Origin of the sequence: Polyangium sp. 15x6, assembly GCF_029960785.1 — a bacterium.
Classification (GTDB): Bacteria; Myxococcota_A; Polyangia; order Polyangiales; family Polyangiaceae; genus Polyangium.
Genome location: NZ_JASBQE010000060.1, coordinates 1 through 57,671, shown reverse-complemented (window position 1 = coordinate 57,671; position 57,671 = coordinate 1). Strand labels below are relative to the sequence as shown.

Sequence of the window (57,671 nt, the reverse complement as noted above, 5' to 3'; positions counted from 1 at the left end):
CGCCTCGCCGACGCCGAGGCGCACCTCGACCTCGCCGAACAGGGGCGGCCGCACCCCCTCATCGTGTGCGTCGCCGCCGTCCAGCGCGGCCTCATCGCCATGCGCCGCGGCGAGATCCCGTCCGCGCTCGCGCACCTCGATCGCGCCCTCACGGCCCCGCGCGGCCTGCTCTACCGCGATCAGATCAAGATGCACGCCCTGAACGCGCGCGGCATTCGCGCCTTTTTGCGCGCGGCGAGCGGCGAGCGAGAAGGCGCGCGCGAGGACATCGAGGCCGTGCGCGCGAGCGACGACGCCCTGCCGCAGGCCCTCGGCCGTGTCGCCCTGGCCGAGGCCATCTTGCTCGAGCGCGCCGGCCATCGCGACGCGCTGCGCGAGCACCTGGTCACGAACCACGAGCTACTCTTCGACGTCATCGATCGCCGGGAGCGCGCGATCGTCCGGGCCTTCCAGCGCATGCTGGAGACGAACGCGACGAGCGTGTACCGCAAAGGCGCCAAGCGCGACGCGGAGAGCGAAGAGCCGCCGCTCGCCGACTGGATCGCGCAGGTCGTCCCCGAGGCCGCGCCGTTCGTCGAGGCGGGCGGCGCCCGGCCCGACAAGACCGTCGAGCTCGCGACCCCCGAGGCCACCGAGGAGGCGAAGAAGGCCGTCTCCGCTGCGCGCAAGCAGGCCGAGGGGCAGCGTCCCGGCCGGGCGATCGGGAGGGTCCTCGGGCTCTGGGCCCTCTTGATCGGCCTGTTCGTCGTGATCTGGAGGACGCTCGAGCCCGCGCCTCGAACCCGCCGCGGACGTCCCGTGCCCCCGCCGCCTCCGAGTGAAGGCCTGGAGGTGATGCTGGGCGCCTTGCCGGTGCTCTTCCTGGTCCTCGTGTTCGTGCTCGCCGCCATCAACTTCGTGAGGGGCCGCAAGCAGTCGCGCGCGCTCGTCGCCGCGAACGGCCTGGTCGCGCAGGGCAAGTTCGACGAGGCCGTCGCGCTGCTCGGGCCCCTCACGAAGAGCCGCTTTCCCCTCGTCGCGTCGCAAGCGCACCTCACGCTCGCGTACATTGCAGAGCGCGCCGTCGATCCCGCCAAAGCCCTCGAGCACTGCGATCGGGGCCTCGGGCTCCTCTCGAACTACACCCTCCGCATCTCGGCCTCGGATCTCCTCCTTCCCGGCCTGATCAGCGAGCGCGCCTTCCTCCTCGCCGCGATGGATCGGCACGCCGAAGCCGAAGCCGAGCTCGCCTCGTTGCCTTCGACGTACGCCTACCGGAGCAGCTCCCTCTTCCGCGTGCGTCTGCTCTCGTGCGTCCGGCAGGCCGATCGGAAGGGCGCCGCGGAGATCGCCGCGCAGGCCGGCCTCGATCTGATGCTCTCCGGGCGCGACGAGCTGCTCGTCGATACCGTGCGCGCTGCGGCGAACCCCGAGACCGCCGGCGCTGGGGAGATCCCGCGCATCAAGCGCGAGCTCCGCACCCACGCCCCGCTCCGGCGCTGGATGGAGACCTTCGCCCCGGACGCGGTCGCCGCGCTCGACCGGACGGCCGAGGAGAGGCCGCTCGATGCTCCGAAGGACGCCGACGCGCGCGCCGAGGAGGAGGCCCTCGCCGAAGCCGAGGCGGCGCGCGCCGCCTCGCGGCCCGTCGTCGTGTCGGGCTGAGATCGGGCTACTTCGCGGAGACCGTGTCGAAGTACGTGAACTTCTTGCCCTTGATCTGCACGATCACGATGGGCTTCTCGGCGTTGCGCTCGGCGTTGATGGTGATCGAGCCCGTCGCGCCTGGGAAATCCTTCGTCTCGGCGATCGCGTCGCGGATGGCCTCGGGCGTGTCGCCCTTCGCGCGGCCCATCGCGTCGAAGAGCAGCATCGCCGAGTCGTAGCCTTGCGCCGCGAGCGCGGACGGCTCGCGCTTGTACTTCTCCACGTACCTCTTCACGAACGCCTGCGAGCTCGGCGACGGCATGTCCGGGGAGAAGTGGTTCGTGAAGTACGCGCCCTCCATCTCCTCGCCCGCGTCGTTCACCAGCGAGTCCGAGTGCCAGCCGTCGCCGCCGACGAACATGTTCCCCGGGATCCCCGCGGCCTTCGCCTGCCGCGCCACCGGCACCATCGCGTTGTAGTAGACCGGCGCGTAGATCGCCTCGGGCTCGGCGCTCTTGATCTCGTTCAGGTACGTCGTGAAGTTCGTCTCGTTCTTGAGGAAGCTCTTCTCGGCCACGATGGTCATGCCGAGCTTCTTCGCCTCGTTCTTGAACTCGTTCGCGAGCCCCGAGGAGTAGAGGTCGTCGGAGGCGTAGAGCAGCGCGATCTTGTTCTTGTTGAGCTTGTTCTTGACGAACCGCGCGCCCATCTGGCCCTGCACGTCGTCCGTGAAGCAGACGCGGAAGACGAACGGACCGACCTTCGTCACGTCCGGGTTCGTCGACGAGGGCGAGATCATCGGGATCTTGTTCTTGTTCGCCACGATGCCGGCGGCCTTCGAGCGCGACGACGCGACCTCGCCGAGCAGCGCGACGACCTTGTCGCGGTTGATGAGCTGCAGGACCTTGTTCGAGGCCTCCTGCGGGTTCGACTTGTCGTCCTCGAAGAGGATGCGGACCTTCTTGCCCTTCACGCCGCCCTTCGCGTTGATCTCCTCGACCGCGAGCTCGGTGCCTTCTTGCGTGTCCTTGCCGAACTGCGTCTCGGCGCCGGAGAGGCTGAGGTAGGCGCCCACCTTCCACTCGTTCGAGGCAGGCTCCGGGCCCACGCCACCGTTATCCTTCTTGCCGCATCCCACCCCGAGCGCCGACAGCAAACAAAGGCCGGCCACGGTCCCGATCCAACGACGTCGTCCGAGCATTGTCCTCGCTACTCCCTGCGGCGGAGCATGCCACAGGCTTGACGCCGCGGAAACTACGCAGCCACGCTCTCTCACGGGGGCGCCGATGACAGGCGACCCGGCACGAGGTCGCCTTGTCTTCTTCCGATCGCTTCGAGAGGCCCACCGGGCGCAGCTCCACGACCTTCGCACCCCCCGCTCCCGCGGCGGGCACGCGGTTCTCCGTTTGTCAGGAGATCTCCGTGCTCTGGGGTGATCTCGACGTGATCGGGCACGTCAACAACACGCGCTACTTCGCCTGGTTCGAGGAGGCGCGGCTCGCTTACCTGCGCATGATCGGCGTCGACATGTCGAGCGAGGCGCTGCAGAAGCCCGTGCTCGCCTCGACCACCGCCGACTTCCTCCGCCCTGTCTTCTGGCCCGACACGGTGCGCGTCGAGGGCAAGACGGCCCGCCTCGGCCGCACGAGTTTGACCATGGATTATCGCGTGACCTCGACGTCCCAGCAGGCCATCGTGGCGACCGGGAGCGCCGTCGTGGTGCTGGTTGCCACGAGCACGAACCGGCCCGCTCCCATCCCGGACGTGATGCGCGACGCGATCCGCAGGATCGATCCGGACGCGCGCGACACGCTCTGACGCCCTGGGCCCCATTCCCTCAAAGGCATTTCCGGAACGGCATCCCCTCCACGTTCGGCGAGGCTCCTCCGGCGGCGGTGCACGTCGTTCCACTGGGACAGACACCGTCGGCCGTGCAATCGCGGCTGCATTTGCCGCCATTGCAGTACCCGAACACGCATTGCGTGTCGTTCGCGCAGGCCGCGCCCACCTCGCCCGCGCCCGTGGGCAAACAGAGGCCAATGCGCCCGCCCTGGATGTTCCCCACGGCCGTGCAGGAATAACCAAAGGCGCAGGCGCCCTGATACCGGCACGAATTCACGCACGCGTCGCCGGCCTGGCCCTGGAACGTGACGGACGAGGCGCAGTTCACGGCCGGCGCGGGCGGGATCGTGAACGTCTGGAAGTTCATGTGCTGGGCGTCGTTGCAGAGGTTCACGGGGTTGCCGAACGGATCACAATGCCATTCCGTGGGCACGCTCCCGCCGGGCATCGGACCATACACGTCCGGCGGCCGCGTGCAGAGGCCGTTCGAGCAGGTCCAGGGCGCGAGCAGCGAGGCCCGCTGCGGGCAATCGGCGTTCGTCGTGCACGCGAGCGTGCAAGCCCCGACGAGCAGCGAGTTCGTATCACACGCGGCGGGCACGATGCACGCGGACGTGTTTCCGGATTCGCAGTATGCCTCGGCCTTCACGCAGACCTTCGTGGGCGGGTTGCCGACGGGCATGCATCCGTATCCATTCGGGCAATCCGATCCCGTGGCGCAGGCCACCGTGCAATACCCTGGACCCTCGAGGCAGCCGAAATTGCAGGTCGAGGCATTCGCGCACGCCTTCCCGACATCGCTCATCGTGCAATACTTCGCGGCGCCCACCGCGCTGCAACGCATCCCGCTCGCGCATCCGCCGTCCGAGATGCAGGCGCGCGTGCAGCGCTTCGGCCCCTGCTTCCACATCGGCTCGCACGTGAGCCCCGCCTCGCATTCCCCGTCGGCCGCGCAAAGATCGAGCTCGACCTTCGTCGGCCCGCCGCCCCCGCCGCCGGAGCCGCTCGAAGCGCTGCTCGAAGATGCGCTGCTGCTCGAGGACGAGCTCGAGCTCGACGAAGCGCTCGAGCTCGTCGCGCCGCCCATTCCGCCGGCGCCGCCCATGCCGCCTATGCCGCCCATACCGCCGGAGCCGGGCCCGGCGCCGCCCTGGCCCTCGTCGGGCAAACACTGGCCGGCATGACACCGGAATCCGGGCTCGCAGTCGCGCTCGGAGTCGGCGCACTCGCGCGTGCATGCGCCGTCGATGCACGCGCCCTCGATGCAGTCGCTGTTGATCTCGCAAGGCGTCGCGCTGGCGCACCCGGACTCCGTGGTCGCGACCCCGAAGATCGAAGCGGCGAGCGTGACGATGGACAGGAGGGCAAACGAGGTCGTCCGGGCGTGACGCATGATCGCCGACGCTATCACAAGCCGAGCCCGTGCTACAAAGCAGGCATGCCGGACCTCCGAGGGCTCGCTCGCGTCGCGCTCGCCGCCCTCCTCCCGCTCGTGCTCCCCGCCTCCGCGTCCGCTGGCTTCGAAGACCTCGCAGGCACGAAACCCGGAGAGCTCGGCCAGGGCAGCCTGTTCGAGGGGGCCGACGGCTGCGCGTTATGCCATGGCGGTGGTCACGGCGGCGACCGCACGTACCTCCCGCACGACGGGTGGGCCGGCACCATGATGGGAAATGCTGCGCGAGATCCCGTCTTTCGCGCGGCGCTTTCGATCGCGAACCAGGACGAACCCGGCGTGGGCACGTTTTGCCTGCGTTGCCATTCCCCGATCGCGTTCGTCCGGGGACACGCGACCCCGCCGGACGGGAGCGCGTTCGACGCCGTGGACATGCAAGGCGTCGGCTGCGACACCTGCCACCGCGCCGTGCCCTCGGGCCCGCCCGAGGCGCCGTATCATCGCGGCGATGCGCAGATCGTGTACGACAATGACCTCGACAAACGGGGCCCCTATGCCGACAGCGTGGCGCAGGTGCACGGAACGGCCGAGGATGGCGCGCTCTCGAGCTCGGCGTTTTGCGGACAATGCCACCAGGTGACGAACCCCGGGCGGCGATTGCGTGACGTGGACGGCGTGGAGACCGACCTCGCGTTTCCGCTGGATACCACCTATGAAGAATGGGCGCAGAGCGCTCATGCCCAGCCGGGCGGGCAAAGCTGCGTCGATTGCCATACCCGCCGCAAGTCGGGCCCCTTTCCCGTCGCGACCGTCCCCGTCGCGCCGCTTCGTACGGATCCGCGGGATCACGTGTTTGCCGGCGGAAACCTCTTCGGCATTCGCGCCGTCATGGCCAAGGACCCCGCGCGCGCCGCGGCGTTCCCGGACGCCTTCGCGCTGGCCCTCGCGCGCACGGAGGAGACGCTCGCCGCGGCCGCAAAGATCGACATCACGAGCGCGCCCGCCACGGCCGCGCCCGGCGAGCCTTTCGTGGTCACGGTGCGCGTGGAGAACCTTTGCGGGCACAAGTTCCCGACGGGGTATGCGGAGGGCCGCCGCGCGTGGATTGCGCTCGCGCTCGTCGATTCGACGGGGGACGAGACGTCTCTCCTGGGCGGGTACGACGCGGCGAACGGGGAGATCGAGGCGTCGCCGCCGACGCGGGTGTACCGCGCGCAGCATGGGCGCTGGAATGGATCGGCGGCCGAGCCGGCGGAGGATCTCGCGCGGCACGACATGATCCTCTCGGATACACGCATTCCGCCGAAAGGGTTCGTTCCGACGATCACGACGCGGCCGACCGGGGAGATCGATTATGGCGACGGCGCGGGAGGCGTGCGCTCCTGGGACGAGGCGACGTTCACGGTGGCGGCGCCGGCGGGAATGACGGGAGAGAGGAAGCTGTCCGCGCGGGTGCTGTATCAACCGATCACGCGGAAATACGTCGAGCATCTGGCGGAGGCCAACATCACGGATTCGAACGGGCAGGAGCTACTCGCCATCTATGAATCGGTGGGCGCATCACCGCCGTTCGTCGTCTCGAAGGCCGAGGTCGTGATCGATTTCGGAGGCGGAAGCGGAAGCGGCGGCGGAGGCGGAGGCGGCGGCGGAGGCGGACGCGATCCCGGGGCAGGGGAGGGATGCTCCTGTCGTCTGCCTGGACAAACCAGCGCCTCGACCACCCTGCCGGCCCTCGGCTTTCTCGTGCTCCTCTTTGCGATCTCCGCGCGGTCGCGGCCCACGCGCGGCCGTTCGGCTGAGACGATCCAACCCACCCAAGCCGGCCGTCCGGGCCCCGTCTGAAACTTCTTCTCGTCCGGAAGATCGTTCGCCCCTCTCGTCCGTAAGAGGTCGGGCCGCCGCGCCCGGGAGCTGGCCACTCCCGCGAGGCGCGCCCCCAACGAGGAGCCGACGATGCTACCGAAGGTGATTGCTTTGTTCACGGCCACCCTGCTCGCCGGGTGCGCCGCCGCCGCCCCGCAAGCCCCCGCCGCGAGCCCGACGCACGAGAACGTCGCCGCATCCGCGCCGAAGAAGTCCGAGCCGACGACGCTCGTCGTGGCCTCCGGAGGCGACGCCGCAGAGGGCGCCGCGAGCGACGCGCCTCGCGAAAATGCCTCTTGGATCGGCGCCGCGCCCGCGAGTGATTTCATCCTGCGCAGCCAGCGCGAGACCCTGCTCGGCGTGTGGGTCGACGTCCCCACGGCCGCCAAGATCGCCCGCGCGAAGAGCGCGCTCGCGCTCGTCATCGACACGTCCGGCTCCATGTCCGGCCCCAAGATCCAGCACGCGCGCGCCGCCGCGCATCGCATGGTCGACAGCCTGCCCGACGGCGACATCGTCTCGATCCAGGCCTTCTCGGACACCGCCGAGGACCGCATCGCGCCCTTCCCCCTCGATCCCGACACGCGCAGGACCATGCACGCCGTGATCGATCACCTCAGCCCGGCGGGCGGGACGAACCTCTTCGACGGCCTGCGCCTCGCCGAGCTGCGCGTCGCCTCCGCGCCGTCTTCGCACCCCGTTCGGCGCGTCGTCCTCATCTCCGACGGCGTCGCCACCGTCGGCCCCACCTCGCCCGAATTGCTCGGCGCGATCGCGGAGACCGGCGCCGAGCGCGGCATCCAGGTCACGGCGCTCGGCGTCGGCCTCGACTACGACGAGCGCACCTTGAACACGCTCGCCATGCGATCGAGCGGTCGCATGCATCATCTCGCCTCGCCCGAGGACATGGCGAACGTGCTCGCCGAGGAGACGCGCCTCTTCGCCGGCACGCGCGCCACCGACGCCTTCGTGGAGATCGTCCCCGCGCCGGGCGTCACGATCCTCTCCGTCGCCGGCGCCCGCGCCACGCCCGTCGCGGGCGGCGGGATGCGCGTGCCCCTCGGCGCCATGTTCGGCGGCCAGCACCGCGAAATGGCCGTGCGCGTGCGCGTGGACGACGCGAGCGCGACCGGCGCGCGCCCCCTCGCGAGCGTGCGCCTGCACTTCCGCGACCCCGTGGAGCAGGGTTTGCCGCGGGTGCAGGAGGTCGTGGCCCGCTTCGATCTGACCGACGATCCCGCGGCCGTGGCGCGCAGCGAGAACGCTCGCGCCCGCACGATCGCTGCGGTGCACGAGGCCGCGGAGATCTCCATCGCCGCCGCGCAGGACGTGAACGCGGGCCGCTTCGAGGATGCCTCGAAGGCCCTCGCCCAGGCCGAACAGCGGCTCAACGCGGTCGCCGCCACCGTCCGCGACGAGAAAGAAAAACAGCGCGTCCTCGCCGCCGCGCGCAATGTGAGCGCAGCGCGCAAGAGTTCCGACACCGCCGCCGCCGCGCCCGCGGCGCCGCCCGCCGCCCGCCGCGCTCGCGCCCTCGAGATCAACGCGGCCGCCATGCACGACGCCGGCTACTGACCCGCCCGTCGTTTTGTACGGCCCGGACGAACGTTCTGTTCATCCAGAAATAGTGGATCGATTCGGGGAGCCGCGGGATCATGCGCGATCATGGGTACCCGAATCATCGCTCCCCTCGTCGCCCTCGCCGCGCTCTCGTCCGGATGCGGAGGAGAGCCTCTCTGTCTCGGCAACGAGGTCCTCTTCCGCGGCGCCTGTGTCGATCCCGTTCGCCGTTACGAGCCGGCCGCCGAGCTCGACGCGGACAACGTCGTCGCCTACGGCGAACCGCTTCAGGATCTCGACCTCCCGCCGCCGCCGAAGAGCGGCTTTCGTATCGTCGCCCCGCCGCGCACGCTCGCGCCCGGCGAGGAGGTCTCGTTTTGCCTGTCGTGGCCCATCCCCGAAATTACGCACAAGGTCGTGCACGGCGGCCGCCTTTACACGACGCCGGGTTTGCACCACTCCAACATGGTCGCCAAGCCCCTCGACGCCGAGCTCGGCCCGAACCCCTATCCCGGCTGCCACCCCGGCGCCGGCGATCCCTTCTCGAACCTGGGCGCCGGCATCCCCGACGTGCTCTTCGCGAACTCGACGCAGGTGGTCGGCGAGGAGTCCATCCAGTTTCCCGAGGGAATGGGCTACGTGCTCGACACCACGCGCGAGATCTCGACGAGCATCCATTTCCTGAACACGAAAACCGAGCCGCAGCGGATCGAGCTCGCCTACGATTTCTTCACGATGCCCGCGGGCGAGCTCGCGCAGGAGGTCGCGCCGTTCGTCGTGCAGGTCGCGGACTTCTCGATCCCGCCGCACACGACCGAGACCGTCAGCGCGACGTGCACCGTGTTCGGCGGGCACGTCGTCTCGCTCATGCCCCACACGCACGACCTCGCGCAGGGGTTCACGGTGGACTTCGTGACGGAAGACGGCGCCGCGCGTCGCGTCTACGAGGACGGCGCCTACGATCTGGCGAGTGACATCCGGAGCTACGATCCGCCGCTCGATCTCGATGGCGCTTCCGCGATCCGCCACGCGTGCCTGTTCGACAACACGCGGGACATCGAGGTCCACTACGGCCTCGGGCTCAACGAAATGTGCATCCTGTTCGGGTACATTTATCCGCCCGTGAAGCAGTTCGCCGGCGTCGTCGCGCAGGACGGCGCGGCCTGCTCGTCGCTGCAGCTCGGCCTCTTTCGTTGACCCCCGCGCGGGGATCGGGCCATGATCCCCGGCGGGAGCGACATGAGACAAGCGACCGCATGGTTCGTCCTCGCCCTGATCCTGGCGTATGGCTGCGTCGCGCCGCCGAGCGGCACCCTCGGGCCCACGCCCGCCGGCAATGGCGGCGCCGGCGCCGCGGGTGGGCCGCCGGACGATTACTTCACGGCGAAGGAGCTCTTCGACCTGAACGTCTACCCGATCTTCGCCACCAAATGCACGCCGTGCCACACCCAAGGCGCGAACAGCGCGCCCATCTGGCTCGGCGCCGAGGAGAGCTCGTCGTACGCGAAGATCGAGGGGTACCCGAAGCCGCTCATCGCCCACCCCGACAACAGCCTGCTCCGCCTGAAAGGCGAGCATACCGGCCCGCCCCTCGCGGTCGAGGACGATACCCTCGTCACGGAATGGCTCCTCAAGGAGGTCGACGAGCGCGGGCTCTTCGGCGATCCCACGTTCGAGCCAGATCCGGGCGTGGGCGGCGGGGGCGGCGAAGGCGGGGCGGGAGGCGCGGGCGGCGGCGGCGGCGGGCCGGTGAGCGACACGACGCTGCTCGAAGCGCTCGAAGCGTTCGGCGCGTGCATGCAGTGGAAGGACTGGGAGTCCACTGGAATGGTCGACCTGCCCAATCAGCCGACGGCGGCCGGCGCCTGCAAGGCGTGCCATTTCGCGGGGATGGGCGGCAATTGGCTCTCCGGCGACTCCGCCGTGACGTTCGAGAAAAACCGGCTCTTTCCGTACATTCTGAAAATCGCCGTCGGCACCGTCGACGAGACCGGCGCGTTCCTGGATCTCGTGCCCGCGCGGCGCCACATCGACAAGGGCAAGGAGAGCCAGATGTGCGACCAGGAGCCCTGCCATCCGCCGTTCTTGCTGTCGCCGGAGATGGAGACCGCGGTCGAAAACTTCTTTTTGCTGTCCTACGCGCGGTGGAAGCAGGGGCTTTGCGAGCCCTAGGCCGGAGGGCGTTCGTCCTCGGGTTCGCCCTCGCCGCGTTCGTCGCCGCAGGCTGCAAGCGCGAGGTCGCGGAGGGCGGGGAGGTGACGGTCGCCGCGGCGACGAGCCTGCGGAAGGTGTTCCCCAAGCTGAGCGAGGGGTATGCCGCGGCGCATCCAGGCGTCCGCGTGAGCGCGACGTACGGGGCCTCGGGCGAGCTCGCGCGGCAGATCGAGGGCGGCGCCGGGGTCGATCTGGTGATCGTCGCGGCCCGCGATCCGATCGATAGGCTCGCGGCCGGCGGGCACGTGGACGCCAAACGAGCGCGCGTGGTGGCGACGAACGAGCTCGTGCTCATCGGGCCGAAGGGCGGGCCGAAGCTCACGTTCCAGACGCTCGGGACGGCCTTACCGTCGGGCGAGAAGATCGCGATCGGGGAGCCGGGCGCGGTGCCGGCGGGTCGTTACGCGCGCGAGGCGCTGGAGAAGCTCGGGGCGTGGAAGGCGCTCGAGGGGCGCGTGGTGCTCGGGGGGAACGTCGCGGCCGTGCTCGCCTACGTCGAGCGGGGCGAGGTCGCGGCGGCGATCGTTTATCGTACGGAGGTCCCCGGCGCGGCGGGGATCGAGGTGCTCGATGGCGGAAAGGGAGAATGGGCGCCGAGGCCCGAAGTCTGGGCTGCCGTCACCACGAAGACCCGTGCGCGGGCACGGGCAGATGCCGAGGCGCTGCTCGATTTCATCGCGGGGCCCGAGGGGCAGAGGATCCTCGCCTCGTACGGGTTTGGCCCGATTCCCTAGGCCGACGCTTCCTCGGGCCGTCGGCTCGGATGCGCCGGACAAACACGCGATACCACAGACTTGTCGGGACGCCGACGCCCCAGCCCGCGAGGGAACGCCGCGCGAGGCCTGCCTTGTCCCTATCCGCGCGGCTCGACCCCGTATAAGCTCGCCGTCGGTGCACGAGGCGATGGACAAGGTTCGGCGCGCGCGCAGAGGGCTCGCGATCTACTTCGGGGTTCTCCTCCTCGCGAGCGCGCCGTTCCAGGTGGACATTGCGCTGCACGGCCTCGCGGTGAGCAGGTTCCTCCCATTCGTATGGGTCCCCTGCCTCGCGTCCGTTGTCGCGCGGTTCGTCCTGCGCGAGGGGTTTGGCGACGTATCGTTCCGCTTCGACCGACGCGTGGCGTGGTCCCTGGTGCCGGCGCTGATCTATCCGGTGGTGATCGCCTTGCCCGCGTATGGGCTCGCGTGGGGCACGGGCATCGCCGCGTTCGAGCCTGCGGCGGTGCACCCGCTCGGGTTCCCGATCCCCGGGGGCACACCCGGCGAGCGCTTCGTCGCGGGGTGCATCATCGCGCTCACGATCGGCCCGGCCGCGATGGCCCTGCTTGCGATCGGCGAGGAGATCGGCTGGCGTGGCTACCTCCTGCCGCGCCTCATCGACGCGGGCGTGCCGCATCCGGCGCTCGTGACCGGCGTCGTGTGGGGATTCTGGCACGCGCCGCTCATCCTGAGCGGGCACTACAACCCGAGCCCGTCGCCGCTCCTTTCGCTTCTGCTCTTCGTCGTGTCCCTCTGCGGGCAGAGTTATTACGCGGCGAGGCTCCGGCTCGACACGGGGAGCGTCTGGCCACCCGTGGTGATGCACGCGGCGTGGAACGCAATCGTGGTCTCGTTCTTCGGCGCCTCGACCACGGGCGAACACGCGCCGCTCTGGGCGAGCGAAGGGGGCGTGCTGGTCGCGGCCTCGACCGTGCTCATCACGTTCCTCCTCTTGCGCTTTCGGCGTGGGCAGGAGGGCGCGCCGAGCAGCCGTTCGTCCGCGCTCGGGACCGTTCGTCTCTGAACGATCAGCCCGTGTCGAGCGACGTCGCGTCGATGCCCCAGAGGATCGCGTCGATGAGCCGCTGGTTCGTCGTGCGCAGGCGCTTGGCGACCTCCTTGAGGAGGGCGAGCAGGAACTTCGAATAGACGCGCGGGTTCGCCTCGAGCTCGCGGTAGAGCGTGTCGCGATCGATCGTGTAGAAGAGGCACTGCGTCTCGGTCTGCACGTTCGCCGAGGCCGACTGATCGTCGATGACGTCGAGCTCGCCGAAGAAGTCGCCCGCGTGCAAGCGACAGATGACGGTCTCGACGTCGCCCTTCAGGCGGCGCGACACGACGACGCTGCCCTCGGCGATGATGTAGAGCACGTCGCCGGCGTCGCCTTCCCAGAGCACGACCTCCTGCGAGGGGAAGGGCAAGAGCTGGACGTGCGCGGCGAACTCCTCGATCTCGTCGGGGGACCAGGCGGAGAACAAGGTGACGCGCCGGAGCATGCGGGCGCAGTCCTTGATTTGGTCCTTGCGGAGCGGTCGCGGGGTGAACTTCATCAGGTCTGGCCTCGGATTAGCGCGTCAGGCGGTGCGCGGCGATCACCACGATCGTGGTGGCGACGGCGGTGAGACTGACGACCGAAGCCAATCCATACAGGAAGTACGTGCGTTCGTCGCTCGTCATGGGCCGCGTTCTACGGGCGCGTACGATATCGCGGAGCTTGTCGCGCAGGACACGGCGGCTGTGCTCGCGCAGGGCAGGCATGCGGAGCCAATCGCTCAGGATGTGGTAGCCGTCGGACTCGATGAAGAGGCAAGGGTAGAGGCTGCCGAGCGAGAACGCGACGATCGTGATCCCGACGAACCAGAAGAACGACGAGGGGATGCCGGCAGGCAGGATCCACGCGAGGATCGCGCTCGCGCTGCCGAGGAGCAGCCCCGAGAGGGGGCCGGCGAAGCTCACGGCCATGCGCGCCTTGCGGGTCGACATCCACATGTCCGTCACGTCCGCATACACGCTCGGCATGAGCCGGTTCATGAACGTGAAGCCAAACGCCTTCACTTCGCGGCCGAAGTGCTTGCACGCGAGCGCGTGCGCGAGCTCGTGCACCACGACGGACATGACGTGGAAGAGCAAGAAGACGGGCACGAGCAGCGCGTGCCCCGCGTGCAGGATCTCGGCGCCCGACCCGCGGCCCGACTGTTTTACGAACGCCACGCCGCCGAGGACGAGCAGCAGCGCGTAACACGCGAACGCGGGGCGCGTGAAGAGGACACGCATCCGCTGGTAAAGGACCGCGAGCTTTTGATCGACGTTCGGCAAACGCAGGTCGAGCCCGCGGAGCTTCGTGAGGAACTGCGAGCGCATCGACACGGGCTCGTCCGCGAGCGAGCGCCGGACGAGATCGGTCTGCGGAATGACGATGAGCTTGTTCTCGCGGGCGCGAGCGAGGAATCGTTGGATGACGCGGAAGTCGAACGAGCCGAACTTGAGGAAGTACGCCGTCGCGACGTCGCGCAGCGTGTGGAGACCGTCCATCTTCTGCCAGAGAAAATACTCTTCTTCGTTCAGGAAGAGGTATTTGTCGGCCTCGAGCTGCCGGATGACGTAAAAGAGCTTGCGATCCTTCCTCGACTGCGCCTGGATTTCGTAGCTCTCCTCCGGGATCCGGCGAGGCCTCACGGTGAGCGCGACCTGGTTCGCGACGTAGCGTCGCGTGACGAAGCCGCCGCTCGAACCGCCGGATCCAGAGGTGGATCCAGAGCCGCCGGGTCGGGACCGAATGAGGAGCTCGAGCTCGGGCTTCGACTTGTCGCTCATGAGCTCCGGCACAACGGCCCGTAAGCCCCAGACTACCATGGAGGCCCTGCCGGGCAAAGATCCGCGCCCGCCACGCCTTGACAGCAGGGGCGATCACGCTGTATCCGATTGTACATTCGATCTCCAGCGTCCAGCATTGGTTCGGGCCGCGGAGCAAACGTGAGGTGTTGTCATGTCGAAGAAGAGCGTTGAAGAGCTCATCGGTCGTGCGCTGACGGACGTGGAGTTCCGGAAGAAGTTGCTCGCGGCACCCGAAGCCACGCTGACGGCCGAGGGATACGATGCCGTTCCCGAAGTGATCGAAGCCATCAAGAACGCCAATCCCGATGAGGTGAATGCGATGGCGCAGGGCCTCGAAAGCCAGATGGCCAACCGCAAGGCCGCGAGCTGAAGAGCTCCCGGAGCGGTTGCGCGGAGACGCGCGACGTCGCGCAGATCCGCACGCGAGGCGGTCCATCGGACCCCACGCGCATCAACGTTCTCCTTCGGATCCTTGCTTCGTGGATGCGCTGAACCCCGTCTGGGAGGGTTTGCCTCGCGCCGAGGCCCAGCGGGCCAAGGCCTCTCTGCAGACGCTCGGCCACGAGGAAGCCGCGCTTCGCGCAGCGGCGACGCTCATCGGCCGCATCGCCGACGAACATCGGCCCGGAGCGCGCGCTCCCCTCGTTCGTACCTTCCTGCTCCTCGCCGCAGCCATCCACGCCGCAACCCGTTTGTCCGCGCCGCACGATCCCATGCCGGCCGAGGACGCCGAGGCATCGTTTTCCCCTTCCGCATGGCTCCTGCTCGCATCACGCGAGGGGGCTCGCCGCTCGATCGATGCCTCGATGGGTGAGGTCATCGATTCCGTGATCGTCGCCGTGGGGGATGCCCTCGCGGAGGCCGGCGACGCGGCCGTGATCCTGCCGTCCTCGCCGCTCGCGGACTACGGTTTGTCCCACCTCCTGCCCGCCCTGGTCGGTCGTCCGGACGAGCCCGGCCTCTCCCGCGCGGCGGGCGCCCTCGGGAGGCTCGTTCGCCTCGCGCTCGAAGCCCGCTCGCTCACCTTCGCCGGCGCGAGCGCGCCCCGGCCGCAGCTCCTCGGCTCGATCGCGCGGGGCAGAGGGGAGCTCGGCCCCGAATTCGATCGGGCGATCGCCGAGGCTGCCAAACCCGCGCCGGACCGGACGCCGCTGCTTCGGCTCGTCGGAGACCCGAGGCTCGCGGCGCCGCTCGAAGCGATGTGCGCCGCCTGGGCAAACGAGGTGCACGAGGGGCTCGACGGAGAGGACACGCGGGCCCTCGTGGAGTTGACGACCACGCAGATCACACGTGCGTCGCGGGCCGCCCGCCTGTTCGGGTTCACGCCCCGAGGGCCCGCCCCCGCCGAGGCGCTCGACCGGGCCATCACGCTCGCCCGGGATGCCCTCGCCGCCGACCCCGAGCTGCGCGAGTCGTGGGAGATCCAGCGCTGGGGAGGGCCGTTCGACGCGACGTACGTGGCGCGGCTGTTCCCGGTGGGGCTTTGCCTGCTCGCGCTCTCGGGGGCGGGAGAGGACATCACGCCGCGCGTCGAGGCGCTCGTGGCGCGGCGCGGGGTCGACGGGTTCCGCTACTTCGAAGGTTTCGCGGGCATCCCGCCGGACGCAGACGATCTCGGGCTCGCGCTCCAGCTCGTCGCGCGCTCGGTGGACGGGGCCGCGCGGACGCAGGCGCTCGCCTGGCCGATCGAGGTGCTCGTGCGCAACACGGCCGAGGACGGGGCGATCGCGGTGTGGCTCGAGCGGCACCTGCACGAGCCCATGCCCGAGGGAGCGCCGAAGTGGCTCGGATCGCGGTGCGTCGCGGTGGCGGCGAACGCGCTGATCGGGCTCGCGGAGGCCCACGCGCCGCTGCCGGAGGGGTACTTCGATCGCACGCTCGCCTGGATCGCGCGGGTCTGGGAGGCGGAGGGGGCGAAGGCCGTGCATTTCTACCCGGCTCCGTTCGCGCGGTACTTGCTCGCGCGGCTCGCGAACGTCGCCGAGGAAACGCCGGGCGAGTCGGCGCCGCGCGCCCATCTGCGCGCGCTCGTGACCGACATCGAGCGGCGGATCTTGGCCTCGCGGCGGGCCGACGGCGGCTTCGGGGGCGTGATGGCGACCGCGTGCCAGCTCGGCGCGCTCGCGTGTGGGCGAGCGGAGCCCTTCGATCCCTGGCCCGCCGTGACGTTTCTCGCGTCGCGTCAGGACTACGACGGGCTGTTTCCGCGTGAACCGTTTTACCGCACGCCGGGTAAGGACTTCGCGCTCGCGGCGCACGGGGCACGCTCGATCACGGCCGCGCTTTGCCTCGATGCCCTCGTCCGGACGAGGGCGCGCCTCGCGCGTGGCTGATCAGCGGGATCGCGCCCCGAGCGCGCGCTTCATCGACATCGCGAGGATCTCCCGGTCGAGCGCGCCGAGCCACGCGAGGCGGTCCGCGGTGTACACTTCGAACCCGCGGAGGCCGAGCTCTCGGGCGTCCTCGGCGGCGCGCGCCTGCTCCGCGATGGCCCGCTCGATCGTACGGTGCAGGAGCATCCCCTCGTAAAGCGTCACGCGGAGCCGCTCGGCGAGGGCCTCGTGGGCCTCGCCCCTCGCGTGTTCGTCCGTGAGCGTGGCGAGGTGATCCAGGTCGGCGCGTGAGAGGTGCGCCTGGGCGAGCAGGTGGGTGCGGTGACCTGCGCGCAGATCGCGGGGCCAGCCGAGCACGTCGTTCGCGAGGCCGTAGGTGACGCCGAGGCGATCCACGAGGGTCGTGATCGCGGCCTCGAGGTGAAGCGCGTCCGCGAGCGCAGCGACGGCGAGCAGGGGCACGCGCGCGAAGGCGACCTTGCCGGCGTGTTCTTCGAAGAGCGCCTCGGCGTAGGGCGCGTCGCCGCGAACGACGCGCAGCTCGGCGAGCGTGAGGCGGGAGAAGGCGGCGAAGGCTCGATCGAAGGCCTGGAAGAAGGCCGGGGCGCGCGGGCCGAGGGCCTCCGTGTAGGCGAGGGCCATGCCGGCGAAACAGGCGTTGCCGAGGAGCAGGAGCTCGGGATCCGCGCGCGCGGGATCGTCGAGCAGATCGTCCTGGATGCGCACGTAGAAGTAGCCCTGCATGGTGGCCGCGAGGATGGGCACGATCGAGGCCTCCGCGCGCGCGGGGAGCGCGCCCTCGGAGGCGAGGCGATCGGCGAGCCAGAGCGGCATGTAGAGCAGCGGCGGCGCGAGCGGGCCGGAGAAGTAGCTGCGGTGGGAGGTGGTTCCTTCCGCGATGGCGCGCAGGAATCGCGTGGCGAGCGCGTCGAGCGGGGACGGGAGCCCGGCGAGGCGTTTCTCGCAGAGATCCCAGGCCGCGTCGATCTCCGCCTGCTTCGCGAGGTAACTCGGGAAGGCGGTGTCGAGGAGGTTCACGGGTAGGTGGTCGAGGGCGGGAGGAGCGAGATGCGCGTCGGCTCGGGCACGACGTCGGAGGGCATGATGGCGAAGACCTCGACGGGCTCGGGTTTGCCGCGGATGCGCAGCGGCCCGAGCTGCCGCGTGCGGAAGATTTTTTCGACGGCGTGGTGCACGGTGGCGGACACGAGGATCTGCGTGCGTGTTTCTTTGTTGAGCGCTTCGAGGCGCGCGGCGAGGTTCACCGTGTCGCCGATGACGGTGTACTCGTGGCGCTGCGAGGAGCCGATGTTGCCGGCGACGACGGGGCCTGCATTGATGCCGACGCCGATGTCGAGGCGGAGCATGCCTTTGGCTTCGAGCTCGCGGTTCATGACCTGCAGGGCGTCGAGCATCTCCAGCGCGGTCCGGACGGCGCTCTCTTCCGGGTGGTCGATCGGGTAGGGGACCCCGAAGAGGGCCATCAAGCCGTCGCCGAGGAACTTGTCGAGGGTGCCGCCGTTCTTGAAGACGATGTCGACCATCGTCGAGAAGTAGCGGTTCAAAAGCTCCACGATCTCCTCGGGCTGCATCATCGTGGAGAGCTGCGTGAAATTGCGGATGTCGGCGAAGAGCACCGTGGCCGTCATCCGCTGTCCCCCGATGGCCAGGCTCTCGGGGTTGTTCAGCACGAGGTCGACGACGTCCTTCGAGAAGTACTTGGCGAGCCGGTCTTTGTCTTGCTCGACCCGCTCGCGCGCGAGCGAGTCGGTGGCCGCCTGCAGGATGAGCCTGCGCGAGTTCCAGGCGATGACGGCCGCGAAGACGCCGTTCGTCGCGCTGAACACGAGGGCCATGACACACTCGTCGATGTTCAGGCCCGGGCCGAGGTAGACGGCCTTGTCCACCCAGGAGACGTCGAGCTGCAGGCGTACGTAGACGAGCATCGCGGCGGCGTAGAGCACGCCGAGGAACGACGAGTAGAGGCCCGCGAAGACGCTGTAGCGCAGCCCCGCCATCACGTTGAAGGCGGCGAGGACGAGCCACGCCGTGGGGGCTCGGTAGACCTCGTAGACCCCCGAATGGTTCTGCAGGCTGCCGATCATCCCGAGGCAAACCGCCGAGATGTCGACCGTAATGCTGAGGTACGTGAGCCACTGGAAGTAGCGATCTCGCCGCCTCAAGAGCAGCCACACGATCACCGAGTAGGCGAACCAGGCGCCCAATACGAGCCGGAAGGTGCGCAGCGCCGCGGGAGCCTGCGCCTCCGACGACACGAACATCATGCCGAGGGAGAATGCGGAGAAGACACCCCTCACGTAGTTGACGAGCCGCTCGCCCCGCATCTCCTGATTCTGGAGGATGAGCCGGATGTCGTCCGGGAGCCGATCACGCGAGAATATTCGCTTCTTCAGGTTGTCGAGCACGGCTCTCTCGGACCGGTTACGGGGGGGCCCGATGGGACAAGGAAGTGCTGCCCGCGTCAAGGGGCGAGTGCACGCGCCGGGGCTCTTCGGGACAACCCCCGCGTTCGCCGAGACCGCTCCTGTGCGCGGCGATGTGCTCGCGGCGCACGGCAGCGTGCAGTTTGTCGGGCCCTCGTCGCCGCGGACGGACACGCTCTCGGGCGAGCGCCGCGGCGGATTTTCCGGGCCGTTGGGAAGGCGGACGGAGGCGAGTGTCCGGCAGGTACGTGGGGGCCGTCCCGGGTCGAGCGAGCGGGCGGGGTACATCGGTGCGGGCGGAAGGCAGGGTGGGGCGCAGTCCGTGCCTACATGTGGCTCGCGCGGCGCGCGTGGGGCGCGCGCGAGATCTCCATACGGCGAAGGGCGCGGTTTTTCGGGGGATGCTCGAAATGGCCGCGCGGCCTCGGGAGGGGCTGCCATGGAACTCTGCTGCACCGTCGTCTCCGATATTGCCGAGCTCGAGGCAATGCAGGGTGACTGGAAGGCGCTGCTCGATCGCAGCGATTGCAACGAGCCCACGCTTTCCCCTTTGTGGATCCTCGCCTGGTGGCGCGTGTTCGGCGGGACGGACGGGCGATGCCTCCGTGCGCTACGGATCATGCAAGGGGAGCGGCTCGTGGGCCTCTTGCCGCTCGTCGCGCGGCGCGTGTGGCACCGGGGGTTTCCGTTCCGGCGGCTCGAAGCGCTGCCGTCGGGGGAGGACGAGGCGGACGAAATCGTCTCCGAATACATCGGGATCGTGGTCGAGCGGGGCGCGGAGGAGGCCGTCGCGGAGGCGGCCGCGCGGGCGCTCGCGGGGGGCCTCCTGGGGGGCTGGGACGAGGTCGTGCTCCCGGCGATGGATGGCAGCAAGCGCGCGCCCTTCGCATTCGCGGACGCCCTCGGGCGCAGGGATCTGATGGTGACCCTGACGGAGCGCGGCCGGAGCCCGTACGTGACGTTGCCAGGATCGTTCGAGGCGTATCTCGCGGCGCTGCCTTCGTCGCGGCGATACCTCGTGCGGCGATCGATGCGGGATCTGGAGAGCTTCGGGCGGGGCGAGCTCGTCCTCTCGGTCGCGCGGACGAACGAGGAGCTCGCGGAGGCCCGCGCGACGCTCGTCTCCTTGCACGAGGCGCGCTGGCAGAAGGACGAGCGGAGCGGGGTGTTTTCCTCGGCGAAATTCACGGCCTTCCACGACGCCGTGATGCCCGCGCTGCTCGAGCGGGGCGCGCTCGAGCTCTCGGTGCTGCGGGCCGGCGGCGAGCCGGTGGCGGCCCTGTACAACGTGGTCTGGAACGACAAGGTGTATTTCTATCAGAGCGGCCGGCGCGCCGATTTGCCGCCGAAGCTCCGCCCGGGGATCGCCGCGCACGCGCTCGCCATTCGAATGGCGATCGACGCGGGCCGGCGTGAATACGATTTCCTCGGCGGGGACGTGCGTTACAAGCTGGACATGGCGCTCGATTCGCGTCCGATCGTGGAGATCCGGGCGGCGCGGCGGACACTGCGGGAGGCCTTGCGCGACCACGCCGAGCGCGCCGCGCGCGAGATCGCGCGGCTGCGCGGGCTTCCGGACACGAAGCGGCGTCCGGCGGAGGCGTTCGCCGAAGAAGAACCTTGATTCGAAAAGGGGGGAGGGAATGATGCCCGAAGAATCGCTTGTCCCGGCCGTGCTTTGCGGGGATCTCAACATGGTCCGGTGTTTTTCCGGGAGCGCGCCGGCCGAGGCGGGCCTGCCCGTGCGTCGGATCCCCTTCGTCGTGGCCTCGACGCGCGCCGGGGATCCGACGTTCGGATCGCGGCACGTGGAGCGGACGGCCGTGATCTCGGATCCCGCGACGAACCCGCGCCAGACGGCCGAGGATCTCCGGATCGTGGCCGAACGGACGGGCGAAAAGCCCGTGCTGTTTTACGGGACGGACTCCATGCTGCTCTGCGTCTCGCGGCACCGGGAGATGCTGGCGCACCATTACCGATTTTTGATGCCGCCGGCCGAGCGCATCGAGGACCTCGTCGACAAGGCGCGCTTCGCCAAGCTCGCGCGGCGGCTCGGCCTGCCCGTGCCCGCGACGGTGACGTCCGAGGAGGCGAAGACGCGCGGCGCGGTGCTCTCGCGCGTCTCCCTGCCGTGCGCCCTGAAGCCCGTGAACCACACGTCGTTCCGTAAATCCGCGGCCGTCCGGGAGGAGGGCGGTTTGCCCCGGAAAGCGCTCTTCGCGCGGACGCCGGAGGAGCTCGACAAACGGCTCGAACAGATGCAGCGGTCGGGGACGGCGTTCGTCGTGCAGCGATACGTGCGCGGCGGCGACGATCACATCACGAGCTTTCACGCGTGGATGAATGCGCGCGGCGAGCCGGTCGCGCATCACGTGGGCAAGAAGATCCGGACGTACCCTTCGGGCTCGGGGGAGAGCACGTTCATCGAGATCGTCGAGGATCCCGAGGTGACGCGGATCGGGCTCGAGGTCGTGCGGGCGCTCGGGCTCGTGGGCGTGGTGAAGCTCGATTTCAAGCGGGACGCGGAGACGGGGGAGCTCTTCTTGCTGGAGGCGAATCCGCGGTTCAATTTGTGGAACCGGCTCGGCGCGGCGTCGGGCGTGAACCTGCCGCTCTTCGCGTATGCCGAGCTCGCGGGGCTGCCCCTGCCGAGCTCGGGGCCGGTTCGTCCGGGATTGCGCTGGGCCTCGGTCGAGGGTGATCTGCGGGCGTTTCTCCTCGATTACGGGCCCTCCGGCGCCGTGTCGTTGCGCGATTTCATGGCCTCGTACCGCGGGCCGAAGGTCTTCGACGTGTTCGCCTGGGACGACCCGTGGCCGCTCGTGTTGACGCTGGCCAAGCGCGTGGGGCGGCGGGCCCTGCGCGGGGTGGGGAAGGCAGGTCGGCCGTGAAATACGCGGTCCTCTCGGACGTACACGCGAACCTCGAGGCGCTCTCCGCGGTGCTCGCGGCGATCGACGTGGAGCGGGTCGATACGATCCTGTGCCTCGGCGACGTCGTGGGATACGGGGCGAACCCGAACGAATGTGCGCGGATGCTCGCTTCGGCCGGGGCGAAGTGCGTCGTGGGCAACCACGATCGCGCCGCGCTCGGGCTCCGGGACACGGCGCATTTCGGCCGCAAGGCGCGGCAGGCGATGCGATGGACGAGGCGGATGCTCGGCGGGGCGGCGCGCGACTGGCTCGCGTCGCTGCCGCTCGTCCGGAAGACGTCTCCCGAGCTCTTGCTGTTTCACGCGGCGCTGCATCCGGTGCCGAACGACGAGCTGCATCTGTCGAGCTTGTCGCGGCTGGAGAAGAGCCTGCGCGCGCTCGAGGACGGCGGGTACGGCACGCGGATCGGGCTCTTCGGGCACACGCACCACGCGGGGGCGTGGCGCGCGCGGGGCGGCGCGTTCGGGCCGGCGCCGGGCGAGATGGTGAAGCTCGACGACGGGGCGCATTACCTGATCAACCCGGGGAGCGTGGGGCAATCGCGGGACGACGATCCACGCGCGGCGTTCGCGATCCTCGACATGGATCAGGGCGTCGTGTGGTTCCGGCGCGTCGCGTACGATACGACGCTCTCGATGGCGAAGGTGGCGGCGCTGGAAGCGAAAGAGCGGGGCGGGATCGCGGCGTGGTTATCCGCTCGATTGCCGCTCGGCCTCTTCGCCGGGCAACGGAGGTAACGTCGCGGGATCGAGGCCGGGCGGGACGATCAGGATCTCGAAGGTCGGCGGATAGACGTCGGTCTTCTCCTCGACGCGCGCCCGGCCGTCGTCCGATTTCACGACGCGGGTCTTCTTGATCTGGTAGCCGCGAATGCCCTTTTGTTTCAGGACGACGTGCCCCTCGGTCAGATACGCGCTCTCCTCGATCTTGCGTTTGTAGGGGGAGACGCCGATCGTCGCGCTCGACCACTCGACATCGTCGGGCGCGCCGCTGCCGCGGATCTCGACCGTGAGAATGCCCTTGTCCGCGACGGCATGCACGACGACGGGGAACGTGTAGGGGTTCTTGAGCTTGAGGTCGACGTGCGGATAAACGACCGTGGCGTCGAGCCCCATCGGGATGTAGCCGCTCGGCCGGGAATGGTTGATCCGCTCGGTGATCTCGAATCCGCCGAGATACGCCGCGGCGTGCAGCGTGCTCGCGACCTGGCAGGTGCCGCCGCCGATGCCTTCGCGCATCTCGCCCTTGAAGATCTCCGGCGCGGTGGTGAAGCCATTCTCCTTCGTGCGGGCGCCGACCTCGGTGTTGAAGCTCTTGATCTCGCCCGGGAGCAGCACGATGCCGTCGATGCCGGCCGCGGCGCGCGCGACGTTCTGCGCGCGGTTCGCCTGGCCGCCGAGGTACCCGAAGCGGGTCTCGTATTTCGTGACGACCCGGGTGACGTCGATCGACGCGACGACCTCGCTCGACGCGTCGGGCAGGATCTCGAAGGTCGGCACGGGCACGCGGGTCTCGCCGCTCTGCGCGGCCCGCTCGATCGCGGAGGCGGCCGCGTAAAGGTCGAGGTACTTCCCGGCGACGTGCGGCGTGGGTTTTCCCGTGGCGAAGTCGAGGCGCGCGCCACGCGGCGGCGTGTCGGTCTCGTCCTTGCGGCGCTCCAGCGCGGCGGCGAGGGGCTCGATCGGGAGCGTCACGAAGACGGGGACCGAGACGTCGCCGCGCCGCGCGGAGAGCGCGTCGGCGAGGCGCGTGAAGAGGTCTCCTTCGCGGCCCACGGACGAAAGCCGCGCCGCGAGCCGCTCCTCGTCGACGGTCGCGCCGAGCTCGGCGAGCGAGGTCTCGAGGGCGACCTCTTCGCCCATGACGAGCGTGACGCGCCGATCGAGCAGCGCACGCGCCTGCCTCTCGGCGACCTCGCGCGGCGACCCCGGACCGGCCTCGGCGCCGCCGATGCGCACGCCCTTCGCGACGGCGTTTTCAGCGGGCAGGAGGTTTTTACACGCGGCGGAGGCCGACAGCGCGGCGGCAGAGACGACGAGCGATGCGAGAACGCCGCGAACGAGAAAGTTCCGGCGGGAACGCCGCGTGGTGGACGAGGGGAGCGCGCTTGCGTGTGACATCGGCCCGAGAACGCCTCGGGCCCGAGCTTATCGTTCCAGGCGGCGCGATTTCCAGATCCGCGTGGAAAATCAGAGTCCGATGGCGCCGCGGTAGATCCAGCCGGTCTTGCCGTTGGTCTCGATCTTGTACCAATCGTTCCGGCGGCCGACGATCTTGACCTTCGTCCCGCGCACGAGCCGCACCACGACCTCGCCGTCCTTCGGATCCTTGCGCACGAGGGCCGTATCCCAACTCACGGTGCCCGTGCCATTGGCCTCGGCCTCGCTCGTGGTGCTGCCGGCGGCGTCTTCGCCTTCGCCCGTGGCCGGGGCCTCGGCTTCCTCGGGCGCCTTTCCGGGCGGGTAGAACGTGAGGCCGTATTGCACCGTGTAATGGCGGTACTTGTTGGGGACGTCCTCGAGCGGGAGGTTCGCGAAGGCGCGCGAGGCGCACTGCACGATGCCGGTGACGGTCGAGGTCGGGATCGTCGTCTTGTCTTTCTTGTTCTTGACGACGTGGACCTCTTTTTTCTCGAAATCGATCTCCAGGCCGAGCGTGAGCTTGCCCGCGAGGCCGACCGCCGAGGGGCACTCGGCGAGGCCCTGGAGCTTGGGGACCGCGACCGGGTCGAGCTGGAGGGCCCCGCAATCGGTGACCTTCTTGTTCTTCTTGTCCCAGCAACGGCTGATCTTGCCCGGGCCGACGACGACGGTCTGCTTGTTCGGCGGGGGCGCGGCGGCGGGCTCGGCCGTGGGGGCCCCCGTCGGAGGAGGCGCGGCGGGCGCGGCCTGGGCGGACGCCGTCGGGGGCGCGGTGACCTCGGCCTGGGCCTTGAGATCCCCCGGGACGTTGGGGCCGACCTTCACGCCCGCGAGCTTGGGCCACGCGATGCCCAGCACGAAGCCCACCGCGGCGACGATCCCGACGCGGGACCACGCGGGCCTTTCGTCGGCCGGCGAGGGCCTCTCGATCGTGACGGGGCGCGTTGACTTCGCCATGGGCCGTGCCGTAGCACAAGTTCCCGGGCTCTCAGCAAGTTTTGCGCGAGGCACGGGGCGCGGAACGCCCCTTCCAAGCTCCCCCTTCCAGCTCGAACGCGAGCCGTAACGGAGCTCCGCGAAGGGAAGGCGAACGGCGGGGGGGATGGGGGCAGAGGAATCGGATCGAGCTGACTAGCGAAAATCCGGGGATTTCGCTGTGCGGCGAAGTAGACGTCGTCCAGGAGGCGTAGATCTCGGGTTTCGGCCAGCAGTTGGCGGAGGGCCCGTTGGCGCAGCCGGCGACCGGGGCGATGACACGGCCGGCGCAGAGCCAGAGCGCCGTCGGCCCGGTGTAGCCGAGGAGTGGGCCCATCCGGGCCATCTTGGTAGGCCCGCTCGGCAGCCGTACGGCGGCGCTCTTGTTATGAACCGCGCATGTTCGCGTCGCGGCTCAGTTCTGTACCAGCCGCTGCGACGTCGAGAACGTGAACGACGGGCTCACGCCGGTGCCCTTGTACACGTAGACCGAACCGACGCGGATGAGGCCGCTGAGGCCGTCGTCCGGCGCGGCGATGGCGACGTCGCCGTACGTGGTATTGCGGAAGCGGCCGATCGCGGCGGTGAGCCCGAAGTTCTCGTTGGTGAGGTTGGTGCCGCCGGTGAAGGCCGACTGCTTCATCTCGGTCAAGTACGCGACCATGCTGGTCGCATGGCCGAAGTACGCGTTGGCGACGCCGGCGCGCTCGAAGCTGCCGCTGGGGTAGGCGCGCGGCGAACCGACGATCAAATCGTGCTTGCTGTCGGAGTCGATGCGACCGGCCGCCAGGGCGGCGCCGAAGCGATCGCCGGGCTGCGCGCCGACCCGGGCCAGCGTGTCCCACGGCGACAAGGTGGTGCCGGTGCCGCGATAGAGGAAGACGATGCCGGTGTCGCGGTTCTCGCCCGGCGCTCCGACCGCGAGGTCGTCGCGGTTGTCGCCGTCGAAGTCGCCCACGGCCAGCGCGCGGCCGAAGTCGTCGTCGTTCTCCTCGAGCGTCCATTCGTCGAGGCGACCCCACGGTGTCGGGCCGCTGACCGAACCCTGATAGACGAAGATGCTGCCGGCCCGCCAATCGTCGATGAGATCGTTATACGCGCCGACGACCAGCTCGTCGGCGGGCGTGCCGAAGAAGTCGCCGCTGGCGAGCGCCGACCCGAAGCGCTCGTCGATGTGCCCGACGCTGAGGGCGCCCTGATTCACCTCGCCCATGAAGCTCATGCCCATGGTGCCGCCGCCCAGCACGTAGACGACGCCCTGGCGCTCCCCGTTGCGCGCCTCGCCGGGGGCGCCGACCGCGAGGTCGTCCCAGCCGTCGCCGTTGTAATCGCCGGAGCTCAGGGCGTAGCCGAACAGGTCGCGATCCTCGTTGGTTCCGGGGCCCGGCGACTCCTGATGATAATAGACCCAGTCGGTGAGCCCGCCCGTCCCGCCGGTGTAGATGAACACGGTGCCCGCGTTCGGGTCGCCGCCGGGACCTTCGTTGAGGGCGCTCGCGGCCAGGTCGTCGATGCCGTCGCCGTTGAAGTCGCCGGTCGTCAGCGCCCAGCCGAAGCGGTCGAACGCCTCGTTGCTGCCGATCTGACTGATCAACGCCCATGGGGTGAGGCCGCTCGACGTGCCCTTGAACAGGAATACGAGGCCCGTGCTCTCGGCGCCGTAGTCCTCGAACGGCGCGCCGATCGCCAGATCATCGAGGTTGTCGTTGTTGAAGTCGCCGACGGCGAGGCTGTACCCGAAGCGATCGTGGTACTCGTTGGCGGCGGTGAATGTGCTCACCAGCTCCTGCGCGCCGGGGGCGACGAGCGTATCGAGCCCGCGCGGGTCGGCCGCGGACGAGAAGCGCGTGGTCTCGGCCGGGGTCGGCGCGGGCTCGGGGCCGGCCGGCGCGGCCAAGCGGAAGCGCGCCGGCGATTCGTCGTCGACGGGCCGCTCCGGCGGAGACTCGCGCCAGACCATCGCGCCCGGCTCGGCGGCGGCGACTGGGGTGGCGGGAGCCTCGGGTCGCGCCGCGTCGCTCGCGGGGGCGCGTTCTTCCGAGCGGTCGACGGGCGCGTCGTCCTCCGGGCCGACGAGGCAGCCGGCGAGCATGGACACGAGCACGAGGGAGTGAGAAAGCATCTTCCGAGACATGGTAGACTCCGCTGGCGATGAAAGAGACATGGGTGCTGGTCCGGCTGGGCGTCAGTTTCCGGTGTCGTAGCGATTGACGAGCCACGTGCCGCTGATGGTCGGGAGCGGCGCTCCGTCGACCTGATTGAGCGCGATAAAAAGGTCGACGCTCTTCGAGCCGACGCACAGCTCCGTGATCGCGCCGTTGGCTCCGCCTTTCTTGCAGAAGAACCGCTCCGGGAGGGCCGTGTCGTCGTCGCGCGTCCCGTCCCATCCGATCCAGGTGGAGAGGCCGGCGCTGTCGACGTAGTCGTTGCTCATCAGCTCCGCCGTCAGCTCGGGGCCGAGGATATGCTCGTACCGAATCGCCCGGGCGAACCGCAGGGTGACGCGCGCGTTGGCCTTGAATCCGCCCGAGCCGCAGTTGTTCGAGTTCGTCTGCGGGTTGGCGTTGTAAGACGTGCACGGACTGGCCGAGGTGGAGCACGGGTGGAGGAAGAGCTGCGAGCCGGGCGGCACCATGCAATCGGCCTCGTTCATGCCGACGCGGTCGAGCCACAGGCTCCGCAGGTAGTCGACGAAGTCGGCGGTTCCCTCGGTCATCGACCAGTACTCGATGATGCCGCGCGAGATGTCGTAGTTCTCGTTCGAATACCGGCGCGGGCACCGCAAATTGCCGGTCGCGGGGTTGATCGCGGTGCAGATGGGTGTGCCCACGACCGGTCCGAGGCAGCCGGTGAGGTCGAGCGGGCCGAACTCGTTCGGCGCGCTGCAATTGCCGGTGTACGTGCCCGTGCCGATGCCGGCGAGGTTATCGATGCCGGTCGTGTGCAGCAGGTAGTCGCGCGGCGTGTTGCCGGCCCACTGGGGGTCGACGGTGAAGGTGTCGTAGAGCCCGGGGACGCTGTCGTAATCCATGTAGTTGGGCTGCGGCGTGTCGAGGTCGAGCTCGCCCATGTCGGCCAGCTTGAGCACCGACATTGCCGTGAACATCTTGGTCAGGCTGGCGAAGCCCATCGGCGCGTCGACGGTCATGGGGACCGTGTTCACCTGCTGCCAGCCCTGCGCGTGCTCGTAGAGGACGCGGCCCGACTGGGCGATGGCGAACTGGTACCCGGCGAACAGGTTGGCGTCGAGCTGGCTCTGCACGCTTTCGACGATGGTGTCGATTTCGCTGCCGTTGATGCGCTCGATACCCTCCTCGTTGAGCATGACCATGTACGCGTTGGAGCCGATCGCGTACGGTTCGAAGTCGGTCCAGCCGCTCGCCAGCGGCAATACCCCCGCGACGTTGGTGAGTGTGCTGCCGTTGAACTGTTCGAGCCGGAGGTTTGTCGGGGTCGACGTCGATCCGCCGTAGAACATCAAGTAGGTGTTGCCGTTGGCCTTGTAGAACTTGACCGAGGTCCAGCCCTCGCGCGCCTCGCTGGCCGACTCGGACGCGACCAGCAGATCCGACTCGCCGTTGGCGTCGATGCGATCGATGCGCATGCGACCGCCCTCGTTGCCCGGGAAGTCGCCGCCCTTGTAGAGGACGCGGTAGGTGTCGGCCCCGATGGTCGTAAAGTCCATCGACGTCCAGCCCGCCGTGACCGCGCTCGTCGTCACCGGCGTCAGGGCGCTGGTGTAAAGCGCGGTCGCGCCGGTCCTGGTGTTGATGCCGTAGAAGTACCACGTCGAGCCGCGCACGTAGGTCGAGAACAAGTTCTTGCCGACCCACGACGCGTTCGACGCGTCGTTGCGCGTCCCGAGCGTGCCGTTCGAGTTGAGCACGTAGGTGCGGATCGAGCCGGTGTCGGCGTCGTGGAGCACCAATGTCGGGACACCGCTCGGCGAAATCACCTCGGCGCTCGTCCACCAGGAGCGCAAATTGTAGGTGTTCACCAGCGAGCCGAGCGTGCCGATCGAGAGGTTGTAGATCTCGAGGTCGCCGGTGTGCTGTCGCAGCAATACGAGATAGGTGTTTCCGCCGGACGTGTAGCTGCGGGCGAACGACCACCCGGCGGGGTCGGCCGGCCACGTCGTCGTCGCGCCGGCGGGCGGAAAGGTCCCGGAGGCGGTGATCGCCGCCACGCGCAAGGAGCTGTCGGCTTGCGCGGGTGACACCTGACCCACGAGCAGGAGGAAAGCCGCTACGGATGGAATATACGTCAAACAACGATGCATCTCAACACTCCCGGACGCCACGCGTCGGTTCGCAGACAGTTTTGGCTGACTCTGGTACAATTGATTGCGTCAACGGCATTCTCGACCGGCCCGAGAGTACATTCCGTCGGGTTCCCACACGGATGAACCGCACGATATGCGGCGCGAATTCGCGGTGGGCGGGCCACCATAGGGGAATTGTTGCAAGTCGAATACGAGGCCTGCGGCGGGCGGCTCCCGCCGAAATCTTCCCACCCGCTCTGGTCGCTCCTCAGCCCCGCCGTCGCCTTCATTCGGCGGCGACGCGGTCGCGGGCCGCGCGCCTCAGATCGAGCATGACGACGACGTGTGTTGCTCCTCCCTCACGCCCCACGCGAAGCCGGCGCCCGACACGTACTCGACGCGGTTGGTGTGAGCCCGAGGGGTGGCCCCGCTGGGACCGCTCCACCAATAGTGCCAGTTGATGTTGGTGTAGAGGCCATCTCGAAGGAAAAACAGCGGCTCGAAGATCTCGCAGCCGTCAGGGCCGGCGTACGTGTAGATGATGTCCGCCTCGACGGTGCCGGTGGTGCAGAACCCCGTGCGATAGCGACGCATGGGCATTTCGTTGTCGTTCCAGGCCAGGACGCCCGTCACGGAAGCGAAGCAGCCCGGGCCGCTGGGATAAGAAGCCCCTCCTTCGTCGCACACGAAGGTCTGGATGCTCTCGTCGCAGGCCGAGAGGAGGTTCGTCGACTGTGGCGTCGCCTGGAGCTCCTGAAGGAGCCAGCCCTGCGGCCGGAACGTGCTGTCGATGGTCGGCGCCCGCGTCGCTTCGGCGCGCATCGTTTCATGGTAGGCGGCCAGAGCTCGGGGGACCTCCTGCTCCGGGGCTGCGAGGGCATGGAACAGGTCGAAGGCGGTCGCGTCGGTGAACTCCGGGCGCTGCATGATCGCGCGGTGATTGGCGTCCCCCTCCTCGATGACGCTGAAGCTGCCGTCGTCGTGCGCGTACAAGCGCACCTCAGCCCCGTCGGGGAGGGGCAGGACGACCGCGAGCTCGCCGTCGGGGAGCGCGAGGTCGGTCGCGGAGAGGTCCGCATGGCTGTCCTCAGCGAGGACTCCATCCTCGGCGGGTGTGGCGCAGCCAGCGAGGGCGACGGAGGCGACGAGGAGGCTCGATGCGAGCAATCGACAGGCGGTAAGGGAGGCCATTCGCATGGTTCTCTGGCTCCTGCGCAGGGCGCGACTCGCCCCCCATCGGCGGCGCGCATGACTTCCCCGACCATTCGCAATCGCCGTGCCATGTGCGCGCGAAGGGCGGCGCTCCGAAACCGATACCCGAGTGGAACGCCGGCATTACACCTGCGCGACACGCGCGCGTGACACCTGTCACGACGATGTAACACGGACGAGCTACGAGCTTTCCTCCCTCGACCCTCCGCATCCCCGGGAGCGATCGTTCGCCCCGCGGTGGCCGATCCTTCGCCCCGCGCGGCCGTGATCGCGCTCGACCGCGTACATCCGCGAGCCCGACGTGGGGGGGCGAGTGCATCGAGGGGCGCGGCGCGGGGCGAGGTGCGTTAGAGTTGCATCGCCACGCGGCCGAAACCCTCGCGCAGGCCGATGCCCTCATCTTTGGCCGCACAACCTACGAAATGATGGAGGCCGGGTGGCGGTCGATGGCGCAGACGGGTCAGAGGCCTGACGGGATGCCCCAATGGACGGAGCCGTTCGCCCGGACGATCGACGCGGCAAAGAAGTACGTCGTGTCGAGCACCCTGGACCGGGTGGATTGGAACGCGGAGCTCCTGCGCGGGGATCTGGCCACGGCCGTTCAAGAGCTAAAGCAGCAGCCGGGCAAGAGCCTCTACGTGGGCGGCGTGACGCTCCCGCTGGCCCTGGCGGAGCTGGGCTTGATCGACGAGTACGAGTTTATTGTGCAGCCCAGGCTAGCCGGCCACGGTCCGACGCTCTTCGCGGGCCTATGCTCACCCGCCAGCCGTTCCCGCCCGGCCTTCGGCTCCGCGCGACATGGGATGATCCCAGGACCCGAGCGTGCGCGGGGGCTATGGTGTTCTCGTCGGGCTGTCGGACGAGCCCGTGCGCGAGTTGTCCACAACGAGGCTACGCGATGCGCTGCGGCAAGGGAGCGGGAGGAATGGAGGAAACGAGAAGCCTCCGAAGTCTCGCAGAGGCACGGCGAAGTCGACCGCCAGCGATCGGTGGGTTCCGCTGTCGCGCGTGTTCGTGCACAAGGGCTCCGATATCGCGTTTGCCGTGGGAAAGGCACTCGTCGACGCGCTCGGCGGCGTCATGGTGCTCGAGGGATGGCGGCAAACCTAGAGAGAGCGGCTGCGGGACACGCGGACGCGCCCCCCGCGATGGTCATCGCCAACGACAACGATCGCGCGCTCCAGGAGGCGGTGCGCGGATTTTTGAAAAGGGGAGAGCTCCCAGTCCTCTTGGGGCTCACGAGTAAGATCGAGTATGGGATGCAATACGGGTTTGCCGCCTGTCTCACTCCCGCGAGGTTTTTCGTGGTTCCGGTCGACGTCGAGCTGTCGCCAGGCCACCGCTTCGCCTACCCGATCAAGGTGAAGGCAAAGCCCGGCGCGAAGCCCGTCTACGACGTGAATCGCGCAGAGCTCCGCGCGATCCGACTCAACGCCGAGTTTTCGTAACCTTTTCGCCGCATGGCGATACCGAGCCCGAGCAGGGTCACGAGCGCCGCCCAGCCCGCCGTATCCCGATCCGACGCGCCGACCTCACATCCGGCGCAGCCCCCAGGGCGCGGCGGTTTGGCCTCGCCGGCGTCCGGCGGAAGCGACGCGTCCGGCGGGAGCGACGCGTCCGGCGGGAGCGACGCGTCGGGGGGCTCGCTGGACGCGGGGACTTCGGGGATGGGCGGGGGCTCTGGGTCGTCCTTCCGGATGGGATAACGTGGCGGGGCTCCGCCCGCGATCGCCACATAAGGTGCCGGGACGGCGCTCGCCCGCACGGCTTTGGCGGCGGCGATCCGCTCGGCCTCGCGTCTTCGAGCGTCCTCGTCGGTGCACGTCACGCGCTTCTCGCACTTGCTCCTCGGGAAGGCCGCGCAATCCGACTGGGTCATGCACGTGCCGCGGCCGACGGTGTAAAGGTAGCGCTGCAACAGCACCTGTTCGATGCAAAACGAGAGCTCCTTGCAGAGGCCGTTTTCGCATTTTCCGCCGGCAGGCGCGCAGGTCTCGTTCAGCGAGCACGAAGCCTCGTCCGGCCCGTTCGATTTCCAGTGCATGCCGTCGGGGCAAGGCGCGGGGGGAGGCGGCTCGCAATAGGACGTCGAGCGGTGGACCTGCGGCTCGTACCCCGGCGGGCAATCCGCGCGCATCGGCGGAGCGCAATAGGGCCCGCCGTGGCCGCGCTCCTTGTGGGTGCCCTTCGGGCAGTCGAGCGGCACGTTGGGCACGACGTCGGCCGAGGCCGCGGTGGTGAACACGACGGCGCTGAATCCAAGGGCAAAGCTGATTGCAAGGCGCATGAGCACTCATGGTGCCAAGGAGGGATGAACGTCTCAGGGCCGGCCTGAGCCCTCCACGTCGGGTGGCGGTGCTCCGGTCTCGTAGCGGCGATTGTGGTGCCGGATGTCCTTGCCGGTGACCAGGAAAACCACCGTCTCGGCGATGTTCATCGCATGATCGCCGATACGTTCGAGATACTTCGCGATCGATTGGATGCGCGTGGCCCGGTAAATCGTGGTCGGGTCCGAGGTCATGAGCTCGAGCAGGCGCTTCCAGATCTCGCTGTAGTGCTCGTCGATCGCATCGTCCCGCGTGAGGAGCTCGGTCGCGCGGTCGACGTCACGCTCGACGAGGGCGTCGAGCGCCTCGTGGACCACGAGCGTCGCCTCGTCGGCGAGGGCCACGAGATCGAACGTGGCGCCGAGCGGCGGCTCTTCGTTCAGCTCGGCCACGCGGTCGCAGATGTTCACGCCGAGGTCGCCGATGCGCTCGAGGTCGGTGACGATCTTCAGCGCCTTCGTGACGAAGCGCAGGTCCGAGGCGACGGGCTGGCGCATGGCGAGGATGCGCATGCAGAGCTCGTCGATCTCGCACTCCAGCCGGTTGATGCGCCGGTCCATCTTCATGGTCGAGCGCGCGAGGGCCGTGTCCCGCGTGGCGAGGGCCTGCATCGCCTTGCCGATCATCTCCTCGACGAGGCTGCCCATGAGGAGCAGCCGATCGCGCAGCGTGCGCAACTCGTTCTCGTAGACGCGGCTCGTGTGCTGGGGCATCGACCTCGGAAAATCCTTTCAGCTCAACCGAACTTCCCTGTGACGTAGTCCTCGGTTCGTTTCTCCCTCGGGTTCGTGAAGATTCGATCCGTTCGATCGAACTCTACCAGATCTCCCTCGTGGATGAAGGCCGTGTAGTCGCTGACCCGCGCGGCCTGCTGCATGTTGTGCGTCACGATGACCACGGCGACGTGCTCGCGCAATTCGTGAAGGAGGTCCTCGATGCGGCTCGTGGCCACGGGGTCGAGCGTGCTCGTCGGCTCGTCCATGAGCAGGACCTCCGGGCCGAGCGCGAGCGCGCGCGCGATGCAGAGGCGCTGCTGCTGGCCACGCGAGAGGCTCGTGCCGGGGCGGGCGAGATCGTCCGCGACCTCGTCCCAGAGCGCAGCCTGGCGCAGGGAGCGCTCGACGAGCTCGTCGGGCCTTTCGGCGCGCAGGCCGTTCAAGCGGAGGCCGGCGAGGATGTTGTCCCGCACGGACATGTGCGGGAACGGGTTCGGCTTCTTGAAGATCATGCCGACGCGGCGGCGGACGTCCGTGGGGCTCGTGCCGGGGGCGTAGATGTCGACGCCGTCGAGCAGCACGCGGCCCTCGACGCGGTTGCCCGGCGTGATCTCGTGCATGCGGTTCAAGCACCGGAGCAGCGGTGATTTGCCGCAGCCGGAGGGGCCCATCAGCGCCGTGACGCGCTTGTCCGCGATGCGCAGGGTGATCCCGCGGATGACCTCCTCGCGATCAGTCCACGCGCGAAGATCCTCGGCTTTCATCTTCACCGGGGGCTCGCTGTCGTGCGGGGGGTCGGAGGTCATACGGGTTTCCGTCGATGTGTCGCGGGCGCTAGGCCGCGCCGAGGAGCTTCCAGGGTAGCGCCGAGAGGGAAGCCGCGCCGATCCACGCGAGCGGGGCCGTTTCGACGGCGGCGCGGGCGAGCGAGCCGAGGGCGCCGCGGAAAATCCCGGGCATCGCCGCCGGCAAGACGACCTCGCGCAGCGTGTGCAGCCGATCGGCGCCGAGCGCGAGGCAAGCTTCCCGGAGCGACGCGGGCACGGCGCGGAGCGCCTCGCGGAAGGCCGTGGTCATCCGCGGCAAGAGGAGCAGCGCGAGCATCGCCGCGCCCGCGAGCGTGCTCTCGCCCTGGCCGAGCACGTGCACGAAGATCACGAGCCCGAGCAGGCCGTAGACGATCGGCGGGGCCGCGGCGAGCGTGCGGGCGAGCCTCTCGACGCGCGACATGAGCCGGCCGCGAGGCGCGTACTCTTCGAGCCACGACGCGGCGCCGACCGAGGCGGGCACGGCGATCACGAGGGCCAGGGCGACGAGCGAGAGGGCGCCCTCGATCGTGGCGGAGAGCGACACGCGGGCCGGCTGGCTCGACGCTTCGAGGATCCACTCGTTCCACCCGCCCTGCGATGCGTGACCCGTGACGATCATCAGGATCATCACCTCGCCGAGCGCGCGCGCGACGGCGAAGAGCAGCGCGGCGCCGATCCCGCCGAGCGCGGCTTTCAGGACGATGCGGTTCACCGTGGCGATCTTGCCTGCGCCGAGCGCGTACGCGCCCTCGCGCAGGTTGTGCGGGACGGCGGAGATGGCGCGTTCGCTCTGCGACGCGAAGTACGGGAGCATCATCACGCCGAGGGCGACGCCCGAGAGGAGCACGTGGTGCTCGGCGAGCGCGGGTCCGAGCAGGGCGATCGCGAGGTAACCGAGGACGACCGTGGGCAGGCTGGCGAGGGCGTCGAGGCCCGGCGCGAGGAGGCGGCGCGCGCGCGGTCCGGCGAACTCGCTCAGGTAAATCGCGGCGACGAGGCCGATCGGGAGCGCGACGAGGACGGCGACGAGCGTGGCGAGGACGGTGCCCGCGAGGAGCGACGCGAGGCCGCCCGCGCCGGCCGCGGACGTGCCGAGCCTCCGGACGAACGCGAGGGCTTCGGCGGCGAACAAGCCGGCGATCGCGAGCGTGGCGAGGACGCTCGAGAGCGCGCAGAGGAAGAGGAGCCTCGGGACGACGGCGTCCGCGAGCGAACGCGTGACGCGGGTGCCCACATAGGCCGTCGTACCCGTGCTGTGTGACAGGACTGTGACAGAGGGGTGGAGCGGCGAAAAAAAGAAGGGGGAAGCTGGGCCGAGGGGGCCTACCTCCGGCTCACTTGGCTTCGATCTTCGCGCGCAGCGCTGTGGCCTTCGCTTGCGCCTCCGCCATCTGCGCTTCGAGCGCGGCGAGAGCCTCTTTGTCGGCGTTGACGACGGCTTCGGCTGCCTTCGCCTCCTCGGCTTCCAGGTCTGCGAGCAGCTTTTGCCGCGCTGCGAGCTCCTTCTGGAGCTCGACGATGCTCGTCTTCACGGATGCGATCGTCACCTCCTCGTCGCCTTGCTCCGTTCGAGCCTCCCGGCGGAAGAACCTGTCGGCGAAGTTCGCGGGGAGGTTCGAATGCTCGTGCGGGAGCTTGGCGAGCGCGCCGTGGGTCTCTTTGCGGGTCCCGTTCAGCTTGTCGATGAACTTCTTTCGTTCTCCGAAATCGCGGAACTGGTCACGCGCCGTCTCGGCCGCTGCTTTGGCGGCGATGGCGTCGTTCGCCTGCACGACGAGCTCGCCGAGCGTCGGCGCGAATGCTTTGAGGGCGGCATGCTCGCTGGCGGCGAGGGAGGGCTGCCAGGCCTTCATCGCTTCCAGTTGCCCCCCGAGGACCGGCCGCTTGAAATCGGTCGGCGTTTTGTTTCCGAGGTAATGCTTGTACAGCGCGTGCGTCCGGTCGCCGTTCGTGATCGTCAGGATTGCATGGATGATAGCGTTTGCGAGGGTGTCGAGGAGATCGTCGACGTGCTCGATGAACGCTTGCGCGTCCGTGATGGCATCGCGTAGCACGAGCTCCTTGTCGTGCACCGTCGTCCACTCGGCGCGTAGCGCGTCGAATGCGGCGATGTGGGGCGCGCCGAGGGGGTGCGCCTTGAGCCGACCGCGCGTGTAGGTGATTTCGGGGAGCACGGAGCTGAGCGACGTTCGGGGCTGGATGGTGCGTATGGCCATGATGTGACTACCTCCGCTTTCGGGGTGTGGGGTTCGTGTGCCTGGGATTGGGATCCGAGGAGGCGCCAACGTTGGCCCGCTGCCTGCGCTGGGCAAGGGAGGCCTGGCACGTCCAGCACGTTTGGGACGTGGCGGGGAGCCGAGGGCGCCTCGGCGCTCGGAGAGGGATCGCCGCTCTCCTGTCGTTGACGGCGGCGGAACGCCTTTGCACCGTCGTCCCATTCCCGAATGGCCGCCCCGCTGATGGGGGTGAGGGCCGGACCATTCCGGGGCACGGGAGCAGGACATGCACTCGTTCACCTGTCTGATCCGCTGGATCAACGATGGGGCACATCGTCTTTGGCGTTGGGCCACGCGTCGTCTTGCGGTGATCGGTATCGCCCTTTCGCTCGTTCTGTTCGGGTGCGCCTCCTCGCGCGATCCCACCATGGCCCGTATCTTCGAGGCGCCGAACGTCATCCACGTCTGCGTGCGCCCGCCGAACGTGCCGAAAGACAAGCGAATGTGGGCGCTCGACACCTCCGGCGCGCCCGTTTTCGAGGCCCGGGAGGTGGACTTCGCGAGGCGTGCCGGTCTGGGTGTGTATATCTGGGACGAAGTGGCGCCTCGCGAGAGCGCCGGGCTCCTGCCGATTCCGTATCATCGGCTCGAATGCCCGGCGCCGCCGAAGCCCCGCGTGGCCGCGGCGAAGGTCGAGGCCGAGAAGGAGGAGGAGAGCAAGAAGGCCGAGACCGAGGAGGCCGAGCGGCCGAAGCCGCTGCCGCAGCCGATTCCGCGCGAAACGTCCGCGGTGGAGGGGCGCGTCGAGGCGCACAGGTGCACGGCATACGAGGAGCCGGGGCAGAGGAGGAAACGCGGCGGCACGGGCGCGCGGACCTGCACGAGGATCCTCGTCCACCGGGCCCGCACGGAGCCCGTCGTCGCGCAGAGCCCGCGCGAGATCGAGCCGCCCGAGCGGATGGAGTTGCCCGAGCGTGTGGCGCAGGAGTACGAAGACTGGGGGCTCAGCCCGGCGGACACCTCCGCGCTCGCGGAAGATCGAGCCAGGGAGTGCCTCCAGGGGCTTTGCCATGCCCGGCATCCGAACTTCGTTCCGAAGTCCAAGAAGAAGCCCGCCGAGACGCATAACGGGCAGTCGTTGTCAACGGGCCGTGGCTCGCCGCCGCCCGCGCCGAAGACGACGGTCAAGACCAACACGCGGACCCTCGGGAAGCCAAACGGCGCGAAGCCGAATGGTGCGAAGCCGAACGGCGCGGCGGCGGGGCAGGCGTCAGCGGCGGGGAGCCCCGATGCAGCCGCGGCGACGAACGGAAGGCGCGTGCCGAATCCAAACGGCAAGAAGGGCGGGGAAGCGCATCAAGCGAAGGTGAGGGAAATCGAGGCCGACATCAAGGAGCGCGGACTCAAGCCGAAGACGGAGCAGCGCGTCCGCACCCCGGGCGGCCAGAAGGAAAACCGCTACGTGGATGTCGCCGGAAAGCGTGGGGACGAGGTTGTCGAGATGCATCAGGTCGGAAGGCAAACCAAGGGAGGTCAGCCCGTGTCACGCGAACGGAAGGCGCTCGACGACGTGGAGCGCGCGACCGGCCAGCGGCCAACGTTCCATCCCATCAACAAGTGAGGAGAGCCATGGGACATCAGACATCCTTCTTCATCACGCCCAAGGATATGGCGGAGCTCGAGCAGCGGCTTCGGGAACGGACGGACCTGGTCATCCTCCTCTGGCGGTCACCCACTGCGTCGCCACGGGTCGTCGACTCGCTCAACTTCTACGAGAATGGGGAGCCGTGGTACGACCTGTACCTCGCACGGCCCGAGGACCTGAACTCGGTCGTCATGGACTACGTGAAGACGCAGGGGTACTGGACCGTGGAGGGCTCTCCTTCGCCCGTGGTCGAGTTCACTCGCTGCTCCTTCGATGGGAAGAGGCTGCGGGAGGGACGCGTGCACTACGTCGACCACTTTCTAGGACCCGACCACACGTGGGTGAAGAAGAGCGACGAATTCAGGAAATGGGCCCGGATGGTGCACACGACGATCAAAAAATCGTTGAAGCGGCGTGATTCGAAGCATGTCGAGTACATCGGCAAAGATGCACAAGCGTGGCTCGATGCCGGTGGTGGGCAGCTCGAAGACGCGTTTGGAAAGCGCGTAGACTGAGCCTCGACGCATCGTCGGGCTCTCGCGCCGGTCGTCCGCTGTGCCAACCGCAGGGGCGACCGGCAGTTTCACGAAAACCATCCGAGGAGAGCATCGTGGCAACGGAAGACGTATTCGAGGACTGCGTTCGATCCGCAGGCGATCTCGACACGCCACGTCCCCGGCGCGGGGCGTCAGGCACGAGGCCGAACAAGGCTCGCCGGCGTTGGGGCGCGAGAGGCGCGCAGCCTTTAAGCCCAGAAGCAGGGGGCGCGGACTGGGCGGGTTAGACGTCCTGTACCTGTGTGAAGAGGGCGTCGGCTGCGGCGTCGAGGCGGTCGACTTCGTCTTCATACCAGTGCTCGAAGGAGGCGGATTTGAAGAGCATGGTCTCCAGCCGGGCGTAACTGCGGGGACAGTCGAGCAAGATGCGCACAAGGTCATCCTTGTTGAACCATCGCATCGGAATGAGGAGCAACTCCATGAGCCTGAGGTCGTAGTCGCGTATCTGCCGAAAGCGCGGGTGCGCGCGCAGGCTCCCGAAGGCGCGCCAGAGTGGGATGTTATCGTCGTGCTGGGGATGCTTGCTCTTCCGATCGAAGCGGCCGTGCCAGCGCTGGAACAGCACCCCGAGCACGGGATCGATTACAGGATCGTCGATCCGCCCCGCCAGGGAACACAAGCACTCGAGCAAGCCGTCCGTACCCACGCTGGCGTAGCGGCTCAGGTAGGGAACGAGGCGGGTGTCCACGAGCTTCCGGATCGGATCGATCCGAAAAGAATCGTCGAACTGGGGGATGATCACGTCCCCGTGCTCGGCAAGTTCCCGGTAGAAACGATCGGGGTCGCCTGCTGCCCCGAGGTGCTCCAGGAATGACGTGAGGTACTGGCCGCCCTCCGAAAGGAGGCGCGCGTGCCAGGGAATGGCGACATCGAAGCGATTGGCTGCTGCGACGGCGGGCCGTAAGCTCGATCGAAGCTGGGCATGATTGTCGCGCCGGCGGTGCTCGACGCCGCCTACCGTAACTGCACCAGCGACGAAAGAAATGTCTGGCTCGACGGATACACTCTCCGTGATGTAATCGTTTATGGGATCGAGCAAATTGACGAGATGCTGCAGCTCGGTCGCATCCTGACACGATAGAACGAAGGGCGGATCGCCCGAGAGTTTGCCGGTGCCGAGCGTCGTCACCACATCCGCAGCGGTCAGCGTGGTAGGCAGCGGCTTAGGCGCGTCTCGGGGGAGCACGATCGGGCGATCCGCGCGCTTCTGGAAGTTCTTCACCGCGTTGGCCGCGAAGGGGCTGTCGGGAAAGCGGCTCTGGGCGATGAGGGTTCGTAGCCGCTCGGTAATATCGTCCGTGACGACATGTCCCTTTGCATACTCGCTGCAAGCCCGTACAAGGAGCCACTCGGTGTCCGCGGCACGAATGATCTCCTCGATGCGCTCGTAGCGCCCGTTCAGCCGGAGTCCGCGAAGCACGGCAGCATGGAGGATGGGGACATGCAACTCGTCGATCAAGCGCTGAAGAGCCTCAGGCTTAGGAGGGGCGTTCCGACGGAGCAGCCTGTCCACTGCCCATTGCGCGGTCGACGTACCGTCAGGTGTCCCATGACGGGACAAGGCGTCCTCGACGAACTGGTCGAACCATACGCTCCAGACTCTTGCGGCTCCGAAGGCTGTGAGAATTCGTAACTGCTCTTGGTCAGGTTCGAGCTCCAAGATGGCGCACAGGGCGTGATGTCCGAGCAGTGCGTGGCTCTTGTCCATCGTGAAGGGCGACCGCTCGCGCATCACAGGTTCGACGATGTGCGCGAGCGCCAGGTCGAACGGCAGTTGATTTGCGGCAAGAATGGCGGCGCGACGGAGCTGCCAGGGGTTGCCAGGCTCGGTCGCAGCGGCGACCAGCAGAGAGGCCTCGGACTCGGCACGCAAGCGTCCCGCCAAGATGCAGCGCCAGAGAGAGGCGTTCTGGGAGTGCGGCCAGGAGGACGCGTCATCCAGGGTGGCAGGGCTGCTCGCGACGAGGGCCACCATTCCGGACTGAAGAATCGTCGAATTCTTCTCCTTCTCGAGCATCGTCTTCAGCGGTGCCGCCGCCCGCCTTGAGCGACGGGCCTGAAGTGCCATGCACGCGAAGCTCCGCACGTGAGCAGATGGATGCGCGAGCGCACGGAGTAGCATGCTCATGGCTGGTTCGCCGGGAAGCTCACCGAGCCGCATGACGAGCGGAGCAAAGAGCATCGAGCGACGCTCGTCCATGCAGTTATTCAGCGCCTCTTCGAGCAGAGGTACAGCTTCCTCGAATGGTCGAAAGACACATTCCATTAGGAATCTGAACTTCCAAAAATCGCCGAGGTGCGGCTCCGATTCCAGGACACACTGCAAAAGACGCCCCGAGTCGACGTCAAGCCACCGAAGAACCGCAAGGGCCAATTCTCGCTTTTCTACATCACAGCGCACGTCGAGGAAGCGATGCTCGAAGACCTTCGAGTCGAAGAAGAAGGGACATGCAGCGGCTATGAACTGGATTGCAAATCGAATCCGTGAGGTGTGGTCTCTATACCGATCTGCGAATTCGGCGACGCGTGGTTCAGCCAGAAATGTCAGGACGCGTAAAGCATTTTCCTTGGTGATGTCATCGTCCTGATCACCTTCGAGGACTTCGACACATGCTTTCCGTAGGTCGCCACGTCGCGCCCAAACGAGCGCGGCTAAGCTTCCAAGTAACGGAGAACGAGCGGCCAGCATGGCGTTCGTATCCGGTAGGGGAATCGCTCCCAAAAACGCAATAATCTCCTCCCGGTTGCGTAGCGGCAGTAAAATTGGCGGCCCCTTCCTGGCCACATAGCTCCCCCGGTCCTCCCGCGGGCGCTTATGCGTCTCTACGAACGGGAGCACCTTCTGCAGCACCTCTCGCCGCGGATCGAGCACCAGGAGTTCAAGCAACTCCCATTTCATCACGTCGTCCTGTGCATCGAAGATCGCAAGCATTCGCGCATCGACCCGCGCCTCGCCCCGCTGCGCGCCTTGCGTGATGTACTTGAATCGCCGGGTTGACGGGCGCCCGTCTTCTCTTCGCGGTGCCTTGAGACCGAAAACCGTAAGGTCGTGCAGACGCCCCGGATCGCAGGCCAGGATGGACTCCACCATCCACCACGCCCACTGATACTCCGTATCGAACCGGCCCGCCTGCGCACGAAGCCCGGCCATCAGCATCTCTCCCGTGCCTGCGTCTCCCAAGCGCCGCAGGAGACGCGGGATCAGGTACGCATGCTCCGGCAGCGTCCCCTGAAGCAGCGCGTCCGCAAGCTCCGCGCCCGTGACGAGCCGGCGCTCGGCCACGTAGTCCATCAGCGCATACGCGTGCTGTCCCGCTAGGAACGCCTCGCGTGCCTTGCGGTGCGCCTCCTCCTGCCGCCCGGCGCAGTCCAGATGGTGAATCTCCGCCAGCTGCTTCCCCTGTTGCCCATACCAGGCCGCCAGCGCTCCATGGGCCTCCCGGCGGCGCGTCACCGGCATGTCGTCCTCTACGCTGCGACGCACCGTCTCGTGCATCTCCAGCCGCTCGGCGTCGTGATGATGCAGCAGCCCGAGGTCGAGGAGCTTGTCGATCGCGGCCTTGATTCGATCCTCCGGAAAGACGTCCATCGCCTCCGTCGGGCGAAACGGCAGGAACAGGCAGGCGAGCTTGTCGGCCGCGGGGCGTAGCGCGGGCGCGAGGCGATCGATGCGCTCTCGCTGCGCACGCGGGACCATCTGCTCCGGTGGCGCTGCGACGATCCGCTCCATGCTCTCGATCGAGGTCGCCCGCGCGAGGTCGTACGCGAGCCGCGCGAAGAGGCCAGCCACGCGCCCAGCGGCTGCGCGCTGGTACACGTTCCACAGCCGCTCGCGGGCCATGTTCCCGTGGAAGTGGTCCACCAGCTTCGCGAACTCTTCGAACTGGAACCCGATCTGCTCGATCCTCACCGGGATGCCGGCCAGCTCTCGCTCGAGCGAGGTGAGACCTCGCAGCGCGCTCTCCTGTCCGAAGATCACGAACGTGCAGCGTTCCAGCGGCCCGGCCTGCAAGAAAATCGAGAGGAGCCGCGCGAACTCATCGTCACAGTCGCCTTGCGCCAGGTCCACGAGGACCAACGTATTTTCTTGAACTTCGCCGAGAGCGCGCGCGACCTCGCGCACGCGCTCTTCCTCGGTGATGCCCGATCGCATCGCCGCATCTCGCGGGCCCGCCCCCCCGCGCTTTCGCAGGTGAAACGATAACCCCGTGAGCACTTCACGCAGCGTTCGATCCCGTCGCACCTCGGCATAAACCACGTCCACGTCCGCGGCCGAGCGCTTCACGTGATCGTACACGGCCCGCGCCAGGCTCGTCTTTCCCGAGCCCGCCACGCCCACGACCTCCAGCGCCCGGCAAGGCATCGCGCTCAGGATCTTGTCGACCAGCTCTTGCCGCTCGATGTACGGAACCGGCAACGGCGGCGGTTCGCGCAGGGGCATCATCTCCGGCCACACCCGCGCCACCAGCGCATCGAGTGCGTCACGGTCGATCCAGGTCCCGCGGCGCACGGCCACATCGTCGACGAACATCCGCATGTTGCCGAAGACCGTGTCGACGATGCGCTCCCGGGAGATCGGATAGGTCTGCGCGAGCTCAACACACACGCGAGCGCGCACCTCGTCGTCACGCCCGAACGTGCTCCGTGTGCGGATCCGAGAGAGCAACTCGGGGAGGTCGCGGTGATGCTCGCGGACGAGTTCCTCGTAGCGCTGGATTTTCTCCGCTGTCGCACCGAGCGGGCCCACGCGTGCGCCGAAGGCCGCTACCATCTTCCCGAGCGCGTCCTCCGGAGTGGCGCCGGGCTCTGGATCAAACCGCCACTGGCCGACGGATTGTCGGCCCTTCGGCGAAAGCTCCGCCGTCACGCTGGAGTCCTCGCGCGCAAGGAGATGGACCGTGTGGAGGTACGCGTGCAGCGCGAGGGTCGGTGCATCGAGCCCTGCGTCCACGAGCGCCCGTACCTCGGGCTCGACGTCGTCTCCCAAGATCCAGCGCTGCACGTGCTCGTTGCCGCGCAGATGCACGATCGCGTCTGGTAGCAGCGTCTGCGTGACCTTCCTGAGGTTCCAGGGCTCGAGCTTGAGGTGGCCGCTGTCGTCCTCGCTCGGCTTCTTGATCTGGATGTACTCGCATCGCTGGCGGCCGTTCTCGCTCCACTCGAGCACCAGATCGTCCGCCCCCTCGGGGCGCGCCCGCGCACCCGGGTGTGCCGCGAAGTGCGGCAGGAGCACGTCGAGGATGACGGTCGCCTGGTAGATGAAGCCTTTCAGAGCATGAATGCCGCCGTCCATGAGCGCACCCCCGAGCTCGTCGTTCCAGCCCAAACAAACCATCCGAGCCGTCTCCTGTCACGTCCAGGCGTGCAAACTTCGACGGCATAGAAGCAGATCTGCTGGGGCCAGCGCTCTCATGCGCGCGACATGCACGGAGTGGTCTCCCCCGCGCATGTTTCCCCCCGGGAGGACAAGTCTCCGCGGCGACGGATGCTCGGAGCGTGCCCAAACAGGAGGCGCCGCCCTGCCCGGGAGACGCCTTGCAGGGAAACAGTGGCCATCGCGCGTTCCCGGAGGAAGTTCACGCCGCGAAGTTCGCTGAGGGGCTGTGGACCGAGCTTGTCGAGCTGCCGAACACGGGCCGTCGACCGTCGACGGACCGTGTTCCGCCCCAGGACCGACCCGCATCCGGGCGAGCGTCGCCTTTCGGGCGTCCTCCCACGCGCCCTCGCCCGGCGATGTCACCTGTCCGGCGGCGGAACACGCGGCGTCGACCGAGGAGGCCGCGTGTCCGGGCTCATCTCCGAGGACAGATATCGCGGCAGACCCCATGACATCCCGTGAGACGCCAGCACACCGAGGCCTTTGACGCCACTGCGCGGAGGTGCTTTCGTTGGCTGGCAGATGCGTGATGCCTGGCGGATCGGGAAGGCTGCATGAGCCCCATCGGCGCCCGTGCCGCTCCGTTCACCATGGTTCTCGCGCTGTGCGCCTGCGCGACGCCGAGCCCGCGCTCGGTGGCGGACTGCAATGATCAGACGGTGCGCGGCTTCTGGGAGAGCCTCCAGGGCGACACCGTCCTCCTGCGGCACTGGCACGGCTCCAAAGCCAGCAGCCGTTGCCGCGAGGGCGACGATGCAGCCTCCTGCGAGGCGCGTGCGCGTGCCGGGCTGGCTCGCCGGATCTCAGCCGGACGGCCTGTTCATGGCTGCATCAGCGAGCCGGGCGGCACCTGCCTGGTGGTGCGTCACGATGGGGAGGTGTCCACCGTGCGTCATGAGGGGAACGGGTGGGACAACCTGGCCAGAGCTCTCTGGGGCCGCTGGGGCCGCGACGAGGTCGAGCTGCTCACCGTGGGCAGCGGAGAGGCGCGCACGGCGACCGCGTCCGCGCCGCGGGAGGAGGAGAGCGCGCGCTTCCGGCTCCTCTTGCGGGCTCCGTCCGCGACGCAGGCCAGGGCGGAGATCAAGCGAGCCGCGGGGGAATGGCCGGCGCTGAAGGTCAACATCTGGTCGTCGATGTCCGACCCCCCGGACTGGCTGGACGCGTCCGTCTCGTGCCGGCCCAAAGACAAGCCGCATCCGAGCACGCACACAGGGCCGTGGCACTGCCTCGCCGGGCCGTCCGACCCCAAGGAGCTGAGCCCCAACGAGTGCTACCCGAGCGAGAAGGCCTGCGCCTCCGGCCGCGAGGAGCTGATGGACGAGGTCCGCTTTCGGGGGGGCCGCCCGGAAGAGATCGGGACTTGCTCAGCGGCCCCTCGGGTCCACTGTTACGCGATGAAGAAGGATTACTCGAACCTGGGAGCATGGCAGTCGTACCGATCGTACTTCTGCTTCCCCACGCGCGAACGATGCGAGAAGCTCCGGCCGGAGCACCCCTGGCACGCGAGCGTCGAGTCGGCGTGCTTCGAGGCCGGGTCCGGGGTCAGCGGCGGCGGCTGACGGGAGCGGGATCAGGTCCACATGAGCGTTTCCGGATCCCAGCGCTTCCACGCGCCGTCGATCTCCTTGAAGAGGTCATTCCCTCCAGCCACCGTCTTGAAGCGCGCCTTTTGCATCTTGGCCACGAAATCGGCCGCCTTGCCGGCGTAACTCGTGGTGACTTCCTTCCCGGAGACCGAGTGCAGGGTCACGACGATCTCCTCGGCGCTCACCTCGGCGATTGCATAACCGTGCGTGTTGCTCTCCGAATGGGCGAGGTGCGGGTTCACCTTCGTCTCGGTGTCGAGCACGAGGTCGTCGATCTGGAGCGCGAGCAGCGGGGCCGCGGGGATCTGGCTCAGGACCGGATCGGACTTCACCTGCGAGCTCAGCTCGTCGCGGAAGGGCGTCGAGGAGACGGCGCCCGTCATGAATTCGACGATCTTTTTCGCGGGATCCTGCTCGGCCCAGGGCGTGCCGACCATGAACGTGTGCAAATCGCCGGTCAATGCGACGACGTTGCCGAGCCCGCCGATCTTGCCGAGCAGCTCGTTGCGTTTGTCGCGGAAACCGTCCCAGCCCTCGACGCCCATGTAGAAGCGGCGCTGCACGTTCGCCGGAATGCCCACGACCTGCCGCAGATCGACCTGGACCGGGACGATGTTGAACTCGTTCGCCCATACCTTCCACGTCTTCGTGGAGCCCGTGAGCGTCTCGAGGAACCAGGCCTCCTGCGCCTCGCCCATGACGTCCTGGGTCTTGGGATCCGCGGCGTAGCGGAGCGTGCTGAAGACGTCGAACGCGTCCTTGTGGACGAAATAACGCGTGCCGATCTGCGCGTAGAAGCTGACCTTGTTGAGGTCGAAATACGAGAGGCCCCGCGATAGGCCCGTCGGGTCGATGGTCGGGATGGGCGGCTCGGGCGGATTCGCGCCGCCGTTGATCTGCGCGACGACGGCGTTGATGTAATCGACGCTCACGTTGCCCGTGACCTTCGTGGCGTCGTACTCCGCGGCCATTGCGGCTTGCGAGAGGACGTCCTTGTAAAGGCCGCCCGCGTACGTCTCGATGTCGACGTAGGGCGTGGCGATCGTGGGGCCGGGCAAGCCGCCGGGCGAGGCCGTGAGCGTGGCCTGGTCGAAGATGACCGCGCCGGGGAAGGCGTCCTCGGCGATCAGGTGATCGGGCCGGTAGCTCCGGAGGTCGGTCACGACCAGGTGGATGTGCTTGCCGAACGTGAAATCACGATAGATGCGGATGTCGTTCGGGTAATCGGCGGCCGGGTCGTACTTGAAGTCGGGGTCGTCGGCATAATCGACGGGCTGGTACTCGAACCAGGCCTGGTTCGCGGCCTTCCGGCGCGCGACGTCGAGCTCGCTCGCGCGGCCGCTCAGGTAATTGCCGTTCGCGCCCCAGCAGTCGTTCGAGAACTCGTGATCGTCCCAGGTCGGGATCATCGGGAACTTTTCGTGAATGGCCTGGAGCGCAGGGTCGGAGCGATAGGTGCGGTAGAGATCGCGGTAGTTGTCGAGCGATTTCGCCGCGTAGAATTTCTCTTCGCCGTTCGCCCCGAGCTCGATCGCCGAGGCGGGGTCGTGGAAGACGACCTTGCGCGCGTCGTCCGGCGTCTGGAACGAGGGGTCGCCCGTGGTCTCGTAAATGTAATCGCCGAGGTGCACCACGAAATCGAGCTCCTCGTTCCCCAGCGCGAGGAGGGTGTTGTAATACCGTCCGACAAAGTCCTGGCAGGAGACGAAGGCGAAGCGCACCGGCACGTCCGCGTCCTCCGCGGGCGCCGTCTTCGTGCGGCCGACGCGGGAGACGTAATGGATCCCGCCGCGCTCGTAGACGAATCGATAGTAGTAGGTCTTGCCGGGGTCGCCGACGATGCGCGCCTTGACGCAGTTGTCGTAGGCGGCGAGGGCGCGGAGCTTGGTGGGCCCGGAGACGGGCTTCGTGAATGCGGCGTCGAGCGCGACCTCGAGCTCGATGTCGAGGTCCCAGCCCGCCTTTTCGCCGTCGACGACGCGCGTCCAGACGACGACGCTCTCGGGGCGCGGATCCCCCGAGGCGACGGATTGCGGGAAATATGCCTTCCCGTCCACGAGCTCGCGATTGCCCGCGGGGTTCGAGTCATCGCCGCCGCATCCAGGAACGAAGGCGGCGCCGACGGTGACGACGGTTGCGCGAAGGAAGCTTCTACGGCTCAGCATGATCGAAATGTGCCAGAGCCGGGGGGCGCAGCAAAAGCCCGAACGGATGCTTTTTGTTCTGCGTGAAAGCTAGATGCGGTCGCGCGACGCCCGTTCACCCGTGGGCGGGAGCCGCACGGTGAACGTCGAGCCTTTTCCGAGCTGGCTCTCGACGTCGATCGTGCCGTTCATCAGCTCCACGAGGTGCTTGACGATACTGAGGCCGAGGCCCGTGCCTCCGAGGTCGCGCGAGCGGCCCGCGTCGACGCGGTAGAAGCGCTCGAAAATGCGGCCGAGGTGCGCCGGCGGGATGCCGGGGCCGTCGTCCTTGACGCTGATCTCGACGCCGCCGCCGGCCTTCGGGCGCGCAGCGACGACGACGTGCGCGCCCTCGCCGGCGTACTTCGTGGCGTTGTCGCACAGGTTCATGAGGACCTGCTCCATGGCGCGGCGATCGATGCGCGCGGGCAGCGGGCCCTCGGGCCGCTCGATGCGAAGCTCGACCTTGCGGCGCCGCGCAGCCTCGTCGAGCAGCCGCGCGACGTGCGTGACGGCGGGAGTCACGTCCTGCTCGACGAGCTTCAAGCGGTAGTTCTTGCTCTCGATCTTCGAGAGATCGAGCAAGTCGTCGACGAGCTGCCGCAGGCGCTTGGCGTGACGATCGATGACGTCGACGAACTCGGCGGCTTCCTCGGGCTCGGCGAGCGCGCCGGCGAGGAGGGTCTCGGCCGCGGTGCTGATGGCCGTGACCGGGGTGCGGAGCTCGTGCGAGACGTTCGCCACGAAGTCGGTGCGGATCGTCTCCAGGCGCCGGAGGTCCGTGACGTCGTGGAAGACGGCGATGAGGCCGCGATCGTTGGTGGTCTGACGATCACGATCCTTGCGGCTCGGGAGCTTGGAGACGCGCACGAGGAGCTTGCGCGGGAGCAAGCCCGAGAGCTCGACCTCGCGCACGACGGCCTCGCTGCTCGCGGCGGCGCGATCGAGCGCCTCCTGGAGCGAGGCGTTGCGGATGACCTCGATCACGCTCTTGCCGATCGTGCCTTCGCCGACGAGTGTCATGCCGCGCAGCGCGCGGTTCGCGAGGACGATCCGCGCGTCGCCGTCGGTGACGAGCACGCCCTCGTTCATGCCGTCGAGGATCGAGGCGAGGAGATCACGCTCGTCGCGGAGCTCTTCGATCGCCGCGAGGAGCTCGCTCGAGAGGCGGTTCAAGGCGCGGCCGAGCTGCGCGGTCTCGTCGGTGCCCTGCGCGGGCGCGTGGATCGCGAGGTTGCCGCCGGCCATCGCCAGCGCGGCCTCGGTCAAGCTGCGGACGGGGCGCGTGAGCAGGTACGTGCCGAACGCGCTCATCGCCACGGCCGCGGCGATCGCGACGGCGATGCCCACGAGCAAGAAGAGGCGCGCGCTCCCGATGGCGGCGTCGACGCCCGTGAGCGGTACGGCGATGCGCACGACGGAGACGCCATGCTCGGGCCTCGGGTAGCGGCGCGCGGCGTAGATCATGCGCTGGCCGAGGGTGCCGCTGTAGCGGAACGCGCTGCCCGTGCCGGTCGCGAGCGCGGAAGCGATCTCCTCACGCGAGGCGTGGTTCTCGGTCCGCGAGACTTCGTCCGGCGTGAGCTCGGAGTCGCCGAGCACGGCGCCGCCCGGGACGATGAGCGTGACGCGTCCGCCGGAGAGCGCGCCGAGCTCGTCGGCGAGCGCGTCGAGCGTGGCGCCCTCGGCGCACGGGGCGGCCTCGCAGCGGCGGCGGACGATGTCCTCGCAGAGGCGAAGCTCGCCCGTGAGCTGCACCATCGTGCGCTCGATCATGAGCGCTTCGAGCGAGCGGGTGCCGAAGCGCTCGATCGCGAAGCCCGCGACGAGCATGAGGACGACCGACGCGATGATGAGCTTCGCGCGGATGCCGAGGCGGCCGATCATTCGTCCGAGGGCGTGGAGAGCTCGCCGGGCTCGGCGCGGAAGCGGTAGCCGACGCCGCGCACGGTCTCGACGTAGTCACCGGCGAGGCCGAGCTTTTCGCGCACGCGCTTGACGTGCGTGTCGACGTTGCGGGCCGTGACGTCGACGTGCGAGCCCCAGACCTCGTCGAGCAGGACGTCGCGGGTCATGACGCGGCCGCGGCGGTCGAAGAGCACGACGAGCAGCTTGAACTCGAGCGCGGTGAAGGAGATCTCCTCGCCATTCACCCAGGCGCGGTGCGCGGCGCGATCGACGCGCAGGACGCCGAAATCGATCTTCGCGCCGTCCGTCGGCGTGCCCTCGGCGCGGCGCAGGATCGCGCGAGCCCGCAGGATGAGCTCGCGGACCGAGAAGGGTTTGACCACGTAGTCGTCGGCGCCGAGCTCGAAGCCGACCACGCGGTCCACCTCTTCGCCTTTGGCCGTGACCATGATGACGGGGATGCTGGCCGTCTCCGGGCTCTGCTTGAGGCGCTTGCACACCTCGGTGCCCGGCATGTCGGGGAGCATGAGATCGAGGATCACGAGGTCGAACGGCTCTTCTTTGACCGCGCGGAGCGCAGTCTCGCCGTTCATCGCGGAGACGACGTCGAACCCCGCCTGCTTGAAGTTGTAGGACAGGACGCGCTGAAGGTCGCGCTCGTCCTCGACGATGAGAACGTTCGTCGGCATGCGTGGGCCCCACCTCTAGCAGCCTTGTGTGACAGGCGCGTGGCGCGCGGTCCAGCATGTGGGCGAGCCGAGCCATGGGGGCCCGCGGCCCTGCCGCGAAGGCAATAACGACAGTCCGGCGCGAGCTTTCCTTGCGCGCACGCCCTCTTTCTTCTAGTAGGGGCGCCTCATGGCTCTGGAGCGCACTCTTTCCATCGTCAAGCCCGATGCGGTCGAGAAGAACCACACGGGCGCGATCATCGCCCGCCTCGAACAGGAGGGCTTCATCGTTCGCGCGATGAAGCGGGTCCACCTCAGCCGCGCCGAGGCCGAAGGCTTCTACGCGGAGCACCGTGGACGCGGCTTCTTCGACGAGCTCGTCACGTTCATGTCCCGCAGCCCGATCGTCATCATGGCGCTCGAGCGCGAGGACGCGATCGCGAAGTACCGCGAGGTCATCGGCGCGACGAACCCCGCGAACGCCGCCGAGGGCACGATCCGCAAGCTGTACGCCGCGAGCGTCGGCGAGAACGCGGTGCACGGCTCGGACAAGCCCGAGTCCGCGGCGCGCGAGATCGCCTACTTCTTCGCCGGCTACGAGGTTTCTCCTCGCGCGTGACCGGATCGGAGCGCGGAGAAACACCGCTCGCCATCGCGCGCGGCGCGGTCCGTGAGGGCCTCGCCGCGCTCGAAGGTTTTTCCGATTTGCTCGGCTCGCGCCGCATCGGGCCACGCGCGCTCGCGCAAGCGAGGAGCGAGATGGTCCCGGCCTGCGAGGCGCTCCGCGCGTCCCTTTCCGAGCTCGAACAAGCGTTCGTCGCGGCGTTCTCCTCCGATGAGGAGGCCCAAGAGCAAGCCCGTACCCTCGGCGCACACGCAGGCGCGTGTGTCACTGCTCTCTCGTCCGCTCTCTCCGACGGGGGCTCGCTCTCCGATGCGCGGCGGCGGCTCGCGCTGGAAGCCGCCGTGCGCAAGCATGGAGCGGAGCTCCGGGACGCGTTCGCGGTCGCGGAGCTCTTCGCCGCGTCCGTCGCGCCCACACGCACGGAGCTCGATCTCGTGGACGTGCTGGAGCAACGGTTCGGCGCGAATCGATCCGCCGAGGAGGGGGTGGTTCGGATCGCGGTGGATGCGCCGCGGCCTTCGTGGCTCGTGGCGGATCGGCACGTGCTCGGCGGGCTCGTGGAGCTCGCCGCGCCGATCGCCTCGCGGCGCGGGACGGTGACGGCGCGGCTCGGCGTGGCGCGTTCGTCCGGGGGTGGGCTGCTCGTTCGCTTGAGCCCGGCGCCGCGGAACGCCGCAGCGACGCGGCTCGTGCTGTCCGTGACGGCGCGGGGCGAGGTGCCGGGTTCGCTCGGGGTCGCCCGCGTGGCTGCGCGTCGCGCGAAGCTCGGGCTCACGATCGACGTGGCGGCGGGGATCGTGTCGATGGAGAGCGAGCGCGAGGCGCCCTGAAATCCGTGCTATCTCGGCCGGGATGACGAACCTCGCCGACTCCCTCGCGCCGCTCGTCTCGGCCACATTCGCCGATCGTTCCCTGCTGAAGGATCCCGAGCACGAGCGCGCCGTGCTGCAGACGATCGACGCGCTCGATCGTGGCGTTCTCCGCGTCGCCGAGCCCGTCTCCGAGGGCAACTGGGTGACGCACGCGTGGGTGAAGCAGGCCATCCTGCTCTACTTCGCCGTGCAGAAGATGTCGGTGATGGAGGCGGGGCCGCTGGAGTTCCACGACAAGATCCCGCTCAAGCGTGGTCTCGAAGCCGCGGGCGTGCGCGTGGTGCCGCCGGGCACGGTGCGCTACGGCGCGTTCCTCGAGCCGGGGGCGATCCTGATGCCGGGCTACGTGAACATCGGGGCGCGCGTGGGCGCGGGGACGATGGTCGATACGTGGGCGACCGTGGGATCGTGCGCGCAGATCGGTCGCGATTGCCACCTCGCAGGCGGCGTCGGGATCGGCGGGGTGCTCGAGCCGCCGAGCGCGCAGCCCGTGATCATCGAGGACGGGGTGTTCGTCGGGTCGCGCGTGATCGTGGTCGAAGGCGTGATCGTGGAGCGCGAGGCGGTACTCGGCGCGGGCGTCGTGCTGACGGCGTCGACGGCGATCCTCGACGTGACGGGGTCCGAGGTCGTGGAGCACCGCGGCCGCGTCCCGGCGCGCAGCGTCGTCATCCCCGGCATGCGGCCGAAGCGTTTTCCAGCGGGCGAGTTCGGCGTGCCCTGCGCGCTCATCATCGGAAAGCGGAGCGAGTCGACCGATCGCAAGGTGTCGCTCAACGCGGCGCTGCGGGACTTCGCGGTGGCCGTATGAGCGGGGGCGAAGCGCGGCTCGTCGAGACGCTTCTTTGGCTCTGCAACATTCCCTCGCCGATCGGAGAGGAGCGCATGATCGCCGATGCGGTCATGGCGCGCGTCTCCCGCGCGTCGCTCGCCGCGCCGCCGCGTCGCCACGGAGATTCGATCGTCGTGCCCGTCACGCGAGGCACAGGCGGGCCACGTGTCGCGCTCGCGGGGCATCTCGACGTCGTGCGGACCTCGCACGATGGTCCGCCGCGCGTGGAGGGTGACAAGCTCTACGGCCCCGGCGCCTCGGACATGAAGTCGGGCCTCGCGCTGATGCTCGATCTCCTGGAGCACGGGGCGCGCGAGTTCGCGGGCACCGATCTCACGTTGATCTTCTACGCGCGTGAAGAAGGTCCCTACGCGGAGAACGAGCTCGGCCGGGTGCTGGCAGACGATTCCGAGGCGACGGCCGTGGATCTCGCCGTCTGCATGGAGCCGTCGGACAACAAGCTGAGCCTCGGCGCGTCAGGCTCGATCCACGCGCGTCTGATGTTCGAGGGCCGCACCGCGCACAGCGCGCGGCCATGGCAAGGCGAGAACGCAATCCACAAGGCCGGCCCCTTCCTCACCGAGCTCGGCGCGCGCGAGCCGCGCACGGTGGTTCTCGATGGTCTCATCTACCGCACAGTCACGTCCGCAACCCTCGCCGAGGGCGGCCGCGGTCGGAACGTCATCCCCGACGCATTCACGCTGAACCTGAACCACCGCTTCTCGCCCGACACCTCGATCGCCGAAGCACAACGCGAGATCGAAGCACTGGTCGCAGGCCGCGCAAAGATCGAGTGGACCGATCTCTCCCCATCCGCACCCCCACACGCCTCACACCCACTCGTCGTCGCACTGAAGGACGCAGGCGTGGCCGGCGTGGAGGCAAAGCAAGCATGGACCGACGTGGCGCGCTTCGCCGCGCTCTCCGTGCCCGCCGTGAACTGGGGCCCCGGCGTGAACGCGCAAGCGCATCAACGGAACGAGTGGACGTCGATCCCACTGCTCGTGGAAGGTCGCGCAATCCTCGGTCGGTTCTTCGAGGCGCTCGGGCGGCGGTAGCGTTTGTTCTTGGGGCGCCTCGCTGGGGCGTTGCCCCAGGCCCCACCAGGGGCTGTCCGCCCCTGGACCCGGACCAGCGCAAGCGCTGGACCCGGGGTCGATGAACTGCGCTCCGCGCAGTTCATCGAACAGGCCGAGGAATGAGCCCTGCCAACCGAGACAGCCGCACTGCCATTTCAACTGGCAACGCTGTCTCACGGGCCCGGTGGAAGAACCGCGCATCGCGCGGTTCTTCCATCCCGAGTCCAGGGCTTGCCCTGGTCCGGGTCGAGGGGCGGATAGCCCCCGCGGGGTCCGGGGCAGCGCCCCGGCGCGGCGGCGCCTTCAGGGCAGCGCCCCGGCGCGGCGGCCTCGGCCTAGCCGCCGACGTGCACGAGTGAGTACACGGCCGGCTGCGTGTTTTCGCTGTCGAGGCGCGATCGTCCTGCCAGGAAATCGAGCTCCACGACGAATGCGAATGCTGCGACGATCCCGCCTTGCCTGCGGGCGAGCTCGGCTGCTGCGCTCGCGGTGCCGCCTGTGGCGAGTACGTCGTCGACCACGAGCACACGCGCGCCTTTCGGGATCGAGTCCATGTGCATCTCGAGCTCGGCCTCGCCGTATTCGAGCGCGTAGGTCAGCCGATCCGTCTTCCAGGGCAGCTTGCCGAGCTTGCGCACGGGAACGAAGCCTGCGTTGAGACGCGTCGCGACGGCGCCGCCGAAGATGAACCCGCGTGACTCGATGCCCACCACGACGTCGATACGCTCGCCGATGAACCGCTCTGCGAGCAGATCGATCGTGATGTGCAGCGCCCGCGGATCTGCGAGCAGCGGCGTGATGTCCTTGAACAGGATGCCGGGCTTCGGGAAGTCGGGCACGTCCCGCAGCTTCGATTGCAGGTACGCGAGCGCATGCGCCCCGGGCAGCTTGTCGGGATCGAACGTGGTCGTCATCGCGGAGAAGACTAGCCCTCGTGTTCTCCGAGGGAAACGGCCGCGCACGTCGCCACGCAGAGGTCGCGGTGCTCCGGCGAGGTGAGATCCAGCGTGAGCGGTGTGACTCCCACTGCGCCCTCGTCGAAGGCCTCGGTGTCCGAGCCGTGCACGTGATCGTGCCGCACCCCGCCGCCGCCGATCCACAGGTACTCCTGCCCGCGCGGATCCTCCCGGAAGATCACGCTCTCCGTGTAGAGCCGCGCGCCGAGCTTCGTGGGACGAACGGACCACGCATCGCCCGGCGGCACGTTCACGTTGAAGAGCGGCGCGCGAGGCGTCGGCGTACGCCGGAAGGCCGTGAGCGCCTCCATCGCGATCCGCGCTCCGATCGCGGCCGCCGCGGCGCGATCGGCCTTCGCGTCGGCTGACACTGCGACTGCCGGCACCCCGCGCATCGCTGCCTCGCGCGCGGCCGCGACCGTGCCCGAGTAGAACACGTCGACGCCCAGGTTGAGCCCGTGGTTCATCCCCGACACCACGAGATCGGGCTTCCGCGGCAAGACCCGGCCGCTCGAGTGCATCGCCACGTACACGCAGTCGGCCGGCGTCCCGTCGATCGCGAACACGTCCTCCGAGACCTTACGAAGCCGTAGGATCCTGTGCAGGCTGAGCGAGTGGCTCGTGGCGCTCTGGTTCACCTCGGGCGCGCACACGATCACGCGGCCGTACGGGGCGAGCGCCGCGTGCATCGCGCGCAGGTTCTCCGCGGCGTAGCCGTCGTCGTTCGAGAGCAGGATCAGCGGGCGAGAGTCCTCCACGGGTCATCCTCCGAGCAGGCGCTTCGGCAAGGCGAGGGCGAGCTCGAAGACCGCGGCGATGCGGCCGAACAAGCCCGCCCCGCCCCGGGCGCGCGCCATCGCGAAGGCAATCTTGCGCAGCACCGGCGTGTACGGGTACCACCAGAGCTCGCGCGCGGCCTTGTTGCGATCCTCGAGGACGAACTGCGGGCGCGTGAGCTCGCCGAGGGCGTGCGGGCTGTTCGTGATGCCGTACCCGCTCTCGCCCGTGCCCGTCCAGGGCGCCGCGGCCACGGCCGCCGTGAACCCGTGGTTGTTGATCGTCACCACGCCCGTCTTGAGGCGCCGCGCGAGCTCGTGCGCCGCGCCCACGCGCCGCGTCCATACGCTCGTCGTCAGGCCGAAACTCGACGCGTTCACCCGCGTGATCGCGTCCTCGGCGCCGTCCACGAGCACGATCGGCAGGATCGGCCCGAACGTCTCTTCCCTGAGCAGCGGCGTGTCCTCGCGATCGAGCTTCACGACCGTAGGCGCGAACGCGAGCGATCCCGCCTCGGGCGCGCCGCCCGCGAGCACCTCGGCGCCGGCGGCCTCGGCCTCGGCGAGGTGACGCCGCACGATGTCGCATTGCCGCGACGTCGTCAGCACGGCCGTGTCGCGGCCCGGCTCGAGCTTCTTCGTCAGCTCCACGAGGCGCGGCACGAGCTTGTCCGCGATCTTCCGATCCACGTACACGCGCTCGATCGACGCGCAGTTCTGCCCGGCGTTCGTGAACGCGCCCCACACGATGCCGTTCGCCGTCCGCTCGATCGGCGCGTCCGCGAGCACGATGGCCGCGTCCTTGCCGCCGAGCTCGAGCGAGCACGGGATCAGCCGCTCCGCGCAGCGCACCGCCACGCGCCTGCCCGTCGCCACGCTGCCCGTGAACACCACGATGTCCGCTTCGTCGACGACCGCCGCGCCCACGTCCCCACCGCCCTGCACGAGCGCGAGCAGCCCGTCCGGCAGGAGCCCTTCGAACAGCGATGCCACGAGCGCGCCGGCCCGCGGCGTGATCTCGCTCGGCTTGAACAGCACCGCGTTGCCCGCGAGCAGCGCCGGCACGATCGTCCGCAGCGGGATCGCCACGGGGTAATTCCATGGCGTGATGAGCCCGACGAGCCCACGCGGCGCCTTGTGGATCCGGCCGAGCTTGCCGGGATACGCGAGCGGATCGAACTCGACCGTCGTGCCTTCGAGCAACTCTTCGATCGCGTCGGTCCAGTACTCGACGAGGTCCGCGTTCGGCAGCACCTCCGCGAGCGCCGCCTCCTCGACGGGCTTGCCGCACTCGCGATGCACGAGGTTCGCGATCTCCTCGGCGCGCGCGAGGATGCGCTGCTTCACGGGCGCGATCACGCTCGCCCGCTCGCGCGCCGTCTTCGCGGCCCACGCCTTTTGCGCCTCGCGCGCCTTGCGCGCGAGCGCCGGGACCTCGCTCGGCGACGTGGCCGTCACGGCCGGCAGGGCGGATCCATCGAGCGGGCTTTGCGTGGGGAAGGGGCCGCTCGCCCCGTCCGTCGCCGGCGTCGCTCGCGGCGCGCTCGGCGCGCTCGTCTCGTTCGTCTCGTTCGTCTCCGGGGCGTCGCCCTGCGCCTCGGCCGCTTGCCCATCTTGCTGCACGTCCATGCGGCGCGGAGCCTACCATTCCACCTCGGGCTCTGCGCCACCCGCGTTCGAAACGAAGAAGCCCCGAGGCGTGGGGACCTCGAGGCTTCCTCGATGGTGCGCCGCTCTCGCGGCGACCTTCACGGCACGTTGATGGTGACGGTGTTCGCCTTCTGGCAGTTGATCACGGCCGACTGACCCGGCGTGAGCCACTTGGCCTTCGTCGGGTTCGTCTCGCCGAGATCGGCGAGCCGGATGAACTTCGGACCGCAGTCGACCTCGAGCGCCTCGCCGGTGTTACCGACCAGCTTGCCGGTCAGGAACACGAGCGACTGCTTGTTCGACGTCACGGTCAGGATCCCGCGCGTCGCCGGCAGCGTCGCCGGATCCTTCGCCGGCGGGGCTTCCGCCGTCGGCGCGGCGCTGGCGCTCGTCGCGGGCGCGGCCGAAGCGCTGCCCGCGGGCGCGGCCGACGCGCTCGCGGGCGGAGCGGCCAGGGCGCTGTCCGACGGCGCCGGCGCCGTCTCCGCGGTGGCCG

44 protein-coding genes and 2 pseudogenes (1 of these 46 running past the window's edge) are annotated in these 57,671 nt (G+C 68.7%); 22 read left to right on the top strand and 24 right to left on the bottom strand.

Going from position 1 to position 57,671, the window contains the following annotated elements; genetic code table 11:
- A protein-coding gene (locus QHF83_RS34095) for a hypothetical protein (protein WP_282422196.1) crosses the window boundary here: on the top strand, positions 1 to 1,644 show its 3' portion. It extends 270 nt beyond the left edge of the window; 1,644 of the gene's 1,914 nt are visible here — the last part of the coding sequence; its start codon lies off the left edge, out of view; it ends in the stop codon at positions 1,642 to 1,644.
- 7 nt (positions 1,645 to 1,651) lie between these two features.
- Here the strand turns inward: QHF83_RS34095 and QHF83_RS34090 are convergent, their stop codons facing one another.
- The gene (locus QHF83_RS34090; protein WP_282422195.1) at positions 1,652 to 2,797 is read right to left on the bottom strand and encodes an ABC transporter substrate-binding protein; all 1,146 of its coding nucleotides are present in this window, start codon (positions 2,795 to 2,797) and stop codon (positions 1,652 to 1,654) included.
- A gap of 143 nt (positions 2,798 to 2,940) precedes the next feature.
- On the opposite strand from QHF83_RS34090, the gene QHF83_RS34085 reads away from it, so the two are divergent.
- Complete coding sequence (locus QHF83_RS34085; RefSeq protein ID WP_282422194.1) at positions 2,941 to 3,444, top strand: thioesterase family protein; 504 nt, start codon at positions 2,941 to 2,943, stop codon at positions 3,442 to 3,444.
- Between the two features lie 19 nt (positions 3,445 to 3,463).
- Here the strand turns inward: QHF83_RS34085 and QHF83_RS34080 are convergent, their stop codons facing one another.
- Complete coding sequence (locus QHF83_RS34080) at positions 3,464 to 4,861, bottom strand: hypothetical protein (protein ID WP_282422193.1); 1,398 nt, start codon at positions 4,859 to 4,861, stop codon at positions 3,464 to 3,466.
- A 45-nt stretch (positions 4,862 to 4,906) separates the two neighbouring features.
- On the opposite strand from QHF83_RS34080, the gene QHF83_RS34075 reads away from it, so the two are divergent.
- The 6 genes from QHF83_RS34075 to QHF83_RS34050 all read left to right on the top strand — a co-directional run bounded on the left by QHF83_RS34075 (position 4,907) and on the right by QHF83_RS34050 (position 12,280).
- Positions 4,907 to 6,703 carry a hypothetical protein gene (locus QHF83_RS34075; RefSeq protein ID WP_282422192.1) on the top strand — a complete coding sequence of 599 codons (1,797 nt, stop codon included), beginning with the start codon at positions 4,907 to 4,909 and terminating at the stop codon, positions 6,701 to 6,703.
- Positions 6,704 to 6,814: 111 nt separating this feature from the next.
- On the top strand, positions 6,815 to 8,299 hold the full coding sequence (locus tag QHF83_RS34070; protein ID WP_282422191.1) for a VWA domain-containing protein: 1,485 nt from the start codon (positions 6,815 to 6,817) through the stop codon (positions 8,297 to 8,299).
- 90 nt (positions 8,300 to 8,389) lie between these two features.
- A complete protein-coding gene (locus tag QHF83_RS34065; protein ID WP_282422190.1) occupies positions 8,390 to 9,481 on the top strand; it encodes a hypothetical protein in 1,092 nt (363 codons plus the stop codon).
- Between the two features lie 42 nt (positions 9,482 to 9,523).
- A complete protein-coding gene (locus QHF83_RS34060) occupies positions 9,524 to 10,456 on the top strand; it encodes a hypothetical protein (protein WP_282422189.1) in 933 nt (310 codons plus the stop codon).
- On the top strand, positions 10,444 to 11,232 hold the full coding sequence (gene modA, locus QHF83_RS34055) for a molybdate ABC transporter substrate-binding protein (RefSeq protein WP_282422188.1): 789 nt from the start codon (positions 10,444 to 10,446) through the stop codon (positions 11,230 to 11,232). The genes QHF83_RS34060 and modA overlap by 13 nt, the downstream gene beginning before the upstream one ends.
- A 157-nt stretch (positions 11,233 to 11,389) precedes the next feature.
- Entirely contained in the window at positions 11,390 to 12,280 is an 891-nt protein-coding gene (locus QHF83_RS34050; protein WP_282422187.1) for a CPBP family intramembrane glutamic endopeptidase, read from the top strand.
- 4 nt (positions 12,281 to 12,284) lie between these two features.
- Here the strand turns inward: QHF83_RS34050 and QHF83_RS34045 are convergent, their stop codons facing one another.
- The gene (locus QHF83_RS34045) at positions 12,285 to 12,806 is read right to left on the bottom strand and encodes a cyclic nucleotide-binding domain-containing protein (protein WP_272427188.1); all 522 of its coding nucleotides are present in this window, start codon (positions 12,804 to 12,806) and stop codon (positions 12,285 to 12,287) included.
- Between the two features lie 16 nt (positions 12,807 to 12,822).
- On the bottom strand, positions 12,823 to 14,070 hold the full coding sequence (locus tag QHF83_RS34040) for a site-2 protease family protein (protein WP_282422186.1): 1,248 nt from the start codon (positions 14,068 to 14,070) through the stop codon (positions 12,823 to 12,825).
- Positions 14,071 to 14,242: 172 nt separating this feature from the next.
- Between QHF83_RS34040 and QHF83_RS34035 the strand changes: the two genes are divergently transcribed.
- Both QHF83_RS34035 and QHF83_RS34030 read left to right on the top strand, forming a co-directional pair.
- On the top strand, positions 14,243 to 14,461 hold the full coding sequence (locus tag QHF83_RS34035; protein ID WP_282422185.1) for a Franean1_4349 family RiPP: 219 nt from the start codon (positions 14,243 to 14,245) through the stop codon (positions 14,459 to 14,461).
- Between the two features lie 109 nt (positions 14,462 to 14,570).
- Positions 14,571 to 16,424 carry a hypothetical protein gene (locus QHF83_RS34030; protein WP_282422184.1) on the top strand — a complete coding sequence of 618 codons (1,854 nt, stop codon included), beginning with the start codon at positions 14,571 to 14,573 and terminating at the stop codon, positions 16,422 to 16,424.
- On the opposite strand, the gene QHF83_RS34025 is transcribed toward QHF83_RS34030, so the two are convergent.
- Together QHF83_RS34025 and QHF83_RS34020 are read right to left on the bottom strand one after the other, a co-directional pair.
- Positions 16,425 to 17,462, bottom strand: coding sequence for a hypothetical protein (locus tag QHF83_RS34025; RefSeq protein WP_282422183.1), 1,038 nt, complete (start codon positions 17,460 to 17,462; stop codon positions 16,425 to 16,427). It lies immediately after the preceding gene.
- Positions 17,459 to 18,850 carry an adenylate/guanylate cyclase domain-containing protein gene (locus tag QHF83_RS34020; RefSeq protein ID WP_282422182.1) on the bottom strand — a complete coding sequence of 464 codons (1,392 nt, stop codon included), beginning with the start codon at positions 18,848 to 18,850 and terminating at the stop codon, positions 17,459 to 17,461. Before QHF83_RS34020 ends, QHF83_RS34025 begins: the two co-directional genes overlap by 4 nt.
- Before the next feature lie 457 nt (positions 18,851 to 19,307).
- On the opposite strand from QHF83_RS34020, the gene QHF83_RS34015 reads away from it, so the two are divergent.
- Genes QHF83_RS34015 through QHF83_RS34005 form a run of 3 tightly spaced genes read left to right on the top strand, consistent with a single transcriptional unit; the run spans position 19,308 to position 22,538 of the window.
- Positions 19,308 to 20,492, top strand: a complete 1,185-nt coding sequence (locus QHF83_RS34015; protein WP_282422181.1) for a GNAT family N-acetyltransferase — start codon at positions 19,308 to 19,310, stop codon at positions 20,490 to 20,492.
- A gap of 22 nt (positions 20,493 to 20,514) precedes the next feature.
- On the top strand, positions 20,515 to 21,759 hold the full coding sequence (locus tag QHF83_RS34010) for an ATP-grasp domain-containing protein (RefSeq protein WP_282422180.1): 1,245 nt from the start codon (positions 20,515 to 20,517) through the stop codon (positions 21,757 to 21,759).
- Complete coding sequence (locus QHF83_RS34005; protein ID WP_282422179.1) at positions 21,756 to 22,538, top strand: metallophosphoesterase family protein; 783 nt, start codon at positions 21,756 to 21,758, stop codon at positions 22,536 to 22,538. Before QHF83_RS34010 ends, QHF83_RS34005 begins: the two co-directional genes overlap by 4 nt.
- Here QHF83_RS34005 and QHF83_RS34000 read toward each other — a convergent pair.
- From QHF83_RS34000 to QHF83_RS33980, 5 genes are all read right to left on the bottom strand, one after another.
- Entirely contained in the window at positions 22,491 to 23,921 is a 1,431-nt protein-coding gene (locus QHF83_RS34000; protein WP_282422178.1) for a VanW family protein, read from the bottom strand. The genes QHF83_RS34005 and QHF83_RS34000 overlap by 48 nt on opposite strands.
- 69 nt (positions 23,922 to 23,990) lie before the next feature.
- Positions 23,991 to 24,899, bottom strand: a complete 909-nt coding sequence (locus QHF83_RS33995; protein WP_282422177.1) for an SH3 domain-containing protein — start codon at positions 24,897 to 24,899, stop codon at positions 23,991 to 23,993.
- Positions 24,900 to 25,332: 433 nt separating this feature from the next.
- Positions 25,333 to 27,039 (bottom strand): hypothetical protein, encoded by a 1,707-nt coding sequence (locus QHF83_RS33990; protein ID WP_282422176.1) that lies wholly within the window; start codon positions 27,037 to 27,039, stop codon positions 25,333 to 25,335.
- A 63-nt stretch (positions 27,040 to 27,102) separates the two neighbouring features.
- Positions 27,103 to 29,145: a serine hydrolase domain-containing protein gene (locus QHF83_RS33985; RefSeq protein ID WP_282422175.1), complete on the bottom strand. Its 2,043-nt coding sequence runs from the start codon at positions 29,143 to 29,145 to the stop codon at positions 27,103 to 27,105.
- Positions 29,146 to 29,499: 354 nt separating this feature from the next.
- Positions 29,500 to 30,369 carry a hypothetical protein gene (locus QHF83_RS33980; RefSeq protein ID WP_282422174.1) on the bottom strand — a complete coding sequence of 290 codons (870 nt, stop codon included), beginning with the start codon at positions 30,367 to 30,369 and terminating at the stop codon, positions 29,500 to 29,502.
- A 338-nt stretch (positions 30,370 to 30,707) separates the two neighbouring features.
- On the opposite strand from QHF83_RS33980, the pseudogene QHF83_RS53565 reads away from it, so the two are divergent.
- Both QHF83_RS53565 and QHF83_RS33975 read left to right on the top strand, forming a co-directional pair.
- Positions 30,708 to 31,142 (top strand): annotated as a pseudogene (locus QHF83_RS53565) (dihydrofolate reductase family protein); the annotation flags it as partial.
- A gap of 396 nt (positions 31,143 to 31,538) precedes the next feature.
- Positions 31,539 to 31,838: a hypothetical protein gene (locus QHF83_RS33975; protein WP_282422173.1), complete on the top strand. Its 300-nt coding sequence runs from the start codon at positions 31,539 to 31,541 to the stop codon at positions 31,836 to 31,838.
- Here QHF83_RS33975 and QHF83_RS33970 read toward each other — a convergent pair.
- The 5 genes from QHF83_RS33970 to QHF83_RS33950 form a co-directional block, all read right to left on the bottom strand.
- Positions 31,781 to 32,677: an MYXO-CTERM sorting domain-containing protein gene (locus tag QHF83_RS33970; RefSeq protein WP_282422172.1), complete on the bottom strand. Its 897-nt coding sequence runs from the start codon at positions 32,675 to 32,677 to the stop codon at positions 31,781 to 31,783. The genes QHF83_RS33975 and QHF83_RS33970 overlap by 58 nt on opposite strands.
- 33 nt (positions 32,678 to 32,710) lie before the next feature.
- Positions 32,711 to 33,430 (bottom strand): phosphate signaling complex protein PhoU, encoded by a 720-nt coding sequence (gene phoU / locus QHF83_RS33965; RefSeq protein WP_282422171.1) that lies wholly within the window; start codon positions 33,428 to 33,430, stop codon positions 32,711 to 32,713.
- Between the two features lie 23 nt (positions 33,431 to 33,453).
- Positions 33,454 to 34,197 (bottom strand): phosphate ABC transporter ATP-binding protein, encoded by a 744-nt coding sequence (locus QHF83_RS33960; RefSeq protein ID WP_348980498.1) that lies wholly within the window; start codon positions 34,195 to 34,197, stop codon positions 33,454 to 33,456.
- Positions 34,198 to 34,267: 70 nt separating this feature from the next.
- Positions 34,268 to 35,476 carry an ABC transporter permease subunit gene (locus QHF83_RS33955; protein ID WP_282422170.1) on the bottom strand — a complete coding sequence of 403 codons (1,209 nt, stop codon included), beginning with the start codon at positions 35,474 to 35,476 and terminating at the stop codon, positions 34,268 to 34,270.
- 100 nt (positions 35,477 to 35,576) lie between these two features.
- Positions 35,577 to 36,458, bottom strand: a complete 882-nt coding sequence (locus QHF83_RS33950) for a hypothetical protein (RefSeq protein ID WP_282422169.1) — start codon at positions 36,456 to 36,458, stop codon at positions 35,577 to 35,579.
- Between the two features lie 427 nt (positions 36,459 to 36,885).
- Here QHF83_RS33950 and QHF83_RS33945 point away from each other — a divergent pair, with 427 nt between their 5' ends.
- Positions 36,886 to 38,079: a hypothetical protein gene (locus tag QHF83_RS33945; RefSeq protein WP_282422168.1), complete on the top strand. Its 1,194-nt coding sequence runs from the start codon at positions 36,886 to 36,888 to the stop codon at positions 38,077 to 38,079.
- 8 nt (positions 38,080 to 38,087) lie between these two features.
- Positions 38,088 to 38,618 carry a hypothetical protein gene (locus QHF83_RS33940; protein ID WP_282422167.1) on the top strand — a complete coding sequence of 177 codons (531 nt, stop codon included), beginning with the start codon at positions 38,088 to 38,090 and terminating at the stop codon, positions 38,616 to 38,618.
- A 265-nt stretch (positions 38,619 to 38,883) separates the two neighbouring features.
- Here the strand turns inward: QHF83_RS33940 and QHF83_RS33935 are convergent, their stop codons facing one another.
- The gene (locus QHF83_RS33935) at positions 38,884 to 43,953 is read right to left on the bottom strand and encodes an AAA family ATPase (RefSeq protein WP_282422166.1); all 5,070 of its coding nucleotides are present in this window, start codon (positions 43,951 to 43,953) and stop codon (positions 38,884 to 38,886) included.
- 674 nt (positions 43,954 to 44,627) lie between these two features.
- Here QHF83_RS33935 and QHF83_RS33930 point away from each other — a divergent pair.
- Positions 44,628 to 45,599, top strand: a complete 972-nt coding sequence (locus QHF83_RS33930) for a hypothetical protein (RefSeq protein ID WP_282422165.1) — start codon at positions 44,628 to 44,630, stop codon at positions 45,597 to 45,599.
- A gap of 11 nt (positions 45,600 to 45,610) precedes the next feature.
- Here QHF83_RS33930 and QHF83_RS33925 read toward each other — a convergent pair whose 3' ends face one another.
- The 3 genes from QHF83_RS33925 to QHF83_RS33915 all read right to left on the bottom strand — a co-directional run bounded on the left by QHF83_RS33925 (position 45,611) and on the right by QHF83_RS33915 (position 50,406).
- A complete protein-coding gene (locus tag QHF83_RS33925) occupies positions 45,611 to 47,791 on the bottom strand; it encodes an alkaline phosphatase D family protein (protein WP_282422164.1) in 2,181 nt (726 codons plus the stop codon).
- Positions 47,792 to 47,860: 69 nt separating this feature from the next.
- Entirely contained in the window at positions 47,861 to 49,696 is a 1,836-nt protein-coding gene (locus tag QHF83_RS33920) for an ATP-binding protein (RefSeq protein WP_282422163.1), read from the bottom strand.
- Positions 49,693 to 50,406 carry a response regulator gene (locus QHF83_RS33915; RefSeq protein WP_282422162.1) on the bottom strand — a complete coding sequence of 238 codons (714 nt, stop codon included), beginning with the start codon at positions 50,404 to 50,406 and terminating at the stop codon, positions 49,693 to 49,695. The genes QHF83_RS33920 and QHF83_RS33915 overlap by 4 nt, the downstream gene beginning before the upstream one ends.
- A 169-nt stretch (positions 50,407 to 50,575) precedes the next feature.
- Here QHF83_RS33915 and ndk point away from each other — a divergent pair, with 169 nt between their 5' ends.
- The 4 genes from ndk to dapE are packed head-to-tail and all read left to right on the top strand — an operon-like array spanning position 50,576 to position 53,772.
- Entirely contained in the window at positions 50,576 to 51,004 is a 429-nt protein-coding gene (ndk, locus tag QHF83_RS33910; protein WP_272427217.1) for a nucleoside-diphosphate kinase, read from the top strand.
- Positions 51,001 to 51,840 (top strand): hypothetical protein, encoded by an 840-nt coding sequence (locus QHF83_RS33905; RefSeq protein WP_282422161.1) that lies wholly within the window; start codon positions 51,001 to 51,003, stop codon positions 51,838 to 51,840. Before ndk ends, QHF83_RS33905 begins: the two co-directional genes overlap by 4 nt.
- A 22-nt stretch (positions 51,841 to 51,862) precedes the next feature.
- Positions 51,863 to 52,693 carry a 2,3,4,5-tetrahydropyridine-2,6-dicarboxylate N-succinyltransferase gene (locus tag QHF83_RS33900; protein WP_282422160.1) on the top strand — a complete coding sequence of 277 codons (831 nt, stop codon included), beginning with the start codon at positions 51,863 to 51,865 and terminating at the stop codon, positions 52,691 to 52,693.
- Positions 52,690 to 53,772, top strand: a complete 1,083-nt coding sequence (gene dapE / locus QHF83_RS33895) for a succinyl-diaminopimelate desuccinylase (RefSeq protein ID WP_282422159.1) — start codon at positions 52,690 to 52,692, stop codon at positions 53,770 to 53,772. Before QHF83_RS33900 ends, dapE begins: the two co-directional genes overlap by 4 nt.
- A 356-nt stretch (positions 53,773 to 54,128) precedes the next feature.
- On the opposite strand, the gene QHF83_RS33890 is transcribed toward dapE, so the two are convergent.
- The 4 genes and pseudogenes from QHF83_RS33890 to QHF83_RS33875 all read right to left on the bottom strand — a co-directional run.
- Entirely contained in the window at positions 54,129 to 54,707 is a 579-nt protein-coding gene (locus QHF83_RS33890; RefSeq protein WP_282422158.1) for an adenine phosphoribosyltransferase, read from the bottom strand.
- A gap of 11 nt (positions 54,708 to 54,718) precedes the next feature.
- Complete coding sequence (surE, locus tag QHF83_RS33885; RefSeq protein WP_282422157.1) at positions 54,719 to 55,507, bottom strand: 5'/3'-nucleotidase SurE; 789 nt, start codon at positions 55,505 to 55,507, stop codon at positions 54,719 to 54,721.
- Positions 55,508 to 55,510: 3 nt separating this feature from the next.
- A complete protein-coding gene (locus QHF83_RS33880; RefSeq protein WP_282422156.1) occupies positions 55,511 to 57,154 on the bottom strand; it encodes an aldehyde dehydrogenase family protein in 1,644 nt (547 codons plus the stop codon).
- A gap of 119 nt (positions 57,155 to 57,273) precedes the next feature.
- Positions 57,274 to 57,671: pseudogene (locus QHF83_RS33875) on the bottom strand (hypothetical protein); the annotation flags it as partial.

What these genes read in the sequence shown, in the direction of transcription:
- QHF83_RS34080 (WP_282422193.1), bottom strand. Translation starts at nt 4,861, where the DNA reads ATGCGTCACGCCCGGACGACCTCGTTTGCCCTCCTGTCCATCGTCACG.
- QHF83_RS34075 (WP_282422192.1), top strand. Translation starts at nt 4,907, where the DNA reads ATGCCGGACCTCCGAGGGCTCGCTCGCGTCGCGCTCGCCGCCCTCCTC.
- QHF83_RS34070 (WP_282422191.1), top strand. Translation starts at nt 6,815, where the DNA reads ATGCTACCGAAGGTGATTGCTTTGTTCACGGCCACCCTGCTCGCCGGG.
- QHF83_RS34065 (WP_282422190.1), top strand. Translation starts at nt 8,390, where the DNA reads ATGGGTACCCGAATCATCGCTCCCCTCGTCGCCCTCGCCGCGCTCTCG.
- QHF83_RS34060 (WP_282422189.1), top strand. Translation starts at nt 9,524, where the DNA reads ATGAGACAAGCGACCGCATGGTTCGTCCTCGCCCTGATCCTGGCGTAT.
- QHF83_RS34045 (WP_272427188.1), bottom strand. Translation starts at nt 12,806, where the DNA reads ATGAAGTTCACCCCGCGACCGCTCCGCAAGGACCAAATCAAGGACTGC.
- QHF83_RS34040 (WP_282422186.1), bottom strand. Translation starts at nt 14,070, where the DNA reads ATGAGCGACAAGTCGAAGCCCGAGCTCGAGCTCCTCATTCGGTCCCGA.
- QHF83_RS34035 (WP_282422185.1), top strand. Translation starts at nt 14,243, where the DNA reads ATGTCGAAGAAGAGCGTTGAAGAGCTCATCGGTCGTGCGCTGACGGAC.
- QHF83_RS34015 (WP_282422181.1), top strand. Translation starts at nt 19,308, where the DNA reads ATGGAACTCTGCTGCACCGTCGTCTCCGATATTGCCGAGCTCGAGGCA.
- QHF83_RS34010 (WP_282422180.1), top strand. Translation starts at nt 20,515, where the DNA reads ATGCCCGAAGAATCGCTTGTCCCGGCCGTGCTTTGCGGGGATCTCAAC.
- QHF83_RS34000 (WP_282422178.1), bottom strand. Translation starts at nt 23,921, where the DNA reads ATGTCACACGCAAGCGCGCTCCCCTCGTCCACCACGCGGCGTTCCCGC.
- QHF83_RS33995 (WP_282422177.1), bottom strand. Translation starts at nt 24,899, where the DNA reads ATGGCGAAGTCAACGCGCCCCGTCACGATCGAGAGGCCCTCGCCGGCC.
- QHF83_RS33990 (WP_282422176.1), bottom strand. Translation starts at nt 27,039, where the DNA reads ATGCTTTCTCACTCCCTCGTGCTCGTGTCCATGCTCGCCGGCTGCCTC.
- QHF83_RS33980 (WP_282422174.1), bottom strand. Translation starts at nt 30,369, where the DNA reads ATGGCCTCCCTTACCGCCTGTCGATTGCTCGCATCGAGCCTCCTCGTC.
- QHF83_RS33975 (WP_282422173.1), top strand. Translation starts at nt 31,539, where the DNA reads ATGGTCATCGCCAACGACAACGATCGCGCGCTCCAGGAGGCGGTGCGC.
- QHF83_RS33970 (WP_282422172.1), bottom strand. Translation starts at nt 32,677, where the DNA reads ATGCGCCTTGCAATCAGCTTTGCCCTTGGATTCAGCGCCGTCGTGTTC.
- phoU (WP_282422171.1), bottom strand. Translation starts at nt 33,430, where the DNA reads ATGCCCCAGCACACGAGCCGCGTCTACGAGAACGAGTTGCGCACGCTG.
- QHF83_RS33960 (WP_348980498.1), bottom strand. Translation starts at nt 34,197, where the DNA reads ATGAAAGCCGAGGATCTTCGCGCGTGGACTGATCGCGAGGAGGTCATC.
- QHF83_RS33950 (WP_282422169.1), bottom strand. Translation starts at nt 36,458, where the DNA reads ATGGCCATACGCACCATCCAGCCCCGAACGTCGCTCAGCTCCGTGCTC.
- QHF83_RS33945 (WP_282422168.1), top strand. Translation starts at nt 36,886, where the DNA reads ATGGCCCGTATCTTCGAGGCGCCGAACGTCATCCACGTCTGCGTGCGC.
- QHF83_RS33940 (WP_282422167.1), top strand. Translation starts at nt 38,088, where the DNA reads ATGGGACATCAGACATCCTTCTTCATCACGCCCAAGGATATGGCGGAG.
- QHF83_RS33935 (WP_282422166.1), bottom strand. Translation starts at nt 43,953, where the DNA reads ATGGACGGCGGCATTCATGCTCTGAAAGGCTTCATCTACCAGGCGACC.
- QHF83_RS33930 (WP_282422165.1), top strand. Translation starts at nt 44,628, where the DNA reads ATGGTTCTCGCGCTGTGCGCCTGCGCGACGCCGAGCCCGCGCTCGGTG.
- QHF83_RS33925 (WP_282422164.1), bottom strand. Translation starts at nt 47,791, where the DNA reads ATGCTGAGCCGTAGAAGCTTCCTTCGCGCAACCGTCGTCACCGTCGGC.
- QHF83_RS33920 (WP_282422163.1), bottom strand. Translation starts at nt 49,696, where the DNA reads ATGATCGGCCGCCTCGGCATCCGCGCGAAGCTCATCATCGCGTCGGTC.
- QHF83_RS33915 (WP_282422162.1), bottom strand. Translation starts at nt 50,406, where the DNA reads ATGCCGACGAACGTTCTCATCGTCGAGGACGAGCGCGACCTTCAGCGC.
- ndk (WP_272427217.1), top strand. Translation starts at nt 50,576, where the DNA reads ATGGCTCTGGAGCGCACTCTTTCCATCGTCAAGCCCGATGCGGTCGAG.
- QHF83_RS33900 (WP_282422160.1), top strand. Translation starts at nt 51,863, where the DNA reads ATGACGAACCTCGCCGACTCCCTCGCGCCGCTCGTCTCGGCCACATTC.
- dapE (WP_282422159.1), top strand. Translation starts at nt 52,690, where the DNA reads ATGAGCGGGGGCGAAGCGCGGCTCGTCGAGACGCTTCTTTGGCTCTGC.
- QHF83_RS33890 (WP_282422158.1), bottom strand. Translation starts at nt 54,707, where the DNA reads ATGACGACCACGTTCGATCCCGACAAGCTGCCCGGGGCGCATGCGCTC.
- QHF83_RS33880 (WP_282422156.1), bottom strand. Translation starts at nt 57,154, where the DNA reads ATGGACGTGCAGCAAGATGGGCAAGCGGCCGAGGCGCAGGGCGACGCC.